Source organism: Sneathiella glossodoripedis JCM 23214 (assembly GCF_000616095.1).
GTDB lineage: Bacteria > Pseudomonadota > Alphaproteobacteria > Sneathiellales > Sneathiellaceae > Sneathiella > Sneathiella glossodoripedis.
On sequence record NZ_BAMS01000001.1, the window covers coordinates 747217 to 803905 of the forward strand.

Annotated in this window: 57 protein-coding genes, 1 tRNA gene and 4 pseudogenes (1 of these 62 cut by a window edge); 38 read left to right on the forward strand and 24 right to left on the reverse strand. The window is 46.8% G+C overall.

Annotated elements, in window-relative coordinates; translation table 11 throughout:
* The first annotated feature begins 106 nt into the window (after positions 1–106).
* Positions 107–1003, forward strand: coding sequence for an aromatic amino acid exporter YddG (gene yddG / locus JCM23214_RS03735; protein WP_025897628.1), 897 nt, complete (start codon positions 107–109; stop codon positions 1001–1003).
* A gap of 9 nt (positions 1004–1012) precedes the next feature.
* Here yddG and JCM23214_RS03740 read toward each other — a convergent pair whose 3' ends face one another.
* Both JCM23214_RS03740 and gloB read right to left on the reverse strand, forming a co-directional pair.
* On the reverse strand, positions 1013–1432 hold the full coding sequence (locus JCM23214_RS03740; protein WP_025897629.1) for a VOC family protein: 420 nt from the start codon (positions 1430–1432) through the stop codon (positions 1013–1015).
* Between the two features lie 17 nt (positions 1433–1449).
* On the reverse strand, positions 1450–2220 hold the full coding sequence (gene gloB, locus JCM23214_RS03745) for a hydroxyacylglutathione hydrolase (protein ID WP_037492573.1): 771 nt from the start codon (positions 2218–2220) through the stop codon (positions 1450–1452).
* A 51-nt stretch (positions 2221–2271) separates the two neighbouring features.
* Between gloB and JCM23214_RS03750 the strand changes: the two genes are divergently transcribed.
* Positions 2272–3036, forward strand: coding sequence for a class I SAM-dependent methyltransferase (locus tag JCM23214_RS03750; protein ID WP_199899273.1), 765 nt, complete (start codon positions 2272–2274; stop codon positions 3034–3036).
* Here the strand turns inward: JCM23214_RS03750 and metW are convergent.
* Together metW and metX are read right to left on the reverse strand one after the other, a co-directional pair.
* Positions 3002–3676: a methionine biosynthesis protein MetW gene (gene metW / locus JCM23214_RS03755; protein ID WP_051548011.1), complete on the reverse strand. Its 675-nt coding sequence runs from the start codon at positions 3674–3676 to the stop codon at positions 3002–3004. The genes JCM23214_RS03750 and metW overlap by 35 nt on opposite strands.
* On the reverse strand, positions 3673–4818 hold the full coding sequence (gene metX / locus JCM23214_RS03760; RefSeq protein WP_025897635.1) for a homoserine O-acetyltransferase MetX: 1146 nt from the start codon (positions 4816–4818) through the stop codon (positions 3673–3675). The genes metW and metX overlap by 4 nt, the downstream gene beginning before the upstream one ends.
* Before the next feature lie 234 nt (positions 4819–5052).
* On the opposite strand from metX, the gene JCM23214_RS03765 reads away from it, so the two are divergent.
* Genes JCM23214_RS03765 through JCM23214_RS03775 form a run of 3 tightly spaced genes read left to right on the forward strand, consistent with a single transcriptional unit; the run spans position 5053 to position 7970 of the window.
* Complete coding sequence (locus JCM23214_RS03765) at positions 5053–5913, forward strand: chorismate mutase (RefSeq protein WP_025897636.1); 861 nt, start codon at positions 5053–5055, stop codon at positions 5911–5913.
* A gap of 20 nt (positions 5914–5933) precedes the next feature.
* Positions 5934–7028: a histidinol-phosphate transaminase gene (hisC, locus tag JCM23214_RS03770; RefSeq protein WP_025897637.1), complete on the forward strand. Its 1095-nt coding sequence runs from the start codon at positions 5934–5936 to the stop codon at positions 7026–7028.
* Between the two features lie 3 nt (positions 7029–7031).
* Positions 7032–7970 carry a prephenate/arogenate dehydrogenase family protein gene (locus JCM23214_RS03775; protein WP_037492575.1) on the forward strand — a complete coding sequence of 313 codons (939 nt, stop codon included), beginning with the start codon at positions 7032–7034 and terminating at the stop codon, positions 7968–7970.
* Position 7971: 1 nt separating this feature from the next.
* Here the strand turns inward: JCM23214_RS03775 and JCM23214_RS03780 are convergent, their stop codons facing one another.
* Positions 7972–9033, reverse strand: a complete 1062-nt coding sequence (locus JCM23214_RS03780; protein WP_159104294.1) for a DUF2125 domain-containing protein — start codon at positions 9031–9033, stop codon at positions 7972–7974.
* Positions 9034–9129: 96 nt separating this feature from the next.
* Here JCM23214_RS03780 and JCM23214_RS03785 point away from each other — a divergent pair, with 96 nt between their 5' ends.
* Positions 9130–10032 carry a DMT family transporter gene (locus JCM23214_RS03785; protein WP_025897640.1) on the forward strand — a complete coding sequence of 301 codons (903 nt, stop codon included), beginning with the start codon at positions 9130–9132 and terminating at the stop codon, positions 10030–10032.
* Positions 10029–10646: a gamma-glutamylcyclotransferase gene (locus JCM23214_RS03790; RefSeq protein ID WP_025897641.1), complete on the forward strand. Its 618-nt coding sequence runs from the start codon at positions 10029–10031 to the stop codon at positions 10644–10646. Before JCM23214_RS03785 ends, JCM23214_RS03790 begins: the two co-directional genes overlap by 4 nt.
* Here JCM23214_RS03790 and JCM23214_RS23875 read toward each other — a convergent pair.
* Complete coding sequence (locus JCM23214_RS23875; RefSeq protein WP_025897642.1) at positions 10643–10855, reverse strand: DUF1127 domain-containing protein; 213 nt, start codon at positions 10853–10855, stop codon at positions 10643–10645. The two genes, JCM23214_RS03790 and JCM23214_RS23875, sit on opposite strands and share 4 nt — an antisense overlap.
* 201 nt (positions 10856–11056) lie before the next feature.
* Here JCM23214_RS23875 and JCM23214_RS03800 point away from each other — a divergent pair, with 201 nt between their 5' ends.
* Positions 11057–11965 carry a DMT family transporter gene (locus JCM23214_RS03800; protein ID WP_025897643.1) on the forward strand — a complete coding sequence of 303 codons (909 nt, stop codon included), beginning with the start codon at positions 11057–11059 and terminating at the stop codon, positions 11963–11965.
* A gap of 23 nt (positions 11966–11988) precedes the next feature.
* Here JCM23214_RS03800 and JCM23214_RS18940 read toward each other — a convergent pair whose 3' ends face one another.
* Positions 11989–12750, reverse strand: coding sequence for a substrate-binding periplasmic protein (locus tag JCM23214_RS18940; RefSeq protein ID WP_025897644.1), 762 nt, complete (start codon positions 12748–12750; stop codon positions 11989–11991).
* A 224-nt stretch (positions 12751–12974) separates the two neighbouring features.
* Between JCM23214_RS18940 and JCM23214_RS03815 the strand changes: the two genes are divergently transcribed.
* From JCM23214_RS03815 to JCM23214_RS25250, 5 genes and pseudogenes are all read left to right on the forward strand, one after another.
* A complete protein-coding gene (locus tag JCM23214_RS03815; RefSeq protein WP_025897645.1) occupies positions 12975–14033 on the forward strand; it encodes a hypothetical protein in 1059 nt (352 codons plus the stop codon).
* A gap of 16 nt (positions 14034–14049) precedes the next feature.
* Positions 14050–15327 (forward strand): imelysin family protein, encoded by a 1278-nt coding sequence (locus JCM23214_RS03820; protein WP_025897646.1) that lies wholly within the window; start codon positions 14050–14052, stop codon positions 15325–15327.
* A 78-nt stretch (positions 15328–15405) separates the two neighbouring features.
* Positions 15406–16917: a di-heme oxidoreductase family protein gene (locus tag JCM23214_RS03825; RefSeq protein ID WP_025897647.1), complete on the forward strand. Its 1512-nt coding sequence runs from the start codon at positions 15406–15408 to the stop codon at positions 16915–16917.
* On the forward strand, positions 16918–18021 hold the full coding sequence (locus JCM23214_RS03830) for an imelysin family protein (protein ID WP_025897649.1): 1104 nt from the start codon (positions 16918–16920) through the stop codon (positions 18019–18021).
* Positions 18011–19098 (forward strand): annotated as a pseudogene (locus JCM23214_RS25250) (DUF1513 domain-containing protein). Before JCM23214_RS03830 ends, JCM23214_RS25250 begins: the two are co-directional and overlap by 11 nt.
* Positions 19099–19111: 13 nt before the next feature.
* On the opposite strand, the gene JCM23214_RS03840 reads toward JCM23214_RS25250, so the two are convergent.
* The 6 genes from JCM23214_RS03840 to ftsE all read right to left on the reverse strand — a co-directional run bounded on the left by JCM23214_RS03840 (position 19112) and on the right by ftsE (position 25003).
* The gene (locus tag JCM23214_RS03840; RefSeq protein ID WP_025897650.1) at positions 19112–21439 is read right to left on the reverse strand and encodes an adenosylcobalamin-dependent ribonucleoside-diphosphate reductase; all 2328 of its coding nucleotides are present in this window, start codon (positions 21437–21439) and stop codon (positions 19112–19114) included.
* A 98-nt stretch (positions 21440–21537) separates the two neighbouring features.
* On the reverse strand, positions 21538–22269 hold the full coding sequence (locus tag JCM23214_RS03845) for a lysophospholipid acyltransferase family protein (RefSeq protein ID WP_025897652.1): 732 nt from the start codon (positions 22267–22269) through the stop codon (positions 21538–21540).
* Positions 22266–22874: a YdcF family protein gene (locus JCM23214_RS03850; RefSeq protein WP_025897654.1), complete on the reverse strand. Its 609-nt coding sequence runs from the start codon at positions 22872–22874 to the stop codon at positions 22266–22268. The genes JCM23214_RS03845 and JCM23214_RS03850 overlap by 4 nt, the downstream gene beginning before the upstream one ends.
* Complete coding sequence (locus JCM23214_RS03855) at positions 22871–23419, reverse strand: D-glycero-alpha-D-manno-heptose-1,7-bisphosphate 7-phosphatase (RefSeq protein WP_025897655.1); 549 nt, start codon at positions 23417–23419, stop codon at positions 22871–22873. The genes JCM23214_RS03850 and JCM23214_RS03855 overlap by 4 nt, the downstream gene beginning before the upstream one ends.
* A 1-nt stretch (position 23420) precedes the next feature.
* On the reverse strand, positions 23421–24308 hold the full coding sequence (locus JCM23214_RS03860; RefSeq protein ID WP_025897657.1) for a cell division protein FtsX: 888 nt from the start codon (positions 24306–24308) through the stop codon (positions 23421–23423).
* Positions 24305–25003: a cell division ATP-binding protein FtsE gene (gene ftsE / locus JCM23214_RS03865; protein ID WP_025897659.1), complete on the reverse strand. Its 699-nt coding sequence runs from the start codon at positions 25001–25003 to the stop codon at positions 24305–24307. The genes JCM23214_RS03860 and ftsE overlap by 4 nt, the downstream gene beginning before the upstream one ends.
* Before the next feature lie 129 nt (positions 25004–25132).
* Here ftsE and JCM23214_RS23275 point away from each other — a divergent pair, with 129 nt between their 5' ends.
* The 11 genes and pseudogenes from JCM23214_RS23275 to JCM23214_RS03920 all read left to right on the forward strand — a co-directional run bounded on the left by JCM23214_RS23275 (position 25133) and on the right by JCM23214_RS03920 (position 34255).
* Complete coding sequence (locus tag JCM23214_RS23275) at positions 25133–25879, forward strand: MJ0042-type zinc finger domain-containing protein (protein ID WP_025897661.1); 747 nt, start codon at positions 25133–25135, stop codon at positions 25877–25879.
* A 39-nt stretch (positions 25880–25918) separates the two neighbouring features.
* Positions 25919–26458: a hypoxanthine phosphoribosyltransferase gene (gene hpt, locus JCM23214_RS03875; protein WP_025897662.1), complete on the forward strand. Its 540-nt coding sequence runs from the start codon at positions 25919–25921 to the stop codon at positions 26456–26458.
* Between the two features lie 17 nt (positions 26459–26475).
* Positions 26476–26886 (forward strand): response regulator, encoded by a 411-nt coding sequence (locus JCM23214_RS03880; RefSeq protein WP_025897663.1) that lies wholly within the window; start codon positions 26476–26478, stop codon positions 26884–26886.
* Between the two features lie 75 nt (positions 26887–26961).
* Positions 26962–28128 carry a thiolase family protein gene (locus tag JCM23214_RS03885; protein WP_025897665.1) on the forward strand — a complete coding sequence of 389 codons (1167 nt, stop codon included), beginning with the start codon at positions 26962–26964 and terminating at the stop codon, positions 28126–28128.
* Between the two features lie 2 nt (positions 28129–28130).
* Positions 28131–28526, forward strand: coding sequence for a Zn-ribbon domain-containing OB-fold protein (locus JCM23214_RS03890; RefSeq protein ID WP_025897667.1), 396 nt, complete (start codon positions 28131–28133; stop codon positions 28524–28526).
* 297 nt (positions 28527–28823) lie between these two features.
* On the forward strand, positions 28824–29759 hold the full coding sequence (locus tag JCM23214_RS03895; protein ID WP_025897668.1) for an ABC transporter permease subunit: 936 nt from the start codon (positions 28824–28826) through the stop codon (positions 29757–29759).
* On the forward strand, positions 29759–31087 hold the full coding sequence (gene livM, locus JCM23214_RS03900) for a high-affinity branched-chain amino acid ABC transporter permease LivM (protein WP_025897669.1): 1329 nt from the start codon (positions 29759–29761) through the stop codon (positions 31085–31087). Before JCM23214_RS03895 ends, livM begins: the two co-directional genes overlap by 1 nt.
* A gap of 1 nt (position 31088) precedes the next feature.
* Positions 31089–31958 carry an ABC transporter ATP-binding protein gene (locus JCM23214_RS03905; RefSeq protein ID WP_025897671.1) on the forward strand — a complete coding sequence of 290 codons (870 nt, stop codon included), beginning with the start codon at positions 31089–31091 and terminating at the stop codon, positions 31956–31958.
* Positions 31959–31960: 2 nt separating this feature from the next.
* Positions 31961–32690, forward strand: a pseudogene (locus tag JCM23214_RS03910) (ABC transporter ATP-binding protein).
* Positions 32690–33037 (forward strand): DUF6867 family protein, encoded by a 348-nt coding sequence (locus tag JCM23214_RS03915; protein WP_025897673.1) that lies wholly within the window; start codon positions 32690–32692, stop codon positions 33035–33037. The pseudogene JCM23214_RS03910 and the gene JCM23214_RS03915 overlap by 1 nt, the downstream one beginning before the upstream one ends.
* 120 nt (positions 33038–33157) lie before the next feature.
* A complete protein-coding gene (locus JCM23214_RS03920; RefSeq protein WP_025897674.1) occupies positions 33158–34255 on the forward strand; it encodes a branched-chain amino acid ABC transporter substrate-binding protein in 1098 nt (365 codons plus the stop codon).
* Between the two features lie 49 nt (positions 34256–34304).
* Here the strand turns inward: JCM23214_RS03920 and JCM23214_RS03925 are convergent, their stop codons facing one another.
* The 3 genes from JCM23214_RS03925 to JCM23214_RS03935 form a co-directional block, all read right to left on the reverse strand.
* Positions 34305–34490 (reverse strand): hypothetical protein, encoded by a 186-nt coding sequence (locus JCM23214_RS03925; protein ID WP_025897676.1) that lies wholly within the window; start codon positions 34488–34490, stop codon positions 34305–34307.
* A gap of 49 nt (positions 34491–34539) precedes the next feature.
* Positions 34540–34625 (reverse strand) — tRNA-Leu (locus JCM23214_RS03930).
* A gap of 85 nt (positions 34626–34710) precedes the next feature.
* The gene (locus JCM23214_RS03935) at positions 34711–35424 is read right to left on the reverse strand and encodes a response regulator (RefSeq protein ID WP_025897677.1); all 714 of its coding nucleotides are present in this window, start codon (positions 35422–35424) and stop codon (positions 34711–34713) included.
* Positions 35425–35660: 236 nt separating this feature from the next.
* On the opposite strand from JCM23214_RS03935, the gene JCM23214_RS03940 reads away from it, so the two are divergent.
* From JCM23214_RS03940 to JCM23214_RS03950, 3 genes are read left to right on the forward strand one after another with little or no spacing between them, the layout of a single operon-like run.
* On the forward strand, positions 35661–36242 hold the full coding sequence (locus JCM23214_RS03940) for a YqaA family protein (protein ID WP_025897678.1): 582 nt from the start codon (positions 35661–35663) through the stop codon (positions 36240–36242).
* A 21-nt stretch (positions 36243–36263) separates the two neighbouring features.
* Positions 36264–36776, forward strand: a complete 513-nt coding sequence (locus JCM23214_RS03945; protein WP_025897680.1) for a disulfide bond formation protein B — start codon at positions 36264–36266, stop codon at positions 36774–36776.
* Positions 36757–37341, forward strand: coding sequence for a demethoxyubiquinone hydroxylase family protein (locus tag JCM23214_RS03950; protein ID WP_025897681.1), 585 nt, complete (start codon positions 36757–36759; stop codon positions 37339–37341). The genes JCM23214_RS03945 and JCM23214_RS03950 overlap by 20 nt, the downstream gene beginning before the upstream one ends.
* A gap of 7 nt (positions 37342–37348) precedes the next feature.
* Here JCM23214_RS03950 and JCM23214_RS03955 read toward each other — a convergent pair whose 3' ends face one another.
* The 4 genes from JCM23214_RS03955 to JCM23214_RS03970 form a co-directional block, all read right to left on the reverse strand.
* The gene (locus tag JCM23214_RS03955) at positions 37349–38077 is read right to left on the reverse strand and encodes a PilN family protein (RefSeq protein WP_025897682.1); all 729 of its coding nucleotides are present in this window, start codon (positions 38075–38077) and stop codon (positions 37349–37351) included.
* Positions 38078–38193: 116 nt separating this feature from the next.
* Positions 38194–38745, reverse strand: a complete 552-nt coding sequence (locus JCM23214_RS03960) for an HNH endonuclease (RefSeq protein ID WP_025897683.1) — start codon at positions 38743–38745, stop codon at positions 38194–38196.
* Positions 38746–38874: 129 nt separating this feature from the next.
* On the reverse strand, positions 38875–39507 hold the full coding sequence (locus JCM23214_RS03965) for a DNA-3-methyladenine glycosylase family protein (RefSeq protein ID WP_025897684.1): 633 nt from the start codon (positions 39505–39507) through the stop codon (positions 38875–38877).
* A 1-nt stretch (position 39508) separates the two neighbouring features.
* Positions 39509–40789, reverse strand: a complete 1281-nt coding sequence (locus JCM23214_RS03970) for a S41 family peptidase (protein ID WP_025897686.1) — start codon at positions 40787–40789, stop codon at positions 39509–39511.
* Between the two features lie 128 nt (positions 40790–40917).
* On the opposite strand from JCM23214_RS03970, the gene gluQRS reads away from it, so the two are divergent.
* From gluQRS to JCM23214_RS23280, 3 genes are all read left to right on the forward strand, one after another.
* Complete coding sequence (gene gluQRS / locus JCM23214_RS03975) at positions 40918–41772, forward strand: tRNA glutamyl-Q(34) synthetase GluQRS (RefSeq protein ID WP_025897687.1); 855 nt, start codon at positions 40918–40920, stop codon at positions 41770–41772.
* A 55-nt stretch (positions 41773–41827) separates the two neighbouring features.
* Positions 41828–42601 carry a substrate-binding periplasmic protein gene (locus JCM23214_RS03980; RefSeq protein ID WP_025897688.1) on the forward strand — a complete coding sequence of 258 codons (774 nt, stop codon included), beginning with the start codon at positions 41828–41830 and terminating at the stop codon, positions 42599–42601.
* Positions 42602–43312: 711 nt separating this feature from the next.
* Positions 43313–43585: a hypothetical protein gene (locus tag JCM23214_RS23280; protein WP_148301761.1), complete on the forward strand. Its 273-nt coding sequence runs from the start codon at positions 43313–43315 to the stop codon at positions 43583–43585.
* 23 nt (positions 43586–43608) lie between these two features.
* Here the strand turns inward: JCM23214_RS23280 and JCM23214_RS22050 are convergent, their stop codons facing one another.
* Positions 43609–43965 carry a helix-turn-helix domain-containing protein gene (locus JCM23214_RS22050; protein WP_025897690.1) on the reverse strand — a complete coding sequence of 119 codons (357 nt, stop codon included), beginning with the start codon at positions 43963–43965 and terminating at the stop codon, positions 43609–43611.
* 449 nt (positions 43966–44414) lie between these two features.
* Here JCM23214_RS22050 and JCM23214_RS03995 point away from each other — a divergent pair, with 449 nt between their 5' ends.
* Complete coding sequence (locus JCM23214_RS03995) at positions 44415–44951, forward strand: hypothetical protein (RefSeq protein WP_025897691.1); 537 nt, start codon at positions 44415–44417, stop codon at positions 44949–44951.
* A 284-nt stretch (positions 44952–45235) separates the two neighbouring features.
* Here JCM23214_RS03995 and JCM23214_RS04000 read toward each other — a convergent pair whose 3' ends face one another.
* Positions 45236–47242 carry a methylmalonyl-CoA mutase family protein gene (locus JCM23214_RS04000; RefSeq protein WP_025897692.1) on the reverse strand — a complete coding sequence of 669 codons (2007 nt, stop codon included), beginning with the start codon at positions 47240–47242 and terminating at the stop codon, positions 45236–45238.
* A gap of 255 nt (positions 47243–47497) precedes the next feature.
* Here JCM23214_RS04000 and ccrA point away from each other — a divergent pair, with 255 nt between their 5' ends.
* The 3 genes from ccrA (at position 47498) to JCM23214_RS04015 (ending at position 51930) form a co-directional block, all read left to right on the forward strand.
* Positions 47498–48802 carry a crotonyl-CoA carboxylase/reductase gene (ccrA, locus tag JCM23214_RS04005; RefSeq protein WP_025897693.1) on the forward strand — a complete coding sequence of 435 codons (1305 nt, stop codon included), beginning with the start codon at positions 47498–47500 and terminating at the stop codon, positions 48800–48802.
* A 56-nt stretch (positions 48803–48858) separates the two neighbouring features.
* Positions 48859–50538, forward strand: coding sequence for an acyl-CoA dehydrogenase family protein (locus JCM23214_RS04010; RefSeq protein WP_025897694.1), 1680 nt, complete (start codon positions 48859–48861; stop codon positions 50536–50538).
* Positions 50539–50652: 114 nt separating this feature from the next.
* Positions 50653–51930 carry an NAD(P)/FAD-dependent oxidoreductase gene (locus JCM23214_RS04015; protein ID WP_025897696.1) on the forward strand — a complete coding sequence of 426 codons (1278 nt, stop codon included), beginning with the start codon at positions 50653–50655 and terminating at the stop codon, positions 51928–51930.
* On the opposite strand, the gene JCM23214_RS04020 is transcribed toward JCM23214_RS04015, so the two are convergent.
* A complete protein-coding gene (locus JCM23214_RS04020; RefSeq protein WP_267879373.1) occupies positions 51927–52775 on the reverse strand; it encodes a YihY family inner membrane protein in 849 nt (282 codons plus the stop codon). The two genes, JCM23214_RS04015 and JCM23214_RS04020, sit on opposite strands and share 4 nt — an antisense overlap.
* A 108-nt stretch (positions 52776–52883) precedes the next feature.
* A complete protein-coding gene (locus tag JCM23214_RS04025; protein WP_025897698.1) occupies positions 52884–54056 on the reverse strand; it encodes an NAD(P)/FAD-dependent oxidoreductase in 1173 nt (390 codons plus the stop codon).
* Positions 54057–54125: 69 nt separating this feature from the next.
* Between JCM23214_RS04025 and JCM23214_RS04030 the strand changes: the two genes are divergently transcribed.
* The 4 genes and pseudogenes from JCM23214_RS04030 to JCM23214_RS26465 form a co-directional block, all read left to right on the forward strand.
* A complete protein-coding gene (locus tag JCM23214_RS04030; protein ID WP_025897700.1) occupies positions 54126–54320 on the forward strand; it encodes a twin transmembrane helix small protein in 195 nt (64 codons plus the stop codon).
* Between the two features lie 9 nt (positions 54321–54329).
* Positions 54330–54893 (forward strand): cob(I)yrinic acid a,c-diamide adenosyltransferase, encoded by a 564-nt coding sequence (locus JCM23214_RS04035; protein ID WP_025897702.1) that lies wholly within the window; start codon positions 54330–54332, stop codon positions 54891–54893.
* Between the two features lie 200 nt (positions 54894–55093).
* Positions 55094–55842: pseudogene (locus JCM23214_RS18955) on the forward strand (electron transfer flavoprotein subunit beta/FixA family protein).
* A pseudogene (locus JCM23214_RS26465) lies at positions 55842–56689 on the forward strand (electron transfer flavoprotein subunit alpha/FixB family protein); it runs 81 nt beyond the window's last position. The pseudogenes JCM23214_RS18955 and JCM23214_RS26465 overlap by 1 nt, the downstream one beginning before the upstream one ends.

Sequence of the window (56689 nt, forward strand, 5' to 3'; positions counted from 1 at the left end):
TGTTCGTCCTCCCTGGGCGCATGCCTTTTCGCTTGTTTGTCGAGCGTGAGTTGAACTAGTTTATCCAAAACATCGACACTCATGCACACCGAATTAGCTCTCTTTGATGACACGAAAAAAAGCAACACTTCTTGGCCTGCTCGCTATATTGCTATGGGCATTACTGGCTCTATTTACCGTTTATACCGGAGATATCCCGCCATTCCAGCTTACAGGAATGAGCTTTGCCATAGCTTTTCTGCTAATTGCGGTAAAATGGGTCGTTAAAGGAGAGAACGTCTCCGCCTATTTTAGGTTGGATGCCAAATTATGGTTGCTTGGTGTTTGCGGTCTGTTTGGATACCATTTTTTCTATTTTATGGCGCTTAAATCAGCCCCGCCAGCGGAAGCAGGATTAATCGCCTATCTGTGGCCGCTTCTGATCGTAATTTTTTCTGCTTTTCTTCCGGGTGAAAAACTGTACTGGTTCCACGTAGCAGGAGCATTTATCAGTTTGGCGGGTGCAGCATTACTCATCACAAAGGGGCAGGATTTGCAACTTGATCCAACTCATACCCCGGGATATCTCGCCGCTTTCGCATGCGCATTCATATGGTCAGGTTACTCCGTCCTAAGTCGCAAGTTTTCTCAGGTGTCAACGGATGTTGTGGGGGCATTCTGTTTGTTGACGGCGGTGCTATCAGCGGGATGTCACATCATATTTGAGCAAACCGTATGGCCGGGTGATCTAATCGCGTGGTTGGCAGTGCTGGGACTTGGGCTTGGTCCGGTAGGTGGTGCGTTCTTCCTATGGGACATAGGTGTAAAACACGGGGATATTCAAGGTCTTGGCGTTTTGTCTTATCTGTCGCCATTGTTATCAACAATTCTGCTTGTTTTGTTAAGCGGAGTTGAGTTTAGCTGGCCACTATTATGGGGATGCCTCTTAATAACTCTGGGCGCTATTGTAGGATCGCTCCGTATTTTTCGGGACCTGCTACATAACAGGCCCCGCTCAGGTTAAGTGACGGGCTTACCATTCACCTGTATTTTCCATGCTTGCCCAAGGTTCAGCTGGGGGGAGTGCGTCCCCTTTTTGGAGCAATTCGATGGAAATGTTGTCTGGTGAGCGCACGAAAGCCATCCGCCCGTCTCTTGGGGGTCTGTTAATTGTGACGCCTCTTTCCATCATATGCTGGCAAATTGCGTAAATATCATCAACTTCGTAGGCCAGATGGCCGAAATTACGGCCGCCGCTATAGGTTTCCGGATCCCAGTTGTAGGTGAGTTCAATCTGCGCATCTTCCTGCCCTTCAGGTGCCAGAAAAACGAGCGTAAAGCGGCCTGCTTCAACTTCTTTTCTGCGAACTTCCTTTAGCCCAAGGCTATTGCAGTAGAAATCAAGGCTGGCTTCCAGGTCTGTTACCCGGACCATAGTGTGTAAATATTTCATTTCTTTATGTACTCTGGTTAAAAGTTGTCTTTTCGTGACCTGATCTCGGCGAAAATGTCGATCAGGTTTGAGCCCCTCATTCCAAGTGTTTCCTGAATATAATCACTGTCTGGTCTAAGAAAAGGATTGGTTCGTTTTTCATCAGCCAGTGTGGATGGCACTGTCGGCTTATTGGCACCCCTTAACTTTACAATCTCTTCATATCGGTTCTGCAGATCAGTATTTTGCGGCTCAACGCTTAAGGCAAATTTTGCGTTTGCTTCTGTGTATTCATGGGCGCAATAAATTTGGGTGGTATCAGGAAGCGTTTTTAGTTTGGATAGACTTTCCCACATTTGAGCTGGTGTGCCTTCGAAGAGGCGCCCGCAACCCAAAGCAAATAGGGCATCCCCGCAAAATAGTGCATTGGACTGTTCAAACCAGTAAGCGATATGGCCAATTGTGTGCCCTGAAACATCAAAAATTCTGGCGTTTGATTCCCCAAACTCATAGACGTCTCCGTCACTGAGTTGGACATCGATCCCCGGTATTCTGCTGGCATCACTTTTTGATCCGACAATTGTGCAGCCTGTTTTCTCTTTGAGGTCCAGATTGGCACCTGTGTGATCCATATGATGGTGAGTGTTGAGAATATGGGTCAGTTTCCATCCCAACTCATTCAGTTTGTCCAAAACGGGATCACTAACGGCCGGGTCTACAATTGCAACTTTATCGCTTGCTATATCCTTGATCAGATAAAGATAGTTATCATGTAATACTGGGATTTGATGAATTTGCAGTTTGCTCATTTGTCTCAGACTTTTATGCTATTATTTTGAATGTTGCTGGTAGTATAACCCATGATGCGCCCTGATGTCATAGACTTGCGGAAATTTTACCATACCCGTCTGGGTGTCGCAGTGCGTAAAGCACTGGTTCGTAAAATTCGTTTGCTATGGCCTGATATTTCAAATTTCAGGTTGTTGGGGTTAGGATATTCGACGCCTTATCTTTATCCATTTCGCAGCGAAACAGAACGAACAATCGCACTAATGCCAACTCAGCAAGGGGTGATTCACTGGCCTCATGGCGGACCTAGCCTGGTGGGACTTAGTGATGAAAACTCGTTGCCACTGCCAGATAACTCTGTTGATCGCATTATCCTTGTTCACGGCCTCGAAAATACAAGAGAGGCTGATGAGGTGCTCGAGGAAGTCTGGAGAGTATTAACCTCCAGTGGGAAAGTTTTGATCATTGTGCCCTCTCGTGGTGGATTGTGGGCGAGAATGGAGAAAACGCCCTTTGGTCATGGGTATCCTTTCTCGGATAAACAACTGCGGCGGCTGCTTCGAAATAATATGTTTACCTATGGTGATATTCAGGGTGCGCTTTATTTTCCGCCAAGTGGTGCTCGTCTTAACCTGCGTATGGCGCGGTTTCTTGAAAAACTGGGGGAGAAATGGTGGGCTCGATTTAGTGGTGTGCGTATAATCGAAGCTGAAAAACAGATTCTCGCCATCCCGGAAGAGCCGATGCGCAAAAAGAAGCTAAGACCTTTGATCGCACCGGCCGCGGTACCCATTGGAACGGTTACCAGCAATATGAAGTGTGATGAGGAAATCTAATGTTTTCCTGGCTTTCCAGCATAAAAACACACTGCGCGGCGAAAAAATTCGCCCGGCGACTGGTAAAGGGATAAGAGAGAACTTTGCCATCATTTCCAACGATGATTGATTGTTGGATGCGGATATTCAGCTCTTCGCACAGGACCGTGAAATCTCTTAGAGTGCAAAAATGAATATTCGGAGTTTCATACCAGGCATAGTCGAGTGAGCTGGTCATTGGCATTCTGCCCTTGAATGCCAGGTAGGTGCGGCATCTCCAATAGGCAAAGTTTGGAAAGGAGACCACCGCCTTTTTACCAACCCGTAGCAATTGTTCCATAACCAATTTGGGTCTATGTGTAGCTTGCAAGGTCTGGCTCAGAATTGCGTAGTCGAAGCCTTTATCAGGATAGTCACTTAAATCTGCATCGGCGTCCCCCTGCACAACCGACAGGCCTTTGCGAACACAGGCGTTGACACCTGCCTGACTAAGCTCGATCCCCCGGCCGTCCACCTGTTTGGTTTCAACCAGATGAGAGAGAAGCGTGCCATCAGCGCAACCCACATCCAGGACGCGGCTGCCAGGTTCCACCATCTGCGCGATCAGTTGTAAATCAACACGAATATCTTGAGGGCGGGTCAAGGTTGTGTTTTCAATCATGTGCTTAACCCCCTGCTTATGGCGGTAGACTTCAAAAAGCCACCTATCGTTTGCAGCATTTCAGGTGTATCCAATAGAAATGCGTCATGTCCTTTGTCAGTTTCAATTTCAACGAAACTTACATTTGCAGCGGCGGCGATTAATGCGCGTACAATGTCTTTGCTTTCTGTTGTAGGGAATAGCCAGTCACTTGAAAAAGACACAACGCAAAATCTGGTTTTTGTATCTTTGAAGGCGAGTGGAAGTGATCCGCCGTGATCCCTCGCAAGGTCGAAATAGTCCATGGCCCTTGTAATATAAAGGTATGAATTGGCATCGAAGCGGTCTACGAAGTTAATGCCTTGATATCTTAAGTAACTCTCCACCTGAAAATCTGCGTCAAAGCCATATGTTAAACTGTCGCGATCCTGAAGGTTGCGTCCGAATTTCCGATGCAGGGCTGATTCAGACAGATATGTGACATGCGCTGCCATTCTGGCAACCGCAAGTCCTGCGCGCGGGTTTTTGTCCTGCTCCAGATATTTGCCCCCTAGCCAATCTGGATCAGCCATGACCGCCTGTCTGCCCACTTCATGAAAGGCGATGTTTTGAGCAGAATGTTTTGCCGCGGTTGCAATCGGTATGGCACTAAAGCAGCGTTCAGGATAAGCGCTGGCCCATTGGAGAACTTGCATGCCTCCCATTGATCCGCCAATGACCGAAAACCAGGTTGGTATTTCCAGATAATCCTGTAACAGCGCCTGTGTTCGCACCATATCGCCGATGGTAATAATCGGAAATTCAAGCCCGTATGGCTTGCCTGTTTCGGGGTTTATATCTTTTGGCCCGGTTGTGCCCATGCAGCCGCCCAGTACATTTGAGCAAACTATAAAATATCGATTGGTATCCAGTACTTTGCCTGGGCCAATCATGATATTCCACCAGCCATCTTTTCCGGTCAGAGGTTGTCTGCTTGCGGCGAACTGGTCACCGGTTAGGGCATGGCATACAAGAATGGCATTGCTGCGATCTTCGTTCAACGTACCGTAGGTGTTGTATGCCACGGTGATGTCGCTCATCATAGCCCCACAGTCCAGTGGCATCGGAACCTCGGTTCCCAATTTCACAGTGTGATGATTTGGTTCTGTGGGGATAATTGACACGACAACGACTCTTTTCACAAACAGTGGTTAGAAATATCTTTGTTTTAGGTTATTTTGCTGGTAGCTAGGTTCCTGACTTATTAAACAGTCTCATGCTTTTCCATGGGCCTCTTTAATAAGTCCGGACCCTAGGGTGGATGAGCAATAACTGTCAATATTTTCTGCAGTCTTAGGGCATATATTGTCAATACGGGTCGGATTTTAACAACTAGTGTCGTATTTCAGGGCTGAAACGTGTCAAAAACAAATAAAAAACTTGAAGAATTGAGGGCTGAGGTCGATCGTCTGGACGCTGAACTTCTGTCTGTGCTGGAAAAAAGAATTGCGATCGTCAAGGATATTGCCGCGGCTAAAGAAGACGATGATACACATTTGGCGTTCCGGCCAGGCCGAGAAGCGCAAGTGATGCGGGGCATTCTGGAAAAGCATAAGAGTGATTTGTCTGATGCGGTAGTGGCGAGTATCTGGCGAGAAATTATCTCTGCTGTGTGTCGCATGCAGAAACCACAATCAGTGTCCATAACAGCGCCTGAAAAGTCAGTTGGATACTGGGATCTGGCACGGATGCATTTTGGCAGCGGTACACCGATGAGTTTGCATAAATCCCCAACCGTTGTCCTGCGGGATGTGTCAACCGATCCCACAAAATTGGGTTTGATGCCCTGGATAAATGTGGAGCGGGACAACTGGTGGGAGCATCTGGCTCAAGGAGGAGACACAGTCCCAAAAATTCTGGCCGCTTTGCCCTTTGTTCAAAATGAAACAGGTGCCTTTGAAGATTTGAATGCGCTTGTTATCGGCCAAGCTGAACCGGAACCTTCAGGCAATGATGTGACATTGTTTGTTGTAATGACGCAGGATGAAGTGAGTAGAGCGCGGCTGAATGAGTTTTTGAATAAGTCTGGTATAGGGGGACATTGTTTGGACAGCAGATCCCCAGCGGTTGAGGAGGGTGACTGGCTGCATTTATTCCAAGCACCGGATTTTATCCGTCAGACTGATCCCCGTCTTGAAAAATTTGCTGAATTAATTGGGGATTCTGTAATTAAAACAGTTGTACTGGGTGCCTATGCGGTCCCAATAACGCAAAGCTAAGCGTTCGAAAGTTATCTAAAATGTCATCATTGTTGCCTACACCGAAACCCGGTATTCTGGATATAACCCCTTATGTTGGTGGAAAATCAACAGGGGGTTCAGGTCAGACAGTCGCAAAACTTTCTTCTAATGAAACGCCGTTGGGCGCTAGTACAAAAGCCAAAACCGCTTTGAAGGAAATGGCTGACAAGCTGCATCTTTACCCGGACGGTGGATCAACTGCACTTATTGAAGCAATTGCAGAGGTTCACAAGCTTCCAACCGACAGGTTAATCTGTGGGAACGGCTCTGATGAACTTTTGTCATTGATTACAAATGCCTACGCCGGACCTGGTGATGAAGTTCTTTTTTCGCAGCACGGATTTCTTGTGTACGAACTGGCTGCAATGGCCAATGGGGCGACGCCAGTTAAGGCCCCAGAGCAGAATTTGACAACAGATGTTGACGCGTTGTTAGCTGCGGTTACAGACCGTACAAAAATTCTATTCTTGGCTAATCCCAATAATCCAACAGGAACCTATATATCTGCAGATGAGGTTGCTCGTCTGCATGCTGGATTGCGCAGCGATATTCTGTTGGTACTGGACGCAGCATATGCGGAATATGTTCGCAAGCCCGATTATGAATCAGGTGCGAAACTGGTCGCGGAGAATGACAATGTGATCATGACCCGGACATTTTCCAAAATATATGGCTTGTCTGCTTTACGGTTGGGTTGGGCGTATGGCCCGTCACATGTGATTGATGTATTGCATAGAGTTCGCGGTCCATTCAATGTGAATGCGGCTGCCCATGCAGCGGGTATTGCTGCTGTAAAAGATCAGGAATTTGTAGAAGCTGCGGTCGCTCATAACGACAAGTGGATACCCATCCTAACCCAGAGCCTGCGTGGAATGGGTCTTGGGGTCACAGATAGTGTGGGTAACTTTATTTTGATTGATTTTGCCGGCACAGGAAAAGAGGCGTCTGCTGCTGATCAATATTTAAGTGATCGAGGGTTAATCTTGCGCAGCGTGGCGTCATATGGTTTGCCGACCTGTTTACGGATGTCTGTGGGAACCGATGATGAAAATCGTGCCGTAATTGATTGCCTGAAAGAATTTCTGGAAGCCTGAAAAATGAGTGAAAAAGCGTCCGTCATATTTCCAAAAATGGCATTGATCGGAATTGGACTGATCGGCTCTTCTATCGCACGTGCTGCCCGTAAACATGGCTTGGTTGAGCAAATTGTCTGTTCTGCGCGGACACATGATACACGAAGGGTCGCGCAGGAGCTTAAGCTGGTTGATCAGGCTTTTGAACAGGCCATCGATGCGGTTAAAGATGCGGATCTTGTGATTTTATGTACGCCTCTTGGAACCTATAGCAAACTGGCTGAAGAAATTGCTCCTCATCTGAAGAAAGGGGCGCTCCTCACTGACGTTGGGTCCGTAAAGCAGATGGTTGTGGATGCGATCGAGCCACATATTCCTGATGGGGTTGATTTTGTTGCGGCGCATCCAGTTGCGGGTTCTGAAAAATCAGGCCCAGCGGCGGGCTACGCGGATCTGTTCCGTAATAGATGGTTGATAATTACCCCCTCTGCCAAGTCAACAGATGCTGCAATTGATAAACTATCCCGCTTTTGGTCTGAAATGGGCAGCAACGTGGAAAGAATGGATCCAGCCCATCATGATCTGGTTCTGGCTATTACATCGCATGTTCCGCATTTGATTGCCTATAACATTGTGGGGACCGCTGATGAGCTGTCGGAAGTGACACGGTCCGAAGTCATTAAATATTCTGCAGGTGGTTTTCGGGATTTTACCCGTATTGCTGCTTCAGACCCGACTATGTGGCGTGATGTTTTTTTGAACAATAAAGATGCAGTTCTCGAAATGCTCGGCAGGTTTACAGAAGATCTGACTGCGTTGCAGCGGGCTATTCGCCGTGATGATGGGGACACATTATTTGAAGTTTTCACCCGCACACGGGCCATTCGCAGACAGATTATTGATGCTGGTCAGGAAACAGCAGAGCCAGATTTTGGTCGTGCTGCGACGCATGAGGATGAATAACCTAGAACAAGGGTGACAGACGGAACAGTTTGAGTGGGCCGATATAAAATGCTTGATCCTGCAAACTTACCGGGACTTCGATAAACCTGTTTCCTTTCTTGTCGGTTTTTGCCAGCAGATTAAGCGCAAATAGAGCACTCTTCATATCCTTTTCATTCATGCCCTTGGTTGTCGCAAGAAGACTGAAAAGCTCGCTAAAGCCTTCAACCTTCGTATTAAATGCTCCTAGCAGGTAGTTGTCCTGATCCAGGGTAAGGCTACCAGTTGTCTCAAGTTTGCTTTGCCCCCATTTAACCGTTGCGTCGGTAATGTCGATAACTCCTCCTTGATCGCGCCATTTCTGAAGGCTTGCTCGATCTTTAAAGTCTTTAAACTCTGCTGCAGTTTCAGCCAGAATACTGACCGCATCAATGGTAGGGCCAAGAGGATTTTTTTCGAGTGAATTGAGGTAAAGCTCACTTGCTCGTAATGCTATTTGTTGAAAGTTGGATGTTTTGAGCTCATTTGCGGATGCATCTGATCCTTCTGTGTTCAGGGCCCGTTGTTCGCTACGCGTATGTAGTTGAATTCTTTGCGCAGTTCCACTGCCAATAAGGTTGCCGTCGAACGTAACATTCCCAAAATCAATCGCCAGTTTTTCCACTTCCTGTGCAGAATTCAAGGTGACACTGGCGAGGGCCTTTTCCGGTAAAATATTTGCAGATTTTTTGTCTCCGCTCTTTTCTATGAATTCATAATCAATTTTACCAGAACTTCCCAATATCATATGGGACAGGTTCCAAGGTTGGGCAATTGCCCAGATTTCAGGTACAGATGCTCTTTGCATGGGGGAGCCATTGGGATAGCTCTCTCTTATGAGGAGCGAACTTGCCGATAAGTGTATTCGATAAGGAAAGCCCTCCACTTTTACCGGGGAATGTTCAATTTCAACCCCTTTGCTCCGTTGCGACTCTTTCCAGCGTTCCAATGCAGTCACCGACTGATCAGCCAAGAGATTCCACCAGTAAATATAACCGCCTGAAAGACCAGTGAGAATGACGATTGCTGTGATAAGAATTCGCATGAATTTTGCTTTGTCTCTATTGCTTGAGCTTTTCAGCGTCACTCTATAAGTTGAATGGAAAACTGTCACTGACTTTCCTTGGAAACCTTCTTCAGAATGCATCAGAACCCATCAAACCAACTGGAAAAATATGCAATCGCGTCAATGCCGATGCTGTTTGTTTTTCTGTGGAGTACCGGCTTTATAGGAGCGAAACTGGGCTTGCCTTATATTGAGCCAATGACATTTCTTGCTGTTCGGTTTGTCGCGTGCAGTCTTTTATTTTTACCATTTGTATTGATGGCATCGACCCGTTGGCCCGCCAGTTGGGTTGACGCCGCTCACATTGGATTTGCGGGCTTGTTGATGCACGGTGGGTATCTTGGGTCGGTATTTTGGGCAATCAGCCTTGGTGTACCCGCAGGTACATCTGCGCTGATTGCCGGGATTCAACCCCTTATAGTTGCGGCATTGGCGGGATTTGTCCTTAAAGAGACAGTAACAGCACGTCAGTGGGTAGGTCTGTTTGCTGGGTTGGGCGGAGTTTTTCTGGTTGTCGCGAACAAGCTTTCTTTAAGCGAGGGGAGCATGTTTGGATATGTGCTGTGTTTTATTTCACTGTTCAGTATGTCCATCGGAACCCTTTATCAAAAGAAATTCTGTGCTGACATGAGCCTCAAGAGCGGTAACTTTATCCAGTTCGTGGTTGCAAGCCTTTACTTCATACTTTTGTCATTCGTCATGGAAGAGCAGGTAATCACATGGTCGGGCGAGTTGGTTTTCGCCTTGTTGTGGCTTGTATTTGTTCTATCTTTGGGGGCAGTGTCATTGCTATATTTGCTGCTTCGAAAAGGGGCCGCATCGAGTGTTTCGAGTTTGTTTTTTCTTGTCCCTCCATGTACTGCTGTGGTTGCTTTTATCCTTTTCGACGAAAGGCTTGGGGGTAACTCCCTTATTGGAATGGGGATTGCAATTTTTGGGGTTGCGCTGGTTAACTTTCCGGTTAAAAAAAGAGCATGAGAAACTACGACTTGGTTTTGGAACCTGATTTGCCACCTGTTGATTATCCGCTGCCTGATCTGCCAGACGGGGAGGATTTATGGATATTCGGTTATGGCTCTTTGATGTGGCGGCCGGGATTTGAGCATAAGGGAATTGTTGATGCTCAGCTCTTTGGGTACCACCGGGCATTTTGTGTCACATCCGTAGTTCACAGAGGCACGGCCGAAAATCCCGGACTTGTATTGGGGTTGGACCGCGGAGGCTCCTGTCGTGGTAAAGCAATTTGCTGCCCCGCGGAGATACGAGAGCCCGTCATTGATTATTTGTACAGGCGCGAAATGGTGACCAGCGTTTATGTCCCCAAAATGGCACAAATCAAGCTTCTTCAATCCGGGGAAAGGGTAACTGGCCTGACTTTTATTGCTGATCCAAACCATCAGCAATATGCGGCGGGCCATAGTATCGAAGAGGCAGCCAATATTATCGCAAAGGCATCAGGACGTGGCGGCCCTAATGTTGATTATCTGCGGAGCACTCTGGAGCATCTGGACGAATTCGGAATCAAAGATGGTCCGTTGCACGCCATAATGCAGACAATTACCAAGCGATATAAGTTTTCTGCAGAAAATTAGAGGCTTGTCCGAGCAGCAACTTTCGGAATATCGGCGCGAACCAGTCCAATATCTTCCAGCTCCGTATCGCTAAGTAATGATAGGGCTTTTGCTGTTTTGTAGGCGCGATATTTCCGCACCAGCATGAGGCTCATCTTTGCGGCGAAAGCACGAAAGCTGCCGTCGATTGGAGTTGCCGAGTTTGTGTGGTTTACTGCGTGAAAAGACATTTTACATCCTCCAGAAAAATACTGGCCCTCATGTATTATCAGAAACTGAAAGTTGCACGTGCCATTATTCTCAACCACCTATGCAGAAACTGCATGGCTAAATTAGGACTGCCTTAATAAATGTATTTATATGGCCCTGTTCAAGGGAGTGTTGTGAAGATATGATGTTGTGCGCGCAACACCGATAATAAGGATTAAAACATGGTGGCTGCTGATCAGACGACAACTCCAGCGAAATGGCCTCAAACGGGGGATCTGTTCCTGATCGCCTCGGTCTTTGCATGGGGAGTCAATTTTCCGATTGCCAAGTTTGTCCTGGAATATATGTCACCGCTGGTATTCTCCTCAACGCGATATTTTACCGCCTCCGCTATTCTTTTCTCACTCGTTTATTTCAGCGGCCAATCGTTACGCATTTCATTGAAAGAAGCGGTGCAACTGTTTGTAATAGGTCTTTTGGGAATTGCTCTTTTTCAGGGAGGATGGGCATATGGACTTAATCTGACCACAGCGTCAAAGGCCTCAATTTTGGTGGCGACATCGCCTGTATTTGCAACATTGCTGGTACTCTTGAGGGGGGAGCGAACCTCTATTCTGGGCTGGGCTGGTATATTGGTTTCACTCGGTGGTGTGTTTATCGTTATCAATAACAGTTTTACCGAAGTTACAGTTTACGGTGGCAGTATTATTGGTGACCTTTTTATCATTGGGGCATCTTTTGTGTGGGCAATTTATACAATTGTTTCAGGCCCTATGGTTGTGCGCCGAGGACCAATATTTGTAACGGCTTGGGCAATGCTGTTTGGTGCCATAATCTTGTTTTGTGCTGATATGCCCGCCATGATTTACACTGAGTATCAAAATATTCCTCTTGAGGGCTGGATCGCTTGGTCTGTAACAGCACTGCTTGGCGCTGCACTCGCATTCGTTTGGTATTGTTCGGGCATTAGCAGGCTTGGTGTCGCGCGGGGTATGTCATACAGTTTTCTTATTCCTATTATTGCGATTTCAACTTCTGTCCTCTTTTTCGATGAAAGCTTTTCATTGATCCAGATAATCGGAGTTGCAGTTGTGTTAGGTGGTATACATCTAACTCGAAAAAGCCGGTAACTGCACTGAGTCTGTGCAAAAAATTATTGCGTATATTTTAGTAGGATTCTACGTACCTCTGCCCCTTCGTTTTTCGCGATGAAATCACTAAGGATCTGAGCGTATTTCTTGGAGTTTTCGCCATCAGGTGTGAAAGCTATATAAATATCTTCTGTCGCATAAACGCCTGCAGGCCTGACAGGGTTTTTGTTTAGAAGTCCTTTTAGCGAATACAGAAATACCAATCGGTCCTCGATTAACGTGTCGATTCGTTGTCCAATCAACATTTGATACATACGTTTGAGCGGCGCGGTTCCACTGATTACGGAAATATTTTCTGAGTTGGATGCGTTCGGGGCAATATAGCGGGTCTGAAGATCTCCATATGAATAGCCGTTAATCACACCCAGAGACCGATTTTTTAGAGATTCCAGTCCTTGGTAAAACCAGTTGTCATCCTTACGAACATAAAAAGTGTGTTCTGCCTGAGCAAGAGGGGCATCGGGAAACACGAAGTCAGGGGTTTCTTCACGTCCTGTTCCTACCAGGCCATCAATTAATCCGTTTCGAACCGCTTTAATCGCTCTTGCCCATGGCATTTCAGTGTAATTTACCGTGTAGCCTTCTGCCTCAAAAGCTTCAGTGGCGATTTCGATCAGAATGCCTGGCGAAGAAGAATCTGCCTCGCAGTTATAAGGGCACCAAGGGTCTGCGGCGAGCGTGATGGTTTGCTCAGAAGCAGCAATTGAAATCCAACAAAGTTGGAAAAACGGAATTAAACATAAAAGTCTCAGTAAAATATTCACTGCTTCTGCTTTGTGCTCAAAATGGTACTAGATAGTGAGTTTGGATTAAGAAAGGGTAATTGCCGCAGCAAAAAAATGCTCTTTTCTATTCACAAGGAGATAACAGAATTCGTCGATAAAGCAATAATTCGCGTGAAGCCATTTTTGCTATTGATAATGATTATTAAAAGCGATATTCAAAAGCTTCATATCTTGTAATTTTTTCCACATTCGAGGGGTTTGTTATGCGGCAATTGCTGGTGCCATCATTGGCAGCACTACTAGTTCATCTATCATCTGGGGCTTTGGCCGAAACTAAAAGCTATCCAAATATTTCTGGTGCATTCACTATTGAGGTGCAGGATGACTGGACCTATGAGTCCGACGATGAAGCTGCAGAAATTAACGATCTATATCCGACGTTGACGCTTGAAACGCAATTCGCTTTTACACCTGAATTGTCAGTTAATCTGGAAGCCACGCTCGAGCCTGTGGAAGATGCGGCCGATGATCGTGAATTTGAGGATCTCGGCGGCTATGTAAACGTGCTTACAGTAAACTACGATACAGACAGATTTTCTCTGTACGCAGGTAAATTTGGGGCAAATTTTGGTACCGCTTGGGATGCCGCACCGGGGTTATATGGCTCTGATCTCACTGAAGATTATGAGCTTGCAGAAATGCTTGGTGTGGGTGGTAGCTTTAATTTCCAGGCGGCTGGAAATCACACGATTTCAGCCAGCAGTTTCTTTTTGGATACCACGTTTTTAAGTGATTCAGCTTTCAATAGCCGTGGACCTGTCAAAGAGTCTGATGGTGGCGTAGCAAATACTGAATCTCTGTCTTCTTTCGCCGTGGCGCTTGATGGTGGGTTCTCCTCATTGGAAGGGCTCACCTATCATCTTGGTTTTTCCTCATTAAAGGAAGGGGATGATGGTGACACATCTCAGTTGGGATATGTAGTCGGTGCACAATATGAGCTGCCAATTACGGAAAAGATCACGTTTATCCCCATCGCCGAGTATGCCTATCTGGATGATGCAGGCGGAATAGAGGGAGATTCTGCCCAGTATTTCACCGCTGGCGGTGCTTTGGAATTTGGAAACTGGACTCTGTCGACAACCTATCAGGGGCGTGAGCTGGAGACATCAGGTTCAACTCAAAATGATTATGTTGTGGATGTAACAGCCGGATACAGCTTTGACTTCGGTTTGGGAGTAGCTGTGGGATATCGGCTGGCAGAAGAAGAGGACGTGGATAGTCGCGGTCTGGGCGCACTTGTCGAATATACAATCGAATTTTAAGGACTGGATAACTACCATGAATATCAGATGTTTATTTCGAAACGTCGCGATCGCAGGTCCAATCATTGTGACACTTGCAACAGGTACAGCCAACGCTGGCGACAAGGATGCTGTTGTCAGCACTTATGCCGATATCGCTGAGGCAGTTTATGAAGATAGCCTGCTAACAGCGGAAGCTTTGCGAGCAAGCATCAAGTCATTGATTGAAAACCCTTCGGAGGCGACATTGACTGCAGCTCGTGCGGCCTGGATCGCTTCGCGGGTCCCATACCAGCAAAGCGAAGCCTATCGTTTTGGAAATCCATTGGTGGATGAGTGGGAAGGCAAGGTGAATGCATGGCCACTGGACGAGGGATTAATTGATTACGTCGATGCTTCATATGGAAATGAATCAGATGAAAATGCGCTATACACTGTCAATGTGATTGCCAATAAAACTTTGACAGTAAACGGGCGTCAATTGGACGCCACCAGTATTACACCTGAATTTCTCGCCAATACTCTTCATGAGGCTGAAGAAGTCGAGGCTAATGTGGCAACCGGCTATCATGCTATCGAATTTCTTTTGTGGGGGCAGGACTTGAACGGTACGAATGCTGGTGCTGGAGACAGGCCTTACACAGATTTTGATCAAACCAATTGCACCAATGGTAATTGTGATCGCCGGGCTGCATACTTGATGGCGGCTGTGGATTTGTTGGTTTCCGATCTGTCAGAAATGGTCGATTTGTGGCGCGTAGGTGGTCAGGCGCGGGCATATGTGACTAACAATCCAGACCAAGGCATTGTTGCAATTCTGACCGGTATGGGATCGCTCTCATATGGGGAACTGGCGGGTGAGAGAATGAAGCTCGGGTTATTACTCAAGGATCCGGAAGAGGAGCATGACTGTTTTTCCGATAATACCCATAACTCTCACTATTTTGATCAAATTGGTATTCGGAATGTCTATACAGGCCATTACAAACGGATAGACGGTTCAGTTGTCTCCGGAAAATCTGTCTCCGAGCTTGTTCAGATAGTGGATCCAAAACTTGATCAGGAAATGAGACAAAAGCTTGATGATGCCGTTTTTGCAATGGCTGTTTTGAAGTCGCGCGCAGAAAGCGTTGAAGCGTATGACCAGATGATTGCCGAGGGAAATGTGGATGGTAACACTGTAGTTCAGAACGCCATTGATGCACTTGTTACCCAGACGCGATCCATTGAGCGCGTGATTACGGCTTTAAATTTGGTAAATATTGAAATTGAAGGCTCTGATAGCCTCGATAAGCCTAATTCAGTTTTTCAATAACTGTTTTACTGTGTGGTTGTCTGGTCGTTTCTATGAAAATGGCCAGACAATTTAACGCTGCTTCTGGTTTCTTTAAAAATGCTGTTTCAGAATAAAATCCATCTAACTCTTGTCCTTCTCGTCAATGTGGCCTCCTCAATAGCGGTGGCAGATACCCCGTATCGAGGCGATTTGACGGCTGACGAGCTGAATCGCGTTTTCGCGGTTACAAAGCTGACAAGTGACTTTAGTCAGGCTGAACGATTTGAAGCGATGTCTGGAGGAGCCGCAACGTCAAGCCGGTCTCCAGACGCTGATGCATTTTCTCAGTTTTCTGCAAATCTTGGGTTTGAGGGTGAGGAGAAATTCAAGCTTGGAAATGGACTATTTCGAAAGTTGTGGGTTTCTTCACCTTCCTCTACACAGGCATCTGATGGTCTGGGACCGTTGTTTAACGCGCGATCCTGTCAACGATGTCATTTGAAGGATGGTCGCGGACATCCTCCTGAGCATGACGCTGACAGTGCTGTTTCAATGTTCTTAAGACTTTCTGTCCCTCCGCAATCGGAAAAGGAAAAACGACTGATCGAGACAGGTGAAAAGCAGATCATTCCAGAACCTACATACGGCACTCAGCTACAGGATTTAGCCATTCCAGGAGTACCGGCTGAAGGTAAGATGAAGATCACTTACACCGAGATAAAGGTCGCCCTTTCCGGCGGTGAAGTTATTAGTTTACGTAAGCCTGAATATTCAATCATCGAGAAAAAATACGGCCCTTTGCATCCTGATGTACTAATTTCCCCGCGGATTGCTCCGCCAATGGTTGGTCTTGGGTTGCTGGAAGCAATTCACGATGCGGATATACTTCAACAAGCTGATCCTGATGATGTTGATTTGGATGGCATTTCAGGCCGTGTCAGTTGGGTAGGGTATGAGCATAAAAAAATTGGGCGATTTGGATGGAAAGCTTCAACGGCTTCAGTTTTACAGCAATCTGCAGATGCTTTCGCTGGCGATATTGGAATTTCCACTCCGCGCGCCATGCGCCCTTGGGGTGATTGCACATCACTTCAAACGCAATGTTTGAACCAGCCAACAGGTGTTCAGAAAAACCTTGGAGATAGTGAAGCGCCCGATCCCGTATTGGAACTGGTTACGTTCTATTCAAGTAATCTGGCAGTACCGATCCGTCGTCGGGTTGCAAATACGTCAGTATTGTCTGGTAAAAAGGAATTTTACGAAATTGGTTGTGTGAAATGTCACCGACCTAAATTTGTTACCAGTAAAAAGGCAGTACAAAAAGAACATCGGTTTCAACTGATCTGGCCATATACGGATTTGTTGCTACACGATATGGGTGAGGGACTGGCGGATGGTCGGCCTGTTGGTAGCGCATCTCGCCGTGAATGGCGAACAGCTCCGCTCTGGGGTATTGGACTAACCAAGCTAGTTAATGGTCACACTTATTTTTTACATGATGGTCGTGCCCGTAATCTAACGGAAGCCATATTATGGCATGGCGGTGAAGCGGAAAACTCACGGCAAGCGTTTATAGAACTTCCTCCTGAGCGGAGGAAGAATCTGATCCAATTTTTGGAGTCCTTGTAAATGGTAACTTTATATAAGCAGATTTCAAAGTTTGTCGTGGCGCCTGTTCTGCTTGGTTTTCTCCTTGTGCCTGTTTCCATTGCCGATCCAGGCAGAGCCGAGCAACAGAAAATAGTGATTAATGCTTATGTCGATGGATATGTGTTGCCCGCCTATCAGTCTTTCGTGGAGGAGACAAAACAACTCACTAAGAAGCTCAAAATGTTGTGTGAGGATAGGCAAGAAGAGCGGCTGGTGGATGTGCAGATGGCCTTTACTTCATCGGTATTGGGATGGTCTCGGGTTTTACCGGTTCGCTTTGGTCCTATCCGACTGCATAACCGGATGGAAAGAGTGTTTTTCTGGCCTGACACGAAATCAAGAGTCTCAAAACATACTTCAAGATTACTTCAGGAATTTGAGGGTAAAGACATTGATTTCACTCATCGTAGCATCGCTGCGCAAGGACTTCCAGCCCTCGAATATTTATTGTATTCCAGCATTTCTCGAAATCTCCTCGACGCTGAGAAGCCAAATTGCGGAGTTGCCGTAAGTATCAGCAAAAATATATACCGTATTGCGACTGATATTTTGGCTGAATGGAACGGCGACGATGGATACCGTGCAGTCGTATTGTCTCCGGGTCCTGAAAATCAAACTTACAGAACTGCTGATGAAGCCCTTGCCGAGATTTTAAAATCTACTTCAGAAATATTGCAGCTGATTGCCTCTTCCATGCTTAATAGCAGTCTTCAGGGGTCCCCGGATGACGCGAAAGCAAAGCGGGCTCCATTTTGGCGATCTGACCTCACCTTGCAAAGCTTGCAAGTAACTCTAGGCACAGTGAAAACCTTTGTTCTGGAAGCTCATTTCTCGTCCTTGATGAAAAAAGAAGATCAGGGACTTGGAAAAAATCTGATATTTGAACTTGATCAGGCTTTAGGCGTTTTCTCGGATATACATTTAAAAAATACGTCATGGGTGGAATTGGTAAAAACACCAGAGGGCCACGCCCAATTGACTTATCTGACCAATCCGGTGCTGGGCGCACATAATTTGCTGGCAGAAGAAATATCTCAGGCTATGGGCATTAACGTAGGGTTTAATTCGCTTGATGGAGATTAATCGACGCGCTTTTTTGGGGACACTATTAGCGACCTCATTAATACCCCTCTCTTTTGATGCATTAGCTATTAAAAACAGATCAATATTGTTGGCCCCATTTCGAAGCCAAGCTGGTTACTTCTTGGGGTTTTTGAATAGATCTGGACAGTTGGAAGCGAAAATAAAGCTACCTTGGCGTGGGCATGGGTTAGCGATTTCACCAAAAATTGGACAGGCCGTTCTATTTTCGCGTCGTCCTGGCCGGTTTGCTGTTGTCATTAATCTGATGACACATGGTATTCAGTATGAATTTGCAACACCGGCCAATCGCCATTTTTATGGTCATGGGGTTTTCTCGAGCGACGGCAAATATCTGTTTGCGACAGAAAATGACTTTGAAAATGAAAGAGGCGTGATTGGTATTTATGACGCCCAGAAAAATTACATTCGTGTTGGGGAATACCCTAGCTTCGGGATTGGTCCGCACGAGATCATCCTCTCCCGCGATGGAAAGACCCTTATTGTTGCGAACGGTGGAATATTAACGCACCCGGATTTTCCCCGACAAAAACTGAACCTGTACAATATGAGCCTTCCATCTGTTTTCTTGATCAAAAGACAGGAATGAAAACTGGTTGGGTAGCGCCAGCAGATAATTTTAAGCAAGTTTCCTTGCGCCATTTATCGGAGGATGCGGACGGAAATATCTGGATTGCAGGGCAATATGAAGGTGATAGGTCTGGTCCTTTTCCTGTAGTCGCTGTTTGTGTGTCGCGGCGGAAAATAAATTTCATTGAATATGAAGAGAAATCGCGCTCACTGGTGAAAAACTACGCTGGTTCCATTACCGTAAACCCGTTAAATAATCAGGTTGCAGTCACCTTTCCAAGAGATAACAGAGCGTTACTATTCGACAGTTCTGCCACCGCGAACCAAAAGATTTCAGCCTCTCAAGATATCTGCGGTGTCGTTACAGTGGGCAAAGATTTTATTTTCAGTAATGGACGGGGAGATATATCCACCCAAAACCGACATTTAACCCATCATGAAGGTCTTGCTTTCGACAATCATTTAGCGCTGTCTTCTGCTTGGATCTGATTTAGAGTTATCATCAGCTACATTTAGAAAATCCACAGGCAGTGCAGGTATCGCAACCTTCGCTTTTTAGTAATGCAGCTTCCCCACATTCAGGACATTGCCGTTGTAGACCAGATAGCTTTTGATTAGTGGATTGATCCATAGCCTGAATATGTGATGTTGTTTTTTCACTCTTGTCCGTCTGTTGAGGAAGAAAGCCAATTTGCACAAGATGTGTTTCAATTACATCGCCGATGGCTGCCAGCAAGGAAGGGACATATCTACCTTGCATCCATGCACCTCCCCGTGGATCAAATACAGCCTTTAACTCCTCCACGACAAAACTAACATCGCCCCCTCGTCTAAAGACCGCTGAAATCATTCGCGTTAACGCGACGGTCCAAGCGAAATGCTCGACATTTTTGGAGTTAATAAAGATTTCAAATGGTCGGCGACGCCCATCCTGAATAATGTCATTGAGCGTAATATACATGGCGTGATTGCTTTCTGGCCATTTCAGCTTGTAGGTTTGCCCCGGAATTGTACCCGGCCGGTCCAGTGGTTTTGTCATATATACAATGCCGCCTGCCTCGTAATTATCCTGTGGTCTGGGCTCGGGCTCGTTTAAGGGGAGGCTTGCCTGAGCTGAACTTTCCGGGTTGGTAGCAGCACTGTTCTCCAAAACAGCACCCGTGACATCATTGGGGCGATATGTAGTGCATCCTTTACAGCCCATTTCATAGGCTTTTAAATAAATATCCTTGAAGCTTTCAAAGCTGATTTCTTCTGGGCAATTAATTGTTTTTGAAATGGAGCTATCGATATATTCCTGAATTGTCGCCTGCATTTTGACATGGTCCATCGGAGTGAGGACCTGAGCATCTACAAAATAATCAGGAAGAGGCGTGGTATCCCCCTTAAGTCTTCTATACAATCGATAGGCATAGTCGGAGACTTCTTCAGATTTACGACTTCCATCAGGCATAAGAACATTGCGGGTATAGGTGAAACTGAATACCGGTTCTAATCCACTTGATACATTGTTTGCGAGTAAGGATATTGTCCCTGTTGGAGCGATAGAAGTGACAAGCGCATTGCGAATGCCATGTTTTCTGATGCCATCGACAATATCGTCATCAAGCTGGCGAATGGTTTCTCCCGAAAGATAGGCGTCCTTATCAAAAAGTGGAAAAGCCCCCTTTTCTTCAGCCAGATCAATGGAGGCCTGATAGGCTGCGCGTTGAAATTCTTTCATCCATTGATGGGTAAGTGAAATGGACTCATCTGATCCGTAGCGACGGCCGCACATGATCAGTGCATCGGCTAAGCCCGTAATGCCGAGCCCGATCCGTCGTTTTGCTTTTGCTTCGTTTTCCTGCTCCGACAGTGGAAATCCAGACACATCGATCACATTATCCATCATGCGAACGGATGTTCGCACTGTCTCACGAAGTGTTTCCATATCCAAGTGAGCGTTGTCTTCGAAGGGGGCACGAATGAGGCTGGTCAGGTTAATGGATCCCAGCAGGCAGGCACCATAAGGAGGCAAAGGTTGTTCCCCGCATGGGTTGGTCGCGGAGATATTTTCACAATAATGCAGGTTATTTCTGGCGTTAATTCGGTCAATAAAAATCACGCCGGGTTCTGCATATGCGTAAGTCGAGCGCATAATTGCGTCCCAAAGTTCGCGGGCTCGGATCGTTTTATACTGGGTTCCCTTGAAAACCAGATCCCATGGATCGTCTTTTTGGACTGCCTCCATAAAATCATCTGTAACAAGTACAGATAGATTAAACATTCGCAAGCGACCAGGATCCTGCTTCGCTGCTATGAAATCCAAAATATCCGGATGATCGCAGCGCAAGGTCGCCATCATAGCGCCACGGCGGGAGCCGGCACTCATGATGGTGCGGCACATGCTGTCCCAGACATCCATGAAACTCAATGGGCCTGAAGCGTCTGAGCCCATACTTTTGACCGGGGCTCCTTTGGGCCTGATCGTGGAAAAATCATACCCGATACCGCCGCCCTGTTGCATGGTCACGGCGGCTTCTTTGAGGTTGTCGAAAATGCCGCCCATATCATCGGGGATTTCACCCATTACAAAACAATTGAAAAGAGTTACCCGGCGTTTTGTGCCAGCCCCGGCAATAATGCGTCCCGCCGGCAGGAATTTATAATCCTGCAGGTTTTTAAAGAATTCATCGCTCCAGTAAGCCTTGTCTTCTTCTACTTCAGCAAGTGCGGTGGCTATTCTCTTCCAGGTATCTTCGACTTTGCCTTCCACGTAAGAACCATCGGACGAGCGAAACCGGTATTTCATGTCCCAGATTTGTTTTGATATGGGGGCAAGTGCAGTCATGTAGACCCTCTGGCATATAAAGAACCAATAGTCTCCAATACTATACGTTAAATTGGTATAATAGACAAATGGAATAACCGAAAAGATATTCTAAGTCATTATTTTGAAAGATATTTTTCTTTACTCTCTTGTACGAGGCGGCGGCTGTTTTCATCAATGCTTTGCTTTAGCTGAGCCATAAATTCTGCTCGCTTCAGTCCCGTTTCAATCGGCGGAAGAAATTCAATAATGATCACGCCGGGCCTGCAAATGAATTTTTTTCGGGGCCAGAATAGACCTGTATTGAGCGCAACCGGGATCACGGGTGTATCCAACTTTGAATAAAGAGCAGCAATACCGGGCTGGTAGTCTCGTTCCTCATCGATATCTGTACGCGTTCCTTCCGGAAAAATAACGATTTGACGTTGATCCACCAAAGCTTGTTTTGCCTGTTCGATCATTGACCGCAAGGCAGCCGCGTGACCTTTACGGTCAACTGCTATCATTTTTGTTTTACGGCAGTACCAACCGTATACTGGAATATTCAGCAATTCCTTTTTCAGGACCATTGCCGGGTCCCTGACCAGCCAGTGAAATGCCATCGTTTCAAAGGCGGATTGATGTTTGCAGGCGATAAGAGCTTGCTGTTTTGGAAGATTTTCTAATCCTCTCACTTCCACAGTCAATCCACACAGGTATTTCATGAGAAACATGATGCCCTTTGTCCATTGTGTCTGGCCGCGGACAATCCATTTTCGATCAACTACAAGAAATGGGATGAAAATCAGGTTCATGAAAATTGACCAGATCCAAAAACAGATAAAAAACAAAACTGATCTGATACGTGTCACTGAGTGTCTCCGGCCATGGCAACTCTTTCCAGATTTGCGCGGATTAGGCTGATTAGATATTTGTTGAATTCTGATGCGAGAATGAAAGCAGTTGCCGGCTTACGCCACCAACCGTCGAGTTCCAGAACATCGTTGATTGCGGCATGGGCGTAAAGTGTTTTATTGGGCATCTGACGTTTTAATTCTACAAGGCTTCGGGGCATATGATAGGCGCTTGTGACCACTATCAGGCTACTAAAGTTATTTTCAGATGCCCAAAGTGAAGTTTCATAGGCATTTCCTACTGTATCCTTTGCAATGCGGCCCAGATCGACGCAACAATCCATGATTTTTGTACTCTCCCCCATTGCCTGTCGCAGGGTTTCAGCACTAATTTCACTATTAACGCCCGATATTAGAACTCGTTGTGCGGCACCTGTTTTCAGCAGGTCCAGACCAAGCTTGAGCCGTGCCGGTGTACCGGTTAAAACAACAATCCCATCAGCGGATTGAACAGAACTGTATTCAGGATCCTTTATTTCTTCCACATACCCCAGAAAACCGCCAAGCCAGAGGAGAATGACGGCAATAACCATTCGAATTAGTATGGAAGCCCCGGATCTCATATGAAGCGCCCATCTTCAATCAAATCAACCGCTTTACTTAAGTTCGCTGCCACGGAAACAGGCAATAGATCTTTGAGGGTACCATCCGCTTGTGTTTTTCGGCCTTTACCCGTTTGCACAAGGAGTCTGTGCACGCCGCATCCATACGCTGCCTGCAAATCCCGAAGGCTGTCCCCAATCATGATGGTGTTCGATGGAGTGGTTTTAAAATCCTCCATTGCCTTGGTTAACATCCCGGAGCCGGGTTTGCGCATGGGAGTTTCCGCCCAAGGGGCATCAGGAGCATAATAGATCTGATCAATGGAGCCACCGGCCCGCGCAATTGCATCCAGCATTTTGGCGTGAATGCTGTGCAGTCTTTCTTCGTTGATAATGCCACGCCCAATGCAGGACTGGTTCGTGGCAATAACCACTCGATGGTTTCTTGATTTAAGGCGGGCGATAGCGTCAACTGTTCCTTCTATCAGGACCAGTTCTTCGGGCGATTTGACAAAATCCGCCCTGTCCTCGTTTATAACGCCGTCTCTGTCCAAAATTACCAGCACACTACATCATCCGTTTTAAACTGCCCAATACAATTAGCCTTACCGTAATCGTCGTTAGAATAACCACCAGAACGGGGATCATTGCAAGGGCAATCCACCCTTCAAACATCATGGAAGGAGCGGAAATCAGGCCAGCCTCCAAGCGATCAGCAAGCCAAGCCAGAACTTGCATCACAAGAATGGCAATTGCAAGGCCAGGCAAAGCACCAAAAAGACTGAGGCGTGCAAAATAATTTTGAAATTGTTTTGCGATGTAACTGTCCTTGGCGCCAATCAGGTGGAGGACTTCGATTATCTCCTGATGCATAACCATCCCTGTCCGAGCTGCAAACACGATAATAATGACTGTTACAATGCTGATCAGCATCATGATTATCGCGGCAATCGTTTGAACGCTCCGCGCTAGTAAAATCATTTTATCAAGCCAAGGCCGGTGGGTATTAAGGACAGCTCCGGGGACTTCACTTGCCAGCTTTTTAGCTGCGGCCAACAGATCAACTGCACTATTTTCGGAAATGGTGACTTCAATTAATCGGGGCAATGGCAACTGTTTTATAACATCTGTACGGCCCAGATAAGGAGCAAGAAGTTCCGCTGTCTCATCCAGACTAAGTGCACGGACATTCTCCAGTCCGGGAATGGATCGTAGTACGGAAACTGCTTTCTCCATTTTTGCTGACAGATCAATAGAGCTGTCGTGAGCAATTTCAACTGTCAGATTACCACTCACTGCTGCTGACCAGTTTCCGATTGCAGAGTTGATGGAAAATAAACCTATCAGAGCCAGAGAGGCCAAAAATACCATTGTTGCAATTACGACCGGCAGGTATCGGCTTGATGCATCTTTTTCAAGCTGCAACTCGGGTGATATTCCGAAAAATCTACTCACACCCCACTCCGTTTGTACTGTGATAGATACTCTTGAGCTGTTGCAAAATGAAGGGTGTTTGATCGCAGATACATAACCGGATACTGAAATTTTTGAATCAAGCCAATATCGTGGGTTGCAATAACAACAGTCGTTCCCAACTTGTTCAATTCCTGAAACAGATGCATCAACCGAAGTCCCATCTCCGGATCCATGGACCCGGTCGGTTCGTCCGCAATCAGCAACTGTGGCCTGTTGATCACAGCCCGGGCAATGGCGACACGTTGCTTCTCACCGCCTGACAGGGTCGGAGGGCGAGCCTGCATTTGATGACCGAGTCCCACCCAGTTTAAAAGCTCCGTGACGTTTTTTTCAATTAACTCTTCGTCCGCTTCTGCGATTCGCAGGGGCAGTGCCACATTTTCAAGCGCCGATAGGTGATCCAGCAGACGAAAGTCCTGAAAGACAACACCAATTTTGCGCCGAAATGAGGGAAGATCGCTTCGCTCAAGTCTACTAACTTCCTGCCCAAAAAGCGTCAGGAGGCCTCTGCTCGGCCGGTGAGACAGAGCCAGAAGTTTGAGCAGCGAGCTTTTTCCAGCTCCTGTTGGGCCGGTCAGGAAGTGAAAAGATCCGGATGCCAGATGCATATTGATATCACGCAGGACTTCAGGCCCCATGCCATATCGCATTCCGACATTTTCAAATATGACCAAATGGCCCTCCCCTAAAAAAACGAATGGCAAAGATAATCTAAAGTGGATTTATTGCATAGTCTTGTGCATGTTCATTCTTGCGCCTATAACTCATGAACGTTTAACCCATGGACGGATCGTTTCTAACCCATGATATTGACTTGCCCATCCTGTTCAACACGATATTCGATTGATGCTGCATCCATCGGTCCTGAAGGCCGTTTGGTGAAATGCGCTAAATGTGGTCATAAATGGCGTGAATTTCCGCCTGAGGATCTGCCAAAGCAGGTTCAGGAAGAGCCGGAGCCGCAGCCCGACGTGGCTGCACCGCAGGCAGGGACGCCCGACTCAGGCGGTGAAGATGCCACGATGAGTATCGAAGCCATGACGAGGGCTTCAAAAAAGCGTGAAGAGCAGCGAGCAAGGAAAAAGAAAATCCGACGCAGAATTCTGGGTTGGGTGCTGTTTGTTCTTATTCTGGCAGGTATCGGTGTTGGTGGTTACTACGGCCGAAATACAGTCGTTCAATTCTGGCCTGCGTCCGCCAAATTGTACCAGAAGATGAAGCTGGATGTGAAAACAGCCAATAAATTGGGGCTGGAAATACGTGACCTGGAAAACAAATCAGTTTCAGAAAATGGGGTGACTCGTTTAACCGTTTACGGAAAAATTGTGAATATCACTGGAGAGGACCAGCCTGTACCACGGATCGGTATTCAATTGGTGGATTCAAATGGCTTACATGTGTATAGCTGGAGCACTTCTGTAGAGCAGACAACTATCCCTGCGTGGGAAACCATCGAGTTTTCCTCCAGTATGAACCAGCCTCCAGAAGAAGCGAAGCATGTGAAAGCACATCTTATTGCCCCCAAAAAGTTGGGGCAGGAACAGAATTAGTTTTACGGCTGCCGTTGGGCGCCGAGAGTGGAGAAAGTCATGGCTACTCATGAGCCAAATATCGAAGTCCTGTTTTCAAGTGCGGATATTGAGGCACGCAATCGGGAACTTGCTGAGCAAATCGAACAGGATATGGGTTCGGATATTCTTGTGATTGCCGTTCTGAAAGGCAGTTTTGTTTTCGCTGCTGATCTGATCCGCGCTTTGCATCATGCAGGGGTAAAGCCACAGATTGATTTCATGGCGCTGTCCTCATATGGGGACAAGAAAATCAGTAGCGGTACAGTGGTGATTACCCGCGATATTATGGATACGGTTAAAGACAGAAAAGTTCTGCTCATTGACGATATACTTGAATCAGGGCGAACCATGGAATTTGCCGCTCGCGAATTACTCGATCGTGGGGCTTCAATGGTCAAAACATGCCTGATGCTGGACAAGAAGGGCAAGCGGGTTGTGGATTTCGAAGCGGATTTCGTAGGCTTTGATTGTCCGGATCTGTTTGTGATCGGGTATGGTCTGGATTATGCTCACTATTACCGTGAGTTGCCGTATATCGGGCATATTGTTGGTGACTAAGGGGAAGCCGGGGGGAAATGGCACGAATTCTAGTTGCAGAAGATGAAGCCTCATTAAGGGAATTTGTTCAGCGAGCACTCGTTCATCATGGACATGATGTCACTGCAGTCCGTGATGGAGCCGAGGCACTTCATCTACTGCAGGGTGAAGAAGAGTTTGATCTTTTGTTGACTGATATTGTGATGCCCGTCATGGATGGAATAGCCTTATCCCTTAAAGTCGCTAAAGAATTGCCAGAGCTCAGGATTTTGCTCATGACGGGATATGCTGCTGAACGACAGCGCGCTTATAACCTAGATGATTTAATCTATGATGTGGTTGCAAAGCCATTTACTCTGACTGAAATTTGCGACAAAGTAGAAGATGCACTGCGGTCGGTTAAATCGTCGACTGCTCCTGCAACAACAAAAGATCAAGGGTTGAGCTAACGTCAAGCACCTGCTTGTTGACCCTGATTAAATAAGAAAAAGCGTGTAAAGCGCCTTAAAAAAAGGATTTAATTAATGTCAATAAATGGCAAAGCCTATATTGCCGGAGCTTTCGAGCATCCAGTAAGAAATGCTGTGGATAAATCCCTTGCCCAGTTGCACGCTGAATGTGCAAAAGGGGCACTTGAGGATGCAGGTCTGACCAAAGATGATGTCGATGGGTATTTTTGTGCCGGTGATGCACCGGGGCTGGGTCCACTGGCATTAGCAGATTATATGGGACTGAAATTGCGCCATGTGGATAGCACGGAAACAGGTGGCTCTTCCTATCTTGTGCATGTGGCGCACGCCGCCGAAGCAATAGCGCTTGGTAAATGTAGTGTGGCCCTCATTACCCTTGCAGGGCGTCCAAAAGCGGAAGGGATGGCAACAGGAACCGCCCCGCGTGATTATGGGGCGTCTCCTGATGTTGCCTTCGAACTTCCTTACGCTCCAGTTATTACCAACATGTATGGTATGTGCGCCATGCGGCACATGCATGAGTTTGGAACAACCAGCGAGCAGTTGGCCTGGATCAAGGTGGCGGCTTCCCATCATGCGCAGCATAATCCAAATGCCGTGCTGAAAAATGTAGTGACAGTTGAAGATGTGGTAAATTCACCAATTATTGCGGACCCTCTGCATCGTCTTGACTGTTGCGTTATTAGCGATGGTGGTGGTGCACTGGTTGTTGTGTCTCCGGAAATTGCAAAAAGTCTAAAACGGCCTCTCGTAAAAGTTAAAGGGGCTGGCGAAGCGCCTAAACATCAAATGGGTGGGCGTGTCGACCTGACTTATTCTGGTGCAGCATTTAGCGGGCCAGCGGCATTTGAGGAAGCTGGTGTTAAGCCTTCTGACATTAAATATGCGTCCATTTACGACAGTTTTACCATTACGGTCCTGATGCAAATCGAAGACCTTGGGTTCTGCGCAAAAGGGGAGGGCGGTAATTTTGTATCAGATGGAAACCTGATCTCGGGCGTGGGCAAGTTGCCGTTCAATACTGATGGCGGCGGACTTTGCAACAATCATCCCGCCAACCGCGGTGGTATGACCAAAGTTATCGAAGCCGTGCGACAGTTGCGTGGTGAAGCACACCCTGCGGTTCAGGTTGAGAATTGTGATTTGGCTTTGGCGCATGGAACAGGCGGGTCACTGGGGACACGTCATGGCAGTGCAACTTTGATTTTGGAAAGGGAATAAAAATGACAGAACAAAAAATCTTCCCCGCGCCGTCAGTTGATCCGGAAACCAAGGAGTTCTGGGCCGCAACGAACGAGAATAAATTGCTGGTCAGATATTGTAACTCCTGTGAAAGCTATCACCATTACCCGCGAACCATTTGTCCTCACTGCGGTAGTGATGATACGAGCTACAAGCAGGCATCTGGTACAGGAACAATTTATTCCTATAGTGTCATGCGCCGGGCGAAAGAACCTTATGCGATTGCATATGTGACGTTGGATGGGATGGGTATTTCCATGATGACCAACATAATAGATTGCGATTTTGATGCGCTGGAAATTGGTCAGTCCGTGAAATTGAAATTTTCGCCCACTACCAGCGATGATGTTCGTTTACCAACATTTACACCCGCTTGATACAATGACGAACTGATTTGCGAAAGCAATTGAAAAGCTTTCGCAAATCGGATGATTGCTCAACTGTTTCCGTTTTGTGAAATTTCCACACCTTTTTTCGGTAATATTTAAACTAATCTTGCTTTGTTGCGGGTGAAATGTGCCTATGGTCACAACTCGCTTGCTTCTGGGCAAAAATGTGGCATACGCTATGGATAAAATTTTACCCTTATAAAATGGGGCGCGAAGTCGCGGAGGGAAACCGACGGCTTCAAAAATGGAATATGTGGCATCAATTAGGACAGGGAGAGGTGCCTTATGGAGTATTTTCTGCAGCAGTTGATCAATGGGATCACGCTGGGTTCGATCTATGGTCTTATCGCCATCGGCTATACGATGGTTTATGGGATTATTGGAATGATCAATTTCGCCCACGGTGATATTTTCATGGTGGGCTCGTTTATTGCACTGATTGTTATTACGGCACTTGGCATTACGGTAGCCTCAGGGGCCGGAGTTATAATCGCGGCACTTATTCTCGTACTAATATGTGCCATGTTAATTTCTTCAGCCTATGGCTGGACTTTGGAACGGCTTGCTTACAGGCCACTTCGCGGATCATTCCGTCTGGCTCCGTTGATTACAGCAATCGGTGTTTCGATAGTTCTTCAAAACTACATTCAGATTGCTCAGGGTGCACGTGTTAAACCTCTGCAGCCCATCATTACTGGTGGCCATACGATTATGAAACGTGTGGATGAAGCTGGCGAGTTTGTTGTTCAGATTTCCAATATTCAAATATTGATAATCGTGACCACGCTCGTTCTGATGGGAATTTTTTCACTTATCATTGCGAAGACGTCACTTGGCCGCGCGCAACGTGCCTGTGAGCAGGACCGTAAAATGGCATCCCTGTTAGGCATCAACGTTGACAGAACCATCTCAACAACCTTTGTGATGGGCGCAGCTCTGGCTGCTGTGGCGGGGCTTATGTTCCTGCTTTACTATGGCGTAATTGATTTCTTTATCGGGTTTGTCGCTGGTGTTAAAGCGTTTACTGCAGCGGTTCTCGGCGGGATTGGGTCTTTGCCAGGAGCTATGCTGGGTGGGCTGGTCATCGGGTTGATTGAAACTTTCTGGTCGGCTTATTTCTCTGTTGAATACAAGGATGTTGCAGCGTTTGCCATGCTTGCAATCGTGTTGATTTTTCTGCCTCAGGGATTACTCGGCAAGCCGGAGGTTGAAAAAGTATAATGAGCAGTCAAGTCTCTTCAGGGGCGGGCCTTTCTCCCGCAATGATGGCCAAGGATCTGCTCGTAGCCGGTATTCTTGCAGCAGCTATTTTTGGCACAACTCTTGGATTTAAAACCGAAACGGCTGTTGGCGGTCTTTCGCTTGAATACAAGATGGGCCTGGCGGCATCTTCAATTGCCATTGTGGTAGTTGGGCGTTTGCTATTGTGGTTGACCCTATGGCGTAAGGGCCCGGGGACAGGCAGTGCAAGTTCTGTCGCTGATTCCGTATTTAACGGGGTTGTCAGCCTGTTTGAAGGCCGGACAAAAATTCTGGGTATTGCGGCATTGCTGTTTGCGCTTGTTTTTCCGTTCCTGCCCTTCGCTGACAGATATTGGATTGATCTGGCAATTCTGATCCTCACTTACATTATGTTGGGTTGGGGTTTGAATATCGTTGTGGGGCTTGCCGGGCTTCTGGACCTTGGATACGTGGCCTTTTATGCAATCGGGGCCTATTCTTACGCACTGCTGGCGCATTATTTTGGCTTTTCTTTTTGGATGTGTTTACCGTTGGCGGGTATTCTCGCTGCGTTTTGGGGGATAATTCTGGGGTTCCCTGTTCTGCGTCTGCGCGGAGATTATCTTGCAATCGTAACACTTGCGTTTGGTGAAATTATCCGTGTTGTCCTGCTCAACTGGTATCAGTTTACGGGTGGCCCGGATGGGTTGTCTGGTATTCCGCGTCCAACCTTTTTCGGTCTTCCCTTCAAGCGGGGAGAGGGGAATTTTGCGGATGTGTTCGGGCTGGATTATTCATCAATACACCGAATAATATTCCTCTATTTCCTTATTCTCGCACTTGCACTTTTGACAAATTTTGTGACGAACCGGTTGCGCAGATTGCCTATCGGCCGAGCTTGGGAAGCTTTGCGTGAAGACGAGATTGCGTGCCGTTCACTTGGCCTGAATACAACCATGGTAAAGTTGTCCGCATTTGCAATCGGAGCCATGTTCGCAGGTTTTGCCGGCTCTTTCTTTGCAACGCGTCAGGGCTTTATTTCTCCAGAAAGTTTTACCTTTATCGAGTCAGCTCTGATCCTTGCGATTGTGGTGTTGGGGGGCATGGGATCACAAGTGGGTGTGGTCATCGCCTCCATTGCATTGATCGGCGGATTTGAGTTTTTCCGTGAAGCTGAACAATTCAGAATGCTCATCTTTGGTCTGGCTATGGTCGTGATCATGGTCTGGAAGCCGCGTGGTCTTGTCTCCACTCGTATACCTTCCATCTTCCTGAAAGAGAAAAAGGCCGTGTCCTCAGACATGGTTGCACAAGGGGAGGGACACTGACATGGCAAAATGGGATGAAAATGTTCTGCTGTCAGTAGAACACCTGAGTATGCGTTTTGGCGGCCTGCTGGCTGTAAACGATTTGTCCTTTAACGTTGGACGGGGCGACATTACGGCGCTAATCGGACCAAACGGAGCTGGGAAAACAACAGTTTTTAACTGCATTACAGGTTTTTATAAGCCAACAGAGGGAATGATCACGGCTCGTCATGAGGATGGTCAGACTTTCCTGTTGGAGCGTATGGATGATTTTAAAATTCCAAAACGGGCCAAGGTTGCGAGAACATTTCAAAATATTCGTCTCTTTGGTGGGATGACGGTTCTGGAAAATCTGATGGTCGCGCAACATAATCCGTTAATGATAGCATCCAATTTCACTATCGGTGGAATTTTGGGATTGTCTGGCTTTAAAAAGGCGGAAAATGAGGCAGTCGAGCTCGCTAAATATTGGATGGATAAAGCAGGACTAACCTATCGCGCAGATGATGCCGCCGCTGATTTGCCATATGGTGAGCAACGCAAGCTGGAAATCGCGCGGGCGATGTGTACGCGTCCAAAACTACTGTGTCTGGATGAGCCGGCGGCCGGTTTGAACCCTCGCGAATCCGAAGAACTCAACAGTCTATTGCTGTTTATTCGCGAAAAGGAAAATACAGGTATCCTGCTTATCGAACACGATATGAACGTGGTGATGGAAATTTCCGACCATGTGGTGGTTCTGGATTATGGCGTAAAAATTTCTGACGGCACTCCGGATGAAGTGAAAAATGATCCGAAAGTGATTGCTGCCTATCTGGGTGTGGATGACGATGAAGTTGACGAAGTTGAACACCAGATTGAACAAACAGCTGGTTCACAGGAGGGGGCATAATCATGGCTGATACACCACTTCTGCAGATTAAAAATGTTGAAACTTTTTTATGGCAAAATTCAAGCTTTGCGGGGCGTGAGCCTTGATGTTTATGAAGGGGAAATTGTAACCCTTATTGGCGCTAACGGTGCGGGAAAGTCCACACTGATGATGACGATTTGCGGTGATCCTCGAGCCTCAAGTGGTCAAATCATTTATAAGGGTGAGGATATCACCCATGTGCCGACCCATGAAATCATGCGCCGTGATATTGCTCAGTCACCAGAAGGTCGGCGGATATTTCCGCGTATGACGGTTCAGGAAAACCTTCTCATGGGGGCCGCGGTTACAGATCAAACCCATCTAGAAGAAGATTTTGCGCGTGTGTTTGAGCTTTTCCCTCGTCTTAAGGAACGTCGGGAGCAGCGCGGGGGGACTTTGTCTGGAGGGGAGCAGCAAATGCTTGCCATCGGCCGCGCGCTGATGGCGCGACCTAAACTTCTGCTACTTGATGAACCGTCTTTGGGGTTGGCACCACTTGTCGTTAAGCAGATTTTTGACGTCATCAAGGAACTTAATGAAAAGGAAGGGCTAACCGTATTTCTAGTGGAACAAAACGCCTATCATGCCTTGAAACTGGCTCATAAGGGGCATGTAGTCGTGAACGGTGCCATTACCATGAGCGGAACTGGCAAAGAGTTGCTCGCCAAAGAAGAAGTTCGGGCTGCATATCTTGAAGGAGGAGCGCACTAATGGGAATTCTTTGGGAAAACAGTGCTGCTGCATTTTTTATTTTTACGGTGTTGATTGCTGGTGGCGCAGCCTTCATGTCTGGCAAGGCGTTGGCTTCACAATGGCGTTCAATCTGGCATCCAATTCGCTACATGCTGTTGCTTGGACTTGCGGATCGGTTCTTTCATTATGCACTGTTTGATGGAACTTTGCTTTCACTGCACTATTATATAGTGGATACAGCAGTGTTAATCGCTATTGCACTCCTTTCCTATCGCTTGAAGCGAGTGCAGCAGATGGTTTCTCAATATCCCTGGCTTTATGTCAAAAAGGGGCCTTTTGCTTGGGGAGAGAAGCAGCCGTCTTAATATCTGCACAATATACAGGTATTATTTGTAAAAATACTCTTTGCAAATCAGTGATTTTAAGACAATCATCGCATTAGAGTGGTTTTGGAAGATTTACTAAAAACTAGGGAGACAAGTTAAATGAAAAAACTTCTATTAGCTGCGACCGTATTATCCGCAGGCATGCTGGCATCAGCCAGTGCATGGGCTGATATTCAGATCGCGACAGCAGGCCCAATGACAGGTCAATATGCAAGCTTTGGTCAGCAGATGAAAGCTGGTGCAGAGCAGGCAGTTGCTGATATCAATGCTGCAGGCGGAATTAACGGTGAAAAACTGGTTTTGACAGTCGGCGACGATGCTTGTGATCCGAAACAGGCTGTTGCGGTTGCCAACCAGATGGTTTCCAAAGGCGTTGTTTTCATGGCAGGCCATTTCTGCTCAGGATCTTCAATTCCAGCGTCAAAAGTGTATGAAGAAGAAGGTATCATTCAGATCTCACCTGCTTCTACAAACCCAAAACTGACAGACGAAGGTGGTCCGAATGTTTATCGTGTCTGCGGTCGTGACGATCAGCAGGGTCAGGTAGCTGGAAAGCTGTTGGCGACAGAATATAAAGGCAAAAACATTGCCATCCTGCACGATAAAACAGCTTACGGTAAAGGTCTTGCAGACCAGACAAAAGCTGCCATGGAGAAAATGGGCGGTGCGCCAGCAATGTATGAAGCTTACACCGCTGGTGAGAAAGACTACACAGCACTTGTTTCTAAAATGAAACAGAGCAACATTGATGTCGCTTATGTTGGTGGTTACCACACAGAAGCTGGTCTGATTGTTCGTCAAATGCGCGATCAGGGCATGAAAACTCAGCTGGTTTCCGGTGATGCGCTGGTGTCTGCTGAATACTGGTCAATTACAGGTGATACTGGTGCAGGTACATTGTTCTCCTTCTCACCAGATCCACGTAAAAATCCCGCTGCCTCAAAACAGGTTGCTGCATTTAAAGCTAAAGGTGTAGATCCGGAAGGATATGTTCTCTACACTTACGCCGCTGTGCAAGCATGGGCACAGGCTGCAAAAGCTGCAGGTACAGCGGATCCAGAAAAAGTTATGGCTAAGTTGAACAGCATGAAATTTGATACCGTTCTTGGTAATCTGTCATTCGATGAAAAAGGTGACGTTACATTGCCAGGTTATGTTTGGTACGAATGGAAAAATGGTACATATGACTACCGTTAAGTTGCCATAGCGACAGAAAACCCCGCGATGTCGTCGCGGGGTTTTTTTATTATAAAACGACTTGGGTTTTCTTCATAAGCTGCTCAATCAAGTCCACAACCTGAACATTTACCTTCGCCCTTGCCTGTTGCATCACAGTTTGAAGATCAGGGTTTTGTAGGTTCATCTGATTGGGGTAAAAGCTATGCAGGGCCTGCATTAACAGGTGCGTGAACCCAGCCTGTAAGGCCCGCATTCATGTCGTCTGAGAACCGGTTTCCAAATATAGATGATATAAAAAGATATGGTGCCCCTGGCCTGACTCGAACAGGCACGCCCTAAGGACAACAGATTTTGAATCTGTCGCGTCTACCAATTCCGCCACAGGGGCTAATCCGTGGAAGTAGACGCACTATAGCGATGAATTTAGTGGGGTCAATATCCGCTTTTCGCTTTTTGCAGAAAAATGAGGCGCATTAGTCGAGAGTTGTCAAAATTGTATAGCCTGAACCCCGGACCGACTTGATCATTTGGGTTTTATTTTCATCAATTTCCAGCTTTTGTCTCAAACGCCGAACAAGTGCGTCAATATTGCGACTATTTTCACGCAGTTCTTTGTTAAAGATCTGTTTGCTCAAATGATCCCGGCTGACAGGTTGGCCCGGTGTTTCCAGCAAAATGCGAAGAAGCTGAAATTCGGCCATTGTAAGAGGAACATCTGAGCCGTCCGGTGCAGCCAGTTTGTGGTGCGGTAAATCAAGTTCCCAACCGGAAAAATTGACCAGCGTTTTGACGTCAGTATTTTTGCCGTTTTTTTCTTTATTACCGGACGAGCGCCGAATTACACTTTTGATCCGGGCGAGTAATTCGCGACGATTATAGGGTTTTGCCACATAGTCGTCCGCACCCATTTCCAGACCAATAATCAGATCAACACTTTCACCCTTACCAGTCAGGATTATAACACCGACATCGGACCTTTCTTTGAGATAGCGTGTCAATGCCAGCCCATCTTCGTCCGGTAGCATTAAATCAAGCAGCACCAGATCGAAATTATCTGATGCGAACACCTGACGCATTTCTTCTGCTGTCGCAGCTTCGGAGACTATATAATTTTCGCGTTCCAGCGTTTCACGTAATACATCACGTAATTCAGCCTCGTCGTCGACAATTAGTATCTTCTGCATCATTGGGGTGTTCTGTCCTCACTCAGAGTTGCGTATAAGGGCACTTTCATCCCACACAACCATCCTGTAATAAAAAAGTTACAAAATCAATAGTATGCTTGTATTCAATTAAATTCTTTTCATCTAATAGAGTAAAATCCAAAGGTATCATAACTGAAATCTGTCCGTTTATAACTTGCGATTTATTTAAAAACTCAATTAGATTGTGACAAGTGTGTATTAGACCTTGGACTTGGTGAATGATTCGTAAACTTTATGATTATACAATGGGCCTTGCTGCCAAACCACAGGCAAAGGGCTTTTTGGCAACAGTTTCATTCATCGAGAGTTCTGTTTTTCCAATCCCACCAGATGTCATGTTAATTCCGATGGTATTGGCTAACCGTAAAGAGGCATGGAGAATTGCTGCCATATGCAGTGTCTTTTCTGTGTTGGGCGGCATATTGGGTTATGTGATCGGATATTATTTTTTCCAGCTCATTGGAGAGCAGATTATCGCCTTTTATGGCTATCAGGATAAATTCCTGCGCTTTGCCAGCGGATATTCAGAGTGGGGGGGCTGGATAGTCGGGTTTTTTGGCCTGACACCCTTTCCCTATAAAGTGATTACCATTGCCAGTGGGGCGGTAAGCCTCAATCTTGGCATGTTTATCTTTGCCTCTGTCGTCTCTCGCAGCGCCCGGTTTTTTCTCGTTGCATGGTTGTTGCATAAATTTGGGGAGCCAATCCGGGAATTTATCGAAAAATATCTCGGCATACTGACGATCCTGTTTTTTATTCTCTTGTTCGGCAGCTTTGTGCTTCTTAAATATGTGTTCTAACAGGTGGGTGCAGGTGCGGATATGAGCAGGCTCTATGACAATGCGTTGGTGGTTTCACTGTTTGTCAGTGTTGCTGTTTTAGTTGCGGTGTTTGTGGCGCAATATGGGTTCGATCTGAAACCATGTGTTCTATGCGTTTATCAACGCTGGCCTTATGGCGCAGTTATTCTGTTAAGCATACTTGGCATCCTAGCCTCCCGTTATGTGCAACGAAAATATCTGCTTTTGATATGTGCGCTCGCTTTTGCCACAACCGCTTCAATTGCCTTTTACCATGTAGGGGTTGAGCAGCACTGGTGGCTGGGAACATCATCCTGTACGGCTGATGCAGGAAAAGTTAATTCACTCGCGGAGTTAAAGGCTCAGATTATGGCGGCTCCCATCACCAAATGTGATGAAATTGCATGGCAATTATTTGGCATTTCAATGGCGGGGTATAACTTTATACTGGCGGCATTAATGGTAATCTTCACGCTTTTGTCTGCTAAACGCGAATTTATGAAAGAGGATGAGCATGACGGCCCAAAAAGTTAGTAAGGAAACAGCGAAACGCCGAACTGGCGATGGCCGCCAGCCAGGTGATTTGAACAAGGAAGAGCTTCTTGAGCGAATGATCCGTGTCGATCACGCCGGTGAGTTCGGAGCAGTCCGCATTTACGAGGGACAATATGCGGTTTTGAAAAACACCGATCAGGCCGAGACCATTAAGCATATGATGGAGCAGGAAGTCGTTCACCGTGAGAAGTTTGAACAACTGATTTCGGAAAGACGCGTTCGCCCTACTATCCTGTCACCCCTGTGGCACGTTGCCGGATTTGCGCTTGGCGCAGGCACCGCGATGCTGGGAAAAGAAGCCGCTATGGCATGCACAGAAGCTGTTGAAGAAGTCATCGATGAGCATTATCAGCAACAGATAGAGATGCTTGGGGATGACGAAAAGGAACTTAAGGAAACGATCCAGAAATTTCGCGACGAAGAAATCGAGCACCGGGACATCGCCCGGGAAAAAGGGGCTAGTGAAGCCCCGGGCTATGAACTTTTAACTGGTGCTGTAAAAGCAGGTTCGAAACTGGCTATTTGGTTATCTTCGCGGGTTTAATGCTGCTTTAAGGAAAGTCGCAGCGAGTTACTGTAATACTCGCAAAACTTTGGCGCCCTTTGACAATATTGAAACGGTATTCGTTTGTACCAAAAACCAGACTTTTCTGAATTGGAAGCAGACCTTCCAATTTCTCGCTTCTCCCGCCCAGTTGGGTAAAGGTGATCGTGACCGCTTTGGTTGGGTCGTACCAGGCTTCCGGTTTCCCTTCTTCATTCAGGGTCGGTTCACCGTCACCGGTAACCGTAACAGTTCCATTTCCAAGGCTGATCGAATTGTCAGGGGATTGGTAGATCGGAGTATTGACAATGAAGCGCTTGGTTTCGGGATTTTCATCGCATCTGCTCTTGTTCTGAACAAGTGAAATCACGTTTAGCAGCCGCGTTGCATCAACACCATCTTCCATTCGCGCTCGCACCAGGTCCAGAATTTCCAGTGTCGGGCCCGTAGGGATTTCTTTTTCAAATCGATCCCGCCAAGCGCGCGCCTCAGTTAAGGCAGCGCTCTGTTTGTCCATTGCAGCTCTGATTTTTTCATTCAGATTAGTGTTTTCCTGCGCCAGGATATCAAGTTGATCCTGATAATTGGCAACACGTCTGTCGGCTTCGGATTGGCCTTCAAAATATCCATAAGCGCCCGCACCACCCAGAAGGCAAATATAGAACAGGAACTTAAAAAATTTATTGCGGCGCTCCCGCGCCTTTTTCTTTTCAGAAAGGCCTAGTCCGTAATTCATGATGTTGTCACTGTTACTGGAAAAATACGAGGAATATCTACGCCCTGTATTACTAGGTCAACTGATCAAACGCAAGAGAGGAGGTTTGTTCTGTAACAATTGATCGGTATTTAGGTCTAATCCAGCAACTCTGCGTCCCAATATAGAAAGTCTCTCCAGCTCTCATGTAAATAGTTTGGAGGAAAATGACGTCCCATTTCATTGAGGTTTTCAGCAGATGGAATATAGGGCTTAATTTTTGGAAACATGCGCGCTTCCTTCGGAAGGCGTCCGCCTTTTTGCATGTTACATTTTGCGCAGGCAGTTGTAATATTCTGCCACGATGTTTGACCACCTAGGCGTCTGGGAAGTACATGATCGAATGTCAGATCATCTTCAGATCCACAATACTGACAGGTAAACCCGTCTCGTAAAAACAGATTAAATCGTGTGAAAGCAGGTTGTCGTTTGCGTTGAACATATCGTTTCAGACAGATGACACTTGGAAGGCGCATTTCGAAAGTAGGCGAGTGCACCACACGGTCATATTCAGAAACTATATTAACCCGACCCAGAAATACTGACTTTAGCGCATCCTGCCATGACCACAGCGATAAGGGAAAATAGCTGAGGGGGCGGTAATCTGCGTTTAAAACCAGAGCAGGAAAATGTTCTGCTGACGCTGTCACTGATCACAAGCCTCTTGTAAGGATAGGTGATAACAGTAGTTTGGCGCGCAATGACTAAAAAATCAAACCCTAATACAGTATTTTGTGTTAATCTTTTGTGACCCTACTGTATATCGGGCGGATTGCGGGTTATTTGCCCAAACGGGTCGATGGCTTTACCACATCAGAATAATATCGCCAGAGAATTCGCGCACCTAATGTGCGATAGGGGCGTAGCGGTTCTGAATACGCATCCATTAATGACACATCGGGCCGTGTATCGAGATTTTTTAAATGTTGCATCGCTGTTTGCAGGGCGACATCCCCAGCGGGCCAAATATCCTGCCGGTTCAGGCAACTAATAAGATAAATCTCAGCAGTCCAGCGGCCAATCCCTTTAACCGAAATCAACGCGTCAATTGCGTCCTGGTCGCTAAAATCTGACAGCGCATCCAAATCAAGACGCCCCTCCAGAATTTCGTTGGCGAGTGAAAGGCAATATCGGGCTTTTGGATGGCTGAGCCCAAATGACTTCAATTCATCCTCTTGATAACCCAAGAGGGTTATTGGGGTAAAAGGAGATACCGCGTCGGTCAACCTTTTCCATATAGATGCAGCACTGGCCAGAGAGACTTGCTGTTCTATAATAATCTGGCATAAATGCTTAAAACCAGCTGGTTTGTAGCGACTCGGAAGAGGAGAAATCAATCCAAGAGCGCGTTCAAAGTCTAGATCATTACGGCGGATGTGGTCGATGGCTTCAGCACATGGTTCATCACGCATTTCATTGCATATTGGCTGTTGCCGCTGTCTGAACAGATAAGTGGCAATTGAGAACGGATCCGGCCCGTGCGATGGGTGCCAGTTCATCTTCATTTGCCTGTGAAGAGTCAGTAATGTCGGGTTTTATGCCTACTCCATTGAAAGAGGCTTTACCTCCTGCGGTAAAGCGACCGGTTGTCAGGCGAAGGCCACCCCCATTGTCCAGATCAAACAATGTTTGCATGGTGCCTTTTCCATAACTGGTTTGGCCCATAATCTTGGCGCGCTCCTGTCCCTGCAAGGCCCCTGCAACAATCTCAGCGGCAGAGGCGGAACCATTGTTGATCAGAACAACAATGGGTTTTCCGTTGATGCGGTCGCCAGGTACGGCATCTTCTTTGGAAAAAGCGTGACCTCTGTTTTCAGCGGCAAAAATATTGCCCTGTTCCAAAAACTGATCGGCTACATCGACAGCGGATGTGACAAGACCGCCCGGGTTATTGCGCATGTCCAGAATTACGCCGCAAAGAGAGCTGCCTAATTTGGCGTTAAACACGTCGAGTGCCTCATCAACACTCTCCGAGGTTTTGCGATTGAATGTCTGGATACGAATATATCCAACATCTCCATCAACACGATATTCTACCGGTTCGATGTCGACAGCTTGGCGTCGGATTTTCAGCCGAATAGGTTCTGAAATATTTTCGCGTACTATCGTTAGCTCCGCCAACGATCCTTCCGGGCCACGCAATTTTTCAACTGCTTTAATCAGGGACAGGCCCTTGATGGGCGATCCATTAAGGTGAGAAATGATATCGTTGGGTTGAATGCCTGCTTTTTCTGCGGGTGATCCTTTGATCGGTGTAATTACCGTCAATTTACCATCTCGCATTTCAATTCGAACGCCAAATCCGACAAACTTACCTTCAAGATTATCCTGATACCTTTGGTAGGCTTCGGGAGTCATGTAAGCTGAATAGGGGTCGAGGGACGAGAGGACTGCATTAATCGCCAAAGTGAGGGCTTCTTCGTCACTTTCACGGCCCATTGCCAACTCTTTCAGTGCCACATCAACAAGTTTATCGGGGTCGACTTCATCGACATAACGCTCTTTCATACGCAACAATGCTTCTGAAAAAACTTTGCGGTCACTGCGCGTAAACTCACCATGTATCGGGTCACTGTTATATTCAGCTACGAACCGTTCTAACGCACCTTCTATTGATCTGTCCTTAGCAAAGGGCAGGGTGCAGGCGGTCAGTAGCAGAATTACATTTGCAACTATTAAGGTTTTGCGAAGCATTGGCACCCGAAGAGAGTTAATAAACTGTTAATTAAGCTAGCCACTCGTCGTCCTTGTTGCAAGGGAAGTTGCGTAAAATTCTGATTTTCCAGTTCTGTTTTTGCACACATGAGGTTAAAACAGCGTTTATGACAATCGTAACCCGTTTTGCCCCCAGCCCTACCGGCTATTTACATGTTGGTCACGCTTACTCTGCATCCCTTGCTTATCAAAAAGCGAAGGGCGCGGGGGGGCGATTCATTCTGCGAATGGAAGATATCGACGGCACCAGGTGCCGGGCGGAATTCGAAGATGCAATTTTCGAGGATCTCGCCTGGATCGGCCTTGAATGGGAGCAACCTGTTCGGCGCCAAAGTGAGCATTTGGATGACTATGCCGCTGTGTTGGAGCGCTTGTTTGCACAGGAACTGATTTATCCCTGTTTTTGCACGCGCAAAGAAATTGCCGCCGAGATTGCCAGAAGTCATTCCGCGCCGCATGGCCCCGATGGCCCGCTTTATCCCGGAACCTGCAAGGAACTGAGCGCGGATGAACGCGAAGCGAATTTTTCAAAAGGACTGCCATACGCATTGCGATTGGATATGAGCAAGGCCCTCGACAAAGCGGATGTATCTTCACTGTACTTTGAAGAATTAGACAAGGGTTTCATTCAATGCGATCCAGAGCGTTTTGGCGATGTCGTCCTGGCCCGCAAGGAAACCCCTACAAGTTACCATCTAGCAGTAACTTTGGATGATGCCTTGCAGGGAGTTTCACTGGTTGTTCGCGGACAGGATCTGTTTGAAGCGACGCATCTGCACCGGCTTTTGCAGCATTTGCTTGCATTACCTACTCCCAAATATCTGCATCATGGGCTGGTAAGTGATATAAAAGGTCGCCGGCTAGCTAAACGCGACAAATCTGCCACCCTTAAAGATATGCGCGAAAACGGCTACAGCCCCGAAGACATCAGAAAGTTGATCGGCTTCTCTGTTAAATATTAGATTTACATGAATGAAAAGTGCTATGCTGGTGTAAAGACAATCGAAAGTGGTAATCATGTCTTTAACCTGTGTCAAACGTTGGATGATTGGTGCTGCTGTGCTGTGCCAGATCGTTTTTGCGCTTCAGCCCTTGGATGCTTACGCCAATGACTGCGTAGAAATGCGTGCTTCGGGCCCGCCTGTTTGGCCGCCCTATGTTATCCCGGGCAAGGATAGTAAGTTGCGGCACGGAATTGCTTTTGATTTGGCCAAAAACATATTTTCTGGCCTCAACGTTAAATTTGTACAGGACGCTCCCAAGCCATGGCGCCGCGTTGTCAGGGAATTGAAAAATGGGGATATCGATTTTGTAGTTGCGATTTTGGATGATGCTGAGCGGCGTGAGCATTTCGAATACTCCATCCCGTGGACGTTTGACACCTACGCGGTCATTAAACTGCGGGGCGGTGACTGGGATTACAGTTCTGTAGAAAGTCTAAAAGGGCGCCTTGGTGCGTATTATTCTGGGATCAGATTACCCCCTCCGTTGAACAAGATTATGACCGATGGATATAAAGTTGCATCGGTATCAATCGTCCGTAACCTGTACCGCATTTTATTGGAACGGCGTGTTGATTATCTGGTGGTGTCGGTGAAGTCTTTTTTTGAACTGATGCCCGACATTTACGAGAGAGAGGAGTTCCAGATCTTGGAAAAATCCTCAGTTCATTTGCCAATACATATGGCTTTTTCCCTAAAATCGAAATGCCGAAAATATCTAAACAGTTTGAATGCGGCGCTGCGAGACTATCGAGCGAAAACAGGGGTTGGGCGCGACCAGGTAAATTAAATTCACGAGTGAAAAGGAAATATTGCTCCGATAACTGGGCGTTGGATGGATGCAATGATTACACCGATTTACCCGGCTCTAGTGGCTATCTTGATGGTGATAATGTCAACCTTGATTGCCATTGCACGTCGGCGCAATCTCGTTTCAATAGGAGATTCGCACCGAGTAACCAGATAAGAGAACAGTTTAGCAAATTTTCAATAATTAGGTGATATATTGTAACTTAATAATGTAAAAATATCTCATAACATCGAATTATGTAGATAATGTCCGGCCTGATAACTATTCTTATATTAGAGAGCCCCGAATTTTCTAAAGGAGAAGAATGTTTAATTTGGAGTAAGTGAAATGAACTATATGAATGGTGAAAACCCTCCAGGGTCCTTAGCGAAGATCAATGATCGGAATTCACTTAGTCAATTAGTTGAAGCGAATTCCGAACCCATAACATTTTATAAGTTTTCGACTAGAATTAATGGACGGGAACAACTGCATGAAATTTCAGAGGATACAAACTTCATTATATGCAAAGATGAGGACACCCTAAGGGCTTACCTCAGATCAAAACGCCCGCCGCCCTTTTTGCACTTCCCATGTTATGCTCAATCAGCATTTTTAACGGAAACTCTACTATATTCAGGCCCCGATAGATCAGCCGCTCATCAAATATGCAGGCTGACAAAATACATTGAAAGTCGGAAGAATTTTCAGTTGCCGGAGTTGGCGCGAAGCAGTTCAAATACGTTTTTGTTCAAAGGGTTTGGGTATTGGATCAGTGAAATCAATGATGACGTTGTTTCAGTCCGCAAACCAAACGGCTCTGAGTTTCAGAAATTTGAGCAGTTGGCGTCCGCATTTGTGGTCGTGTATGCTTTGTTTCTGGCGAGTTTTGATGGCGAACCAAGCGCTCGATTTGCCGAAGAGGATGTAACTGACCAATCTCGGTTCAATAGGCCTGTTAACAGAGATAATTTTTTAAATTAGGCTCCAAATTGGTGCTGAATGTCTCATTTACTCTCAAATCGTTTTGCTAATGATTTAGTGAGCACGACGAGTGCGGCTCGTTCTTCTTTTGGCAATTCGCGAAAGTCGGTTAATAGTTCATCGACTTCTGGTAAGTCCTTGTATTTATTCAGAACATTTGGCGGGAATAGTTGACTTGGACTAATCTGTAGGACCTTGCTAATTTCGTACAGGCGACCAACAGACAATTGCTGACGCCCATCTTCATATCTTTGAATCTGTTGAACGCTAAGATCAAGTTGTTTTGCAAGATATTCTTGGGTGAGTTTTTGTGCTTTTCTTATCTTTTTTATTGAAGATGCTATGTGAAGGTTAACTTCGTTAAGTTCTTTGCTATCCATCAACACTCCCCTTCTAATTCAAGGCAATGTCGCCACAAAGTCTGCGGCTATGAATTTCAAAAAATAGGTTTGAAAAAAATCGACGCTTCATGCTCGGTATTGAGTATGAAGCCCTCTTATTTGATTGAATGCAGGCCTGTGAATTGCTCCGCATTCAATTTGCAACTTCAAAATTTGGCAGTGCGCTCAAATTTGAGTAACGAAAGAACATATTATAATGAAGAGCTAAATAATCAAGTATTAGAATGTATAAAATTTGTAATTTTTGTAACCAATGGTTGTAGATTAAGTATAGTTTAATACAAAAATGTTCTTTTTTGTATTTTTGTTAACAAAATAGGGAGAATTTACTCGAAAGAAAATGACGTGATAGTTAAGATGTAATAGTTAGTACAAAATAAAGTGATGTAGTTTCTGGAAAATAGTAAAAGACTTATGGCGGATAAGCGATGTCTGACGACGGCGAAAGCGATGGTGGGGGAGGGTATTTTCAAATTCGTCCAATCGGGATTACCGGCTTTTTCTTCGATTTGGCAAGGTTTGAAATTCTTCACCGGCCAGATTTGCTGCCTTTTTCTGACCCACTCTTGATTAAAGTCATCGAAAAAATTGCTCCAATACACCATCGAAATAATGTTGATATATTTTCGAGGCCTTACGTCACCGGGATTTTGACAATGGCACGGGATGTTTCGATTTGGACACATGAGCAAATAGATGATTCATCTGCGCAATTGATCCCTGTTGGCGAAACGGGGTTTTCAATTCTAAAACGCCGACCCTGTGAAGATGAAAAAGACCCATATAATCTCGTCGAGTTGGTCAACGATAGTGTTCTCAACGATTTGGAAGATGTCTATTGGGTGATTGCGTTGGGAAAATTATTGAGATCCCATTACATTGAAGGCGTCGATATATTTGATAATTTATATCAAAATGCCCTAATGTATCGATTGGGTGATGCAGAAAAAAATGAAATCAACTGAAAGTAAAGTGTTGAAACATATAGTTTATTTTTCTCTTGCATTATTTATTAAAATAATCTAATTGACCGTTCGGTTGGTTTCAATTTGAAGGGTATGTTGAACAGTAAACGGCTTGTTCTCGCCCGTATATAGTTGAAACCAAAACGGCTTACTTTGAATTTTACGATGAGTGAGCTCGTAAACGCCTAAGTGCTGTAGGCTTGACCTGGAAGAGGAGAGATTATCTGTACCCCTCCCCCAAGTGATGTCTCTCCTCTTCTTTCTTCGGTAGTAACCGTTAAACCTCAGGCCGGTTCGCTTTCCTGATCCAGGACGATATCAACCATGTCCGACATAATATCCTCCATTTTAAAATCTTTAGGAGTATAGACCGCTTTAACTCCGCTGCGTTTGAGAGCTGTAGCGTCTTCGGGTGGGATGATGCCGCCGACCACGACCGGAATCTTGTCAAGATTTGCCGCTTTCAACCGTTTGACAACATCCGTTGCCAGCGACAGATGTGAACCTGATAGGATGGAAAGCCCGATCATATGAACTTTTCCTTCCTTTGCGGATGTGACGATCTGCTCTGGTGTCAGTCTGATCCCTTCATAAACAACCTCCATCCCGCAATCCCTTGCAGAAACGGCAATTTGTTCTGCTCCATTTGAATGGCCATCAAGGCCCGGTTTACCAACCAGTACTTTGACAGGGCGACCCAGTCGTTTGGCGGCATTGGCAACTTTATCTCGCAATTCTTCGCTGGCAGCGGGGTTGTTGGACGGGGCGGCGCTTACTCCTGTGGGGGCTCGGTACTCTCCATAAACGGAGCGCAAAGCTTGTGACCACTCGCCGGTTGTGACCCCAGCTTTTGCGGCTTCAATGGAAGCTGGCATGATATTTTGTCCGGATGTGGCGGCATTCTTCAGTGCTTTAAGGGCTGCCGCTACTTTCTTTTCATCTCGTTGGGCGCGCCATGCATTCAAGCGTTCGATCTGTTCGGCTTCAGCTTTTGGGTCGACCGTCATAATGCCGCCATCGCCAGCCTGCGTTAGCGGTGAAGGAGTGGATTCGGTGAATTTATTCACGCCCACAACGGTAATGTCGCCTGAAATGACAGATTGGACGCGGTTGGTATTTGACTGTACCAACGCTTCTTTCAAATAGCCGCTCTCTACGGCGGCTACTGCGCCTCCCATTTTTTCAATAAGCGCCAATTCTTCCCGTGCGGCCTGTTTTAGCTCCTCCACCTTTCTGTCAATTTCAACGGATCCATCGAATATATCGCCATATTCCAATAAATCGGTCTCGAATGCGACAATTTGCTGAAGTCGCAAGGACCATTGCTGGTCCCAAGGGCGCGGTAGACCTAGCGCCTCATTCCAGGCGGGTAATTGTACAGCACGTGCGCGTGCCTTTTTGGATAAAGTTACCGCCAGCATTTCCAGCAGGATACGATAAACGTTGTTTTCTGGTTGCTGTTCTGTCAGGCCGAGTGAGTTGACCTGTACGCCATAGCGAAAGCGGCGGAATTTTTCGTTTTCGACTTTATATCGCTCCAGAAGGATCTCATCCCACAAGTCCACGAATGCTCGCATCTTGCACATTTCGGTGATAAAGCGAATTCCGGCATTGACGAAAAAGCTGATTCGGCCGGTTGCCGCTGGAAAATCCTCGGCACTGATTTGACCGGAATCCCGCACGGCATCCAGAACCGCAATCGCTGTGGCCAGTGCGAATGAAAGTTCCTGAACCGGCGTGGCCCCAGCTTCTTGCAAATGGTAGGAGCAGACGTTGGTTGGATTCCACTTGGGAACTTCCTTGTATGTGAAGCTGACGACATCTGTAATCAGCTTCATGCTGGGGGCTGGCGGGAAGATATATGTTCCACGGGACAAATATTCTTTAATGATGTCGTTTTGTACTGTTCCTTGCAGGGATTTTCTGTCAGCACCCTGTTCCTCCGCCACAGCGATATAGAGCGCCAGTAGCCACGCCGAAGTCGCGTTGATCGTCATGGAGGTGTTCATTTTCTCCAGCGGGATTTGATCAAAAAGGGTCCGCATATCCCCCAAGTGGCAGATCGGAACACCGACTTTGCCGACTTCTCCGCGAGCAAGTACATGATCCGAATCGTACCCGGTTTGAGTTGGTAAATCAAAAGCAACAGAAAGACCGGTTTGACCTTTTCCCAAATTGGTTCTGTAGAGCTCGTTTGATGCTTGAGCAGAGGAATGACCCGAGTAGGTTCGAAATAGCCAGGGGCGGTCCTTTTTGACTTCAGATGCAGGTTTTTCAGTGTTTTCGCTCATCTTGCTCATAATAATCTTTCGCCGTTAAACTACAATCGGGTCACTTATTTCTTATTTGTTTTCCCAAACGTAATATCATATCTTTGTGTTGCGGCGCAAAAAAAACTTGCGCTGCGTCACAAGGTTTGTAATCTGCCTATTATTAACGTTGGAGACACGTTTTACGAAGAAAAAAATGATGCGCTGCGGTATAGTATTCTGTGGCGTGCAGGATATCAGGCCTGCGAATGATTAATTGAGAAGAGGATTCAAGTGATGTCTGCGAGCGAAGCCGTTACCCCAACTGACCCAGCAACCCTGACTTCTGGTGCGCCCGTCAAGGATCTTTATGAGGTTGGTGAAATTCCGCCGCTCGGCCACGTGCCGTCCAAAATGTACGCTTGGTGCATTCGCCGTGAACGTCATGGTGTTCCTGAAAAAGCAATGCAGGTGGAGGTGGTTGATACACCGACACTGGACAGCCACGATGTGCTTGTTTTGGTAATGGCTGCTGGTGTGAACTACAACGGTGTATGGGCAGGCTTAGGTGAGCCGATTTCCGTTTTTGACGTTCACGATCAGCCTTATCACATTTGCGGCTCCGATGCTTCAGGTATTGTGTATGCGGTTGGCAGCAAAGTGACCCGCGTTAAGGTCGGTGATGAAGTCGTGGTTCATTGTAATCAGGACGATGGGGATGATGAGGAATGTAACGGTGGTGATCCGATGTTTTCTCCCTCCCAGCGTATCTGGGGTTACGAGACACCGGATGGGTCTTTCGCGCAGTTCTGTCGGGTGCAGGATCGTCAATTGATGCCACGCCCAAAGCATCTGACCTGGGAAGAAAGTGCCTGCTATACACTGACACTTGCCACTGCCTATCGTATGCTCTTTGGTCATCGTCCTCACATCCTGCGTCCCGGTCACAATGTCCTGGTTTGGGGTGCATCTGGCGGTTTGGGCTCATTTGCGGTGCAGATCTGTGCGGCAGCGGGTGCAAATGCCATCGGCGTAATTTCCGACGAATCAAAACGAGATTTTGTCATGTCACTTGGTGCTAAAGGGGTCCTCAATCGGAACGATTTCGATTGCTGGGGACAACTGCCCAAAGTGAACGGCGAAGGCTTCTCGGAATATATGAAGAAGACTCGCGAGTTTGGTAAGGCTATCTGGGAAATCACAGGCAAAGGTAATGATGTTGATTTCGTCTTTGAACATCCCGGTGAAGCAACATTTCCAGTCTCCTGTAATGTGGTGAAACGCGGCGGAATGGTTGTTTTTTGTGCGGGTACAACAGGCTTCAACCTGACGATGGATGCGCGGTTTGTATGGATGCGCCAAAAGCGTATTCAAGGTAGCCATTTCGCGAACCTGAAGCAGGCTTCGCAGGCCAACAACATGGTTATCGAGCGTCGCATTGACCCTTGTATGTCAGAGGTTCTTCCTTGGGACGATATCGCCCGGGCACATACCAAAATGATGAATAACGAGCATAAACCGGGCAATATGGCAGTACTTGTTTCTGCTAAATATCCTGGGCTTAGAACTTTTGAAGATGCGATTGAAGCCGGGAACGCTTGACGTTCCCGCGAATATCAGTACAGATATCTTCAAAAAACAAGAAAAAGCGAAAATTTATGACATCAGAGAATTCCAGCCTCATTCTTGAGGGGCTTGATCAGTTATGTGCCGCGGCCCTTGATGCTGCTGACCGACTGAAACAACAGGCCATTAAATCAGTTGCCGCCATCACCGAAGGTGAAAATGGACGGGTGAGCGCAAAACTCGTAGAGCAAAATCAGTATGCAACGCACGGTCTGGCTTGGCTCGTCACCTATGTGGAAACGTTAAAAGAAACGTTACACTGGAGCCGTTCCTTGCGTGCAGAAGGCAAGCTGGGTGAGCTGGAGCAGCTTATGTTGCAGGCTGGATTCGCTGAATATCTGGCTCAAATGAAGGGCGGAATTCCGATGACATTGGGTGAGATTATTCGCCCTTTGGACTTGAATATTCCGGCAGAGGCAATCGCAGAGTTTGAAACAGCCGAAGTTCAGAAGCTTGTGAGAGAGGGTTATGGACCGGATGTGAAGATGCGTCTTGCAACCCTCATTGCAGAAGGAATGGATACAGGTCATTTTGGTGATCCTTGTCTGGATGAAACCTATTCAATGATCCGCGACCAGTTCCGCCGTTTTGCGGATGAAGAAGTCATGCCATATGCCCACGAATGGCATTTGAAAGACGAGCTTATCCCACGCCCTGTCGTAGACAAGATGTCGGAGCTTGGTGTGTTCGGACTTACAGTTCCAGAGCAGTATGACGGTCTTGGGCTTGGAAAAATGTCCATGTGCGTAGTATCCGAAGAACTGTCTCGAGGTTATATCGGCGTGGGGTCTCTTGGGACACGCTCCGAAATCGCAGCCGAGTTAATTCTGACAGGCGGCACGCAGGCTCAAAAAGACAAATGGTTGCCGTTGATCGCAACGGGGCAGATTTTGCCAACCGCTGTGTTCACTGAGCCAAATACCGGATCAGATCTGGCCTCTTTACGCACACGTGCGGTGAAAGATGGCGATGTCTATAAAATCACTGGAAACAAAACCTGGATTACGCATGCCGCACGCGCTGATGTAATGACTTTGTTGGCGCGCTCCAACCCTGACGAGCCCGGTTACAAAGGCCTGTCCATGTTCCTTGCTGAAAAACAGCATATGACAGAGGATGAGGATTTCCCAACCGAAGGAATGACTGGCGGTGAGATCGAGGTTCTTGGCTATCGCGGCATGAAAGAATATGAGCTTGGTTTTGACAATTTCGAAGTCAAGGCGGAAAACCTGTTGGGTGAAGAAGAAGGAAACGGCTTCAAGCAGTTGATGCAAACCTTCGAAAGTGCCCGTATTCAAACGGCTGCCCGCGCTTTGGGTGTTGCGCAAAATGCGATGGAACTGGGCATTCGATATGCGTTGGATCGCGTTCAGTTCGCGCGGCCAATTATTGAATTTCCGCGTGTTTCCGGGAAACTCGCCTTTATGGCAGTGGAAATCATGATGGCCCGTCAGCTGACATACGCATCTGCACGTGCCAAGGATGAAGGGCGTCGTTGTGATCTGGAGGCGGGTATGGCCAAGTTGCTGGGCGCACGGGTCGCCTGGTCCGCTGCTGATAATGCATTGCAGATTCATGGCGGTAACGGTTTCGCTCTTGAATATCCCATTAGCCGGGTGCTGTGTGATGCACGTATTCTGAACATTTTTGAAGGCGCTGGTGAAATTCAGGCGCAAGTGATTGCCCGTCGTCTTCTCGATGGTGCTAACTAGATAAAAAGTCGGTTTGTGTGTTGACTATGTGGGGCTGCTGTTATGCAGCCCCTTTTTTATTGTCCTGACATTTATCGCTACTTACAGTGATTGAAAATCTGTAAAGGACTGAAAATGAAGCAGGCACCATACTGGTGGGATCAAGCACCCTTATCAACCGGATTAACAAATTTCCCGACTGCAAAAAGCGATGTTGTGATTGTTGGCTCTGGGTACACAGGTTTGTGTGCAGCTTTGGTACTGGCACGAGGGGGAGCGACAGTTACGGTAATTGAGGCGGGCAAGCTTGGCGAAGGAGCGAGCAGTCGAAATGGCGGTATGGTTGGTCCCAGTTTTCACAAACTGGGTGTTCGCGGATTACAGGCCGAATTTGGGAAGGAAAAAACAAATGAAATCCTGCGCGAAAGTGTAGGGTTCGTTGATTTCATGAAGCAGTTTCTCAAAGACGAAGCCATTGATGCTGATTTCCAACAGGTCGGTCGTTTTCGTGGTGCCATGAGCGGTGCGCATTTTGACGCGATGGCACGAGAGTTGGAAAACCTGCAGGAGGCTTGTGATGTTCAAGGGCACATGGTCGAGCGTAAAGATCAAGGTCGTGAAACAGGGAGCGATCGTTTTCATGGCGGCGTTGTCTATGAACTCGATGGTGGCTTGCATCCGGCGAAATATCACGCGGCACTCGTTCAAAAAGTGAAGGATGCGGGTGTCCATTTGGTTAGTGAAACAACAGTTCTTGAGTTAGAGCGACTCAATGCTTCTATGCTTGTAAAAACAACGCGCGGAAATGTTCAGGCGCGTGAGGTCGCTATTTGTACCAATGGATATACCGGCAACCCATTTTCGGATCTGAAAAAGCGGATATTGCCGCTTAGAAGTGCACTCGTCGCGACCGCTGAAATACCTGTGGATGTGATCAACAGGTTAATGCCAAAGCGTCGTATGTATGGGGATAGTCGCCGGATTATCGCCTATTATCGAACGTCCCCTGATGGAAAGCGAATTCTGTTTGGTGGGCGTGCGTCCGGTTATCATGAAAATACAGCTCGAAATGTGCGTATTCTCAGAAATTCCATGAGTGATATATTTCCGGAACTGAGAAATATCGAACTTAGCCATGCGTGGTCTGGTCTCGTTGCCTATACTTTTGATCACACTCCGCATATTGGCAATATGGGTGGATTGCATTTTGCAATGGGATATTGCGGCTCAGGAGTTGCCCGCTCTTCTTACTTTGGTACAAAGCTGGGATATAAAATCCTCGGTAAATCTGAGGAAGGCCGTACTGTTTTTGATGATATTCCAATGCGGGGACGCCCCCTGTATTCAGGAACCCCTTGGTTTATGCCTGCTGTTCTGACATGGCACCGAATTGCGGACAGATTAGGTTTTTAGCATTCTGTGCCGGGAAGTTCATTTACATCCTTTGGATTCTCTCGGGGGCTTAAATCCGCCTTATAGTTAAACCCAAGTACCGCGGTGATTGTCGCTCCGAGTAAGACCAGAATCCAGCAAACATATAACCAGATTAAGAATAACGGCAGAATCGAAAGCGCACCGTATATCATTTGATAACTGGGAAATAACATTAGATACAGTTTGAAGAAATACTTCCCTGCAACAAATAGCGAAGCTGAAAAAGCAGCGCCGATTGCTGCATGGCTCCAGAGTACAAGACGGACCGGAACCAGCCTGTAAAGCAACCAAAGTATGAAAAAGGTAATTAAAAAGGGGATGAGAAACCGAAAGTAATCTACATATGCCTGTAATGAAATGCCACTTGCCTCTTCTGTCAGGCTGGCGATCCAGCGAACCAATGTCAAACTGCTAGCTAGCGCAACTGGTCCGGCTAACAATAACAGGCTATAGGCGGTTATTCGTTTGAAAATATTCCGGGTTGTTTTTGCCTGCCAGATTTGCGTGAAGCTGGCTTCGATACTTTGAAATAACAATAATGCCGTTAAGGCCAGACCAATCAGGCTGAAAAATGTAAGCTCCCCAGCGTTCAAAATAATGTCCTGTAGAATATCGTAAACATGAACGATTGTTGCTGGCAGCAGGTTATCAAACAGAAAGAAGATGATGTCATCCTGCAAGGAATAGAAGGCGTCTACATAAGTGAGAAGCGAAAGGGCCAGAACGACGAGCGGAACCAGCGCCAATAAGGTTTGGTAGCTCAGGGCCGTCGCCATGCGCAGGCAATTTTGCTGAAAAAAGTGTTTCCAGCATTGCGTATGCAACTTCAGAATTTCTTCCAGAAACCTAAAAATGACTCACCTTACGCATCTGTAGCTTACATTTCTTCTGCCAATCCGTACGGCCAGACCTGCTATAGCTCCGTCGTTCGGTCACACAACGTTAATCTCGCGAACAGCAGAGCCGTTTATCAGCCGTTCAAATTTGAAACAGGACAAATCCAGTGTGCGATATTCGTTGAACAGAAGCAACTCGGCGATTGCACGGCCAACTGCTGGTGACTGTTGCAATCCATGCCCAGAAAAGCCATTTGCAAAGTAAAAATTTGAAATTTCCGGATGTGGACCGAGTACGGCATTTTGATCCAGAAGGGTATAGGCGTAGTGCCCCGCCCACGCATTTTCGAGCTTGATGGCTTCGAAAACCTTTACTCTATGAGCAAGAACAGGCCAGATATGTTCTTCAAACCAGCCATAATCAACATCAAAATCCCGACAGTCAGGGTCCTTGTCCGCAGTGGGGGAGCATCCAGTAATAAATTGGTGTCCTTCGGGCCGAAAATAGACTCCGCTTGGATCGATTGTCAGCGGGCATCGTTCAATTTCTTCCCTGCAACTGAACGAGTATACAAATCTTTTTTTGCTTCGAACCTCCAGTTCAATACCTGCCATTTTTGCGATCTGATCAGCATAGGCGCCTGCCGCATTTACGAATTGTCCTCCAGAGATACAAGCACCGGATGCGAGTGTGGCTGACGTTATTTTCCCATCACTTATCGTAAGTGCTGTCACTTCATCTTTTACATAGGAAACACCCTGAGAAATGGCTTTTTTGCGAAAGGCTTGATTCAGCCCATATGCATCCAGCCAGCCTTCACCTTCAAGTCCAACAGATCCTCCAGCCAGATCAGATACATTCATCCATGGGTAAGCTTTTGCAAGATCCTCTGGATCAAGCAGGGCTACGGGTACATTTTCCCGTTTTTGGATTTCATGATTGTTATAAAGTACAGGGATCTGGTGATCTTTTGCTAAAAACAAATATCCGCCTTCGGTAAAGCTGACATCAACTTTCTCACCATCAATTCCCAAATGGGTGGAAATATCCCGTAAAAATTCCACAGCGAATTGGGAAATTCTGATGTTTTCTGGCGTAGAAAACTGTTGGCGAATCCCTCCAGCAGAACGGGCAGTCGATCCAAACTGATAGGAGCTGTCTTTTTCAATCACGGCAATTGACGTATCACTGCCAGCAAACTTGCTCAGGAAATATGCAATCGCGGAACCAACCACTCCGCCGCCTATAATGACTACATCATGCTTCATATTGTGATCTCTGTGCCTGTTTTGGTAATGCTGCTTGGTAGGGCGATCAATATGTGCTAAGCGAAAAGGATGATCAACTATTTCATTATTGCTGCTGTAATTGCGACAGCGCTTGTCGTTCTGTTAGGGGTCCTGAATATGGGCCGTCAGGGTGAAAACAGAAGACTGACAAGCAACAAACTTATGCGCCTGCGGATTGTTATGCAGGCAATTGCCATTGCGCTCGTCATGATCGGTCTAGCTTTAGGCCTTAATGAAGGATAGTGCTGGAATATGGTGAAGCTGACGAAGATTTACACTCGCGGGGGTGATAAGGGGCAGACGTCTCTGGGTAACGGCGCCCGTGTATCAAAAGATGATTGCCGCGTTGATGCTTACGGTGATGTAGACGAGCTTAATTCCATTATCGGAGTGGCAAGATTGCACTGCAACACAGATGTCGACGAAATTCTGGGCCGAATTCAGAATGACCTGTTTGATTTAGGGGCGGATTTATGTACTCCCTACGAAGAGAATCCCAAATATCCTCCCTTGCGTATTGCAGAACAACAGGTTGAACGTCTGGAGCAGGAAATCGATTCGTTGAATCGTGAGCTTTCACCGCTAAATTCCTTTATTCTGCCAGGTGGAACGCCAGTAGCGGCACATTTGCATCATGCTAGGACAGTTTGTCGCAGGGCTGAACGGAGAATGGTTTCCCTTGCAACTGTTGAAGAAATAAACGAAATTTCAATACGTTACGTAAATCGGCTTTCGGATTTACTCTTTGTTTTAGCTCGCTATACCAATGAAAAAGGGGCGTCAGATGTACTTTGGGTCCCTGGGGCAAACAGATAGCCTTTAATCCTTTCAAATGATCGTTTAAAACACCGGTGGGGCATTGAAATAAATAGGTCGCGCTGTTTGTTTGACAGATTGTCATTTGCTAATTATTGTGCGCTGCCGAAAAAGAAAGTTAAACGCCCCCCCTTAACGGATGCAGGTATGTGAATAATCTGTAGGACCGAAGGGCCATTTGGCTTGGAGAAAACCGATCCATGAAAGTTCTCGTCGCTGTTAAGCGTGTCGTAGACTACAATGTGAAAATTCGCGTTAAGGCGGATAATACAGGTGTAGATCTCGCAAACGTTAAAATGTCTATGAACCCCTTCGATGAAATTGCCGTCGAAGAAGCCCTCCGTCTAAAAGAAGCTGGTAAAGCAACAGAAATTGTTGTTGTTTCCGTTGGCCCGCAGGCCGCGCAGGAAACAATCCGTACAGCCCTCGCTATGGGTGCTGATCGCGGTATTCTGGTTAAAACAGATGCCGAAGTTGAGCCACTTGGCGTTGCAAAAGTGCTTAAAGCTGTAGCGGCTGAAGAAAATCCTGATCTGGTGATCGTGGGTAAGCAGGCCATTGACGATGACAGCAATCAGACAGGCCAGATGTTTGCAGCATTGATGGGCTGGTCACAGGTACATTCGCCTCTGAAGTTGATTTGGGCGATGGTACTGTCAAAGTGACACGTGAAATTGACGGTGGCTTGCAGACAGTTGATCTGAAAATGCCAGCTGTTGTTACAACCGATCTGCGCTTGAATGAGCCAAGATATGCGTCCCTGCCAAATATCATGAAAGCCAAGAAAAAGCCGATTGATGAGAAAGATATCGCTGATCTGGGTATCGATGTGGCTCCTCGCCTGACAACGCTGAAAGTCACAGAACCTGCCAAGCGTGAAGCTGGTGTTATGGTTGAAAGCGTTGCAGAGCTTGTATCCAAACTTAAAGATGAAGCGGGGGTTATCTAATGACTGTACTGGTTTATGCTGATCACGATAATGCTGCGCTTGGTAGTGCAACATTGAACACGGTAACTGCAGCCGCGGCTCTTGGTGGTGATATCCATGTATTGGTTGCTGGTGCTGGTTGTGCCGCCGTTGCCGAAGAGGCTGCAAAAGTAAATGGCGTTGCCAAGGTTATTCTGGTTGACGATGCAATTTACGAAAATGCGCTCGCAGAAAATGTGGCTGATCTGATTGTTGGCATGGCTGACAGCTATGACGCAATTTTGGCGCCAGCGACAACTGTTGGTAAAAACGTACTGCCTCGCGTTGCTGCTCTTCTTGATGTTGCTCAGATTTCCGAAATTACTGAAGTTGTCTCTGCAGATACTTTCGTCCGTCCGATTTATGCGGGTAACGCAATGGCAACAGTTCAGTCTTCCGATGCCAAGAAAGTAATCACAGTTCGCGCAACTGCCTTTGCTGCAGCCGCCGCAGAAGGTGTTCCGCTGCTGTTGAAAATGCTTCCGCTGCTGCCGATGCTGGCCTCTCAACCTTTGTTGGTGCCGAGCTTTCCAAATCAGAACGTCCTGAGCTTACATCTGCTAAGGTTGTGATCTCAGGTGGTCGCGGCATGCAGTCAGGGGATAACTTCCACCTGCTTGAAGCTGTTGCTGACAAGCTGGGCGCTGCTGTTGGTGCGAGCCGTGCTGCGGTTGACGCCGGCTTTGTTCCTAATGATTATCAGGTTGGTCAGACAGGTAAGGTTGTTGCTCCTGAGCTATACATTGCTGTTGGTATTTCCGGTGCGATCCAGCATCTGGCAGGTATGAAGGACAGTAAAGTAATTGTCGCAATCAACAAGGACGAAGAA

Bases quoted from the DNA above. Each gene is read 5' to 3' on its own strand.
- JCM23214_RS03740 (WP_025897629.1), bottom strand. From the start codon at position 1,432: ATGAAATATTTACACACTATGGTCCGGGTAACAGACCTGGAAGCCAGC.
- yddG (WP_025897628.1), top strand. From the start codon at position 107: ATGACACGAAAAAAAGCAACACTTCTTGGCCTGCTCGCTATATTGCTA.
- JCM23214_RS03825 (WP_025897647.1), top strand. From the start codon at position 15,406: ATGCTGTTTCAGAATAAAATCCATCTAACTCTTGTCCTTCTCGTCAAT.
- JCM23214_RS03965 (WP_025897684.1), bottom strand. From the start codon at position 39,507: ATGCGTGATGAACCATGTGCTGAAGCCATCGACCACATCCGCCGTAAT.
- JCM23214_RS04035 (WP_025897702.1), top strand. From the start codon at position 54,330: ATGGTGAAGCTGACGAAGATTTACACTCGCGGGGGTGATAAGGGGCAG.
- JCM23214_RS03750 (WP_199899273.1), top strand. From the start codon at position 2,272: ATGATGCGCCCTGATGTCATAGACTTGCGGAAATTTTACCATACCCGT.
- hpt (WP_025897662.1), top strand. From the start codon at position 25,919: ATGGCTACTCATGAGCCAAATATCGAAGTCCTGTTTTCAAGTGCGGAT.
- JCM23214_RS03820 (WP_025897646.1), top strand. From the start codon at position 14,050: ATGAATATCAGATGTTTATTTCGAAACGTCGCGATCGCAGGTCCAATC.
- gluQRS (WP_025897687.1), top strand. From the start codon at position 40,918: ATGACAATCGTAACCCGTTTTGCCCCCAGCCCTACCGGCTATTTACAT.
- JCM23214_RS03950 (WP_025897681.1), top strand. From the start codon at position 36,757: ATGACGGCCCAAAAAGTTAGTAAGGAAACAGCGAAACGCCGAACTGGC.
- JCM23214_RS03940 (WP_025897678.1), top strand. From the start codon at position 35,661: ATGATTCGTAAACTTTATGATTATACAATGGGCCTTGCTGCCAAACCA.
- JCM23214_RS03955 (WP_025897682.1), bottom strand. From the start codon at position 38,077: ATGAATTACGGACTAGGCCTTTCTGAAAAGAAAAAGGCGCGGGAGCGC.
- JCM23214_RS22050 (WP_025897690.1), bottom strand. From the start codon at position 43,965: ATGGATAGCAAAGAACTTAACGAAGTTAACCTTCACATAGCATCTTCA.
- JCM23214_RS03885 (WP_025897665.1), top strand. From the start codon at position 26,962: ATGTCAATAAATGGCAAAGCCTATATTGCCGGAGCTTTCGAGCATCCA.
- JCM23214_RS03970 (WP_025897686.1), bottom strand. From the start codon at position 40,789: ATGCTTCGCAAAACCTTAATAGTTGCAAATGTAATTCTGCTACTGACC.
- JCM23214_RS03925 (WP_025897676.1), bottom strand. From the start codon at position 34,490: ATGCGGGCCTTACAGGCTGGGTTCACGCACCTGTTAATGCAGGCCCTG.
- JCM23214_RS03915 (WP_025897673.1), top strand. From the start codon at position 32,690: ATGGGAATTCTTTGGGAAAACAGTGCTGCTGCATTTTTTATTTTTACG.
- JCM23214_RS03895 (WP_025897668.1), top strand. From the start codon at position 28,824: ATGGAGTATTTTCTGCAGCAGTTGATCAATGGGATCACGCTGGGTTCG.
- JCM23214_RS03775 (WP_037492575.1), top strand. From the start codon at position 7,032: ATGAGTGAAAAAGCGTCCGTCATATTTCCAAAAATGGCATTGATCGGA.
- JCM23214_RS03815 (WP_025897645.1), top strand. From the start codon at position 12,975: ATGCGGCAATTGCTGGTGCCATCATTGGCAGCACTACTAGTTCATCTA.
- ccrA (WP_025897693.1), top strand. From the start codon at position 47,498: ATGTCTGCGAGCGAAGCCGTTACCCCAACTGACCCAGCAACCCTGACT.
- JCM23214_RS04000 (WP_025897692.1), bottom strand. From the start codon at position 47,242: ATGAGCGAAAACACTGAAAAACCTGCATCTGAAGTCAAAAAGGACCGC.
- JCM23214_RS03840 (WP_025897650.1), bottom strand. From the start codon at position 21,439: ATGACTGCACTTGCCCCCATATCAAAACAAATCTGGGACATGAAATAC.
- JCM23214_RS23875 (WP_025897642.1), bottom strand. From the start codon at position 10,855: ATGTCTTTTCACGCAGTAAACCACACAAACTCGGCAACTCCAATCGAC.
- JCM23214_RS03880 (WP_025897663.1), top strand. From the start codon at position 26,476: ATGGCACGAATTCTAGTTGCAGAAGATGAAGCCTCATTAAGGGAATTT.
- hisC (WP_025897637.1), top strand. From the start codon at position 5,934: ATGTCATCATTGTTGCCTACACCGAAACCCGGTATTCTGGATATAACC.
- JCM23214_RS04010 (WP_025897694.1), top strand. From the start codon at position 48,859: ATGACATCAGAGAATTCCAGCCTCATTCTTGAGGGGCTTGATCAGTTA.
- JCM23214_RS03980 (WP_025897688.1), top strand. From the start codon at position 41,828: ATGTCTTTAACCTGTGTCAAACGTTGGATGATTGGTGCTGCTGTGCTG.
- JCM23214_RS03850 (WP_025897654.1), bottom strand. From the start codon at position 22,874: ATGAGATCCGGGGCTTCCATACTAATTCGAATGGTTATTGCCGTCATT.
- JCM23214_RS03785 (WP_025897640.1), top strand. From the start codon at position 9,130: ATGCATCAGAACCCATCAAACCAACTGGAAAAATATGCAATCGCGTCA.
- JCM23214_RS03945 (WP_025897680.1), top strand. From the start codon at position 36,264: ATGAGCAGGCTCTATGACAATGCGTTGGTGGTTTCACTGTTTGTCAGT.
- JCM23214_RS03780 (WP_159104294.1), bottom strand. From the start codon at position 9,033: ATGCGAATTCTTATCACAGCAATCGTCATTCTCACTGGTCTTTCAGGC.
- JCM23214_RS03905 (WP_025897671.1), top strand. From the start codon at position 31,089: ATGGCAAAATGGGATGAAAATGTTCTGCTGTCAGTAGAACACCTGAGT.
- livM (WP_025897669.1), top strand. From the start codon at position 29,759: ATGAGCAGTCAAGTCTCTTCAGGGGCGGGCCTTTCTCCCGCAATGATG.
- JCM23214_RS03995 (WP_025897691.1), top strand. From the start codon at position 44,415: ATGTCTGACGACGGCGAAAGCGATGGTGGGGGAGGGTATTTTCAAATT.
- gloB (WP_037492573.1), bottom strand. From the start codon at position 2,220: ATGAGCAAACTGCAAATTCATCAAATCCCAGTATTACATGATAACTAT.
- JCM23214_RS04015 (WP_025897696.1), top strand. From the start codon at position 50,653: ATGAAGCAGGCACCATACTGGTGGGATCAAGCACCCTTATCAACCGGA.
- JCM23214_RS03830 (WP_025897649.1), top strand. From the start codon at position 16,918: ATGGTAACTTTATATAAGCAGATTTCAAAGTTTGTCGTGGCGCCTGTT.
- JCM23214_RS03890 (WP_025897667.1), top strand. From the start codon at position 28,131: ATGACAGAACAAAAAATCTTCCCCGCGCCGTCAGTTGATCCGGAAACC.
- JCM23214_RS23275 (WP_025897661.1), top strand. From the start codon at position 25,133: ATGATATTGACTTGCCCATCCTGTTCAACACGATATTCGATTGATGCT.
- JCM23214_RS03790 (WP_025897641.1), top strand. From the start codon at position 10,029: ATGAGAAACTACGACTTGGTTTTGGAACCTGATTTGCCACCTGTTGAT.
- JCM23214_RS04030 (WP_025897700.1), top strand. From the start codon at position 54,126: ATGATCAACTATTTCATTATTGCTGCTGTAATTGCGACAGCGCTTGTC.
- metW (WP_051548011.1), bottom strand. From the start codon at position 3,676: ATGATTGAAAACACAACCTTGACCCGCCCTCAAGATATTCGTGTTGAT.
- JCM23214_RS03935 (WP_025897677.1), bottom strand. From the start codon at position 35,424: ATGATGCAGAAGATACTAATTGTCGACGACGAGGCTGAATTACGTGAT.
- JCM23214_RS03920 (WP_025897674.1), top strand. From the start codon at position 33,158: ATGAAAAAACTTCTATTAGCTGCGACCGTATTATCCGCAGGCATGCTG.
- JCM23214_RS03800 (WP_025897643.1), top strand. From the start codon at position 11,057: ATGGTGGCTGCTGATCAGACGACAACTCCAGCGAAATGGCCTCAAACG.
- JCM23214_RS04025 (WP_025897698.1), bottom strand. From the start codon at position 54,056: ATGAAGCATGATGTAGTCATTATAGGCGGCGGAGTGGTTGGTTCCGCG.